General features: G+C 63.4%; 49 protein-coding genes (2 of these 49 running past the window's edge). 19 read left to right on the top strand and 30 right to left on the bottom strand.

Annotation, left to right across the window (positions count from 1 at the left end; translation table 11 throughout):
• Window positions 1-1,344, bottom strand: partial view of a flagellin gene (locus QA643_RS29095; protein WP_283029094.1) — the 5' portion only. Its footprint begins 681 nt before the window's first position; the window shows 1,344 of its 2,025 coding nt (coding positions 1-1,344); its start codon is at window positions 1,342-1,344; the stop codon falls past the left edge of the window.
• 352 nt (window positions 1,345-1,696) lie between these two features.
• On the opposite strand from QA643_RS29095, the gene flbT reads away from it, so the two are divergent.
• The gene (gene flbT, locus QA643_RS29100; RefSeq protein ID WP_283029095.1) at window positions 1,697-2,125 is read left to right on the top strand and encodes a flagellar biosynthesis repressor FlbT; all 429 of its coding nucleotides are present in this window, start codon (window positions 1,697-1,699) and stop codon (window positions 2,123-2,125) included.
• Window positions 2,126-2,186: 61 nt separating this feature from the next.
• Here flbT and QA643_RS29105 read toward each other — a convergent pair whose 3' ends face one another.
• From QA643_RS29105 to QA643_RS29125, 5 genes are all read right to left on the bottom strand, one after another.
• Window positions 2,187-4,064, bottom strand: a complete 1,878-nt coding sequence (locus QA643_RS29105) for a flagellar protein (RefSeq protein ID WP_283029096.1) — start codon at window positions 4,062-4,064, stop codon at window positions 2,187-2,189.
• Between the two features lie 7 nt (window positions 4,065-4,071).
• A complete protein-coding gene (flgK, locus tag QA643_RS29110; RefSeq protein ID WP_283029097.1) occupies window positions 4,072-5,958 on the bottom strand; it encodes a flagellar hook-associated protein FlgK in 1,887 nt (628 codons plus the stop codon).
• Window positions 5,959-6,002: 44 nt separating this feature from the next.
• The gene (locus QA643_RS29115) at window positions 6,003-7,814 is read right to left on the bottom strand and encodes a flagellar hook-basal body complex protein (protein ID WP_283029098.1); all 1,812 of its coding nucleotides are present in this window, start codon (window positions 7,812-7,814) and stop codon (window positions 6,003-6,005) included.
• A 190-nt stretch (window positions 7,815-8,004) separates the two neighbouring features.
• Complete coding sequence (gene msrB / locus QA643_RS29120; protein WP_283029099.1) at window positions 8,005-8,505, bottom strand: peptide-methionine (R)-S-oxide reductase MsrB; 501 nt, start codon at window positions 8,503-8,505, stop codon at window positions 8,005-8,007.
• Window positions 8,506-8,568: 63 nt separating this feature from the next.
• The gene (locus QA643_RS29125; RefSeq protein WP_283029100.1) at window positions 8,569-10,026 is read right to left on the bottom strand and encodes an FAD-binding oxidoreductase; all 1,458 of its coding nucleotides are present in this window, start codon (window positions 10,024-10,026) and stop codon (window positions 8,569-8,571) included.
• A gap of 94 nt (window positions 10,027-10,120) precedes the next feature.
• On the opposite strand from QA643_RS29125, the gene QA643_RS29130 reads away from it, so the two are divergent.
• Entirely contained in the window at window positions 10,121-10,675 is a 555-nt protein-coding gene (locus tag QA643_RS29130) for a histidine phosphatase family protein (RefSeq protein ID WP_283029101.1), read from the top strand.
• A 152-nt stretch (window positions 10,676-10,827) separates the two neighbouring features.
• Window positions 10,828-11,253: a universal stress protein gene (locus QA643_RS29135; protein ID WP_283029102.1), complete on the top strand. Its 426-nt coding sequence runs from the start codon at window positions 10,828-10,830 to the stop codon at window positions 11,251-11,253.
• A gap of 263 nt (window positions 11,254-11,516) precedes the next feature.
• Here QA643_RS29135 and QA643_RS29140 read toward each other — a convergent pair whose 3' ends face one another.
• Window positions 11,517-11,753 carry a DUF1127 domain-containing protein gene (locus QA643_RS29140; RefSeq protein ID WP_283029103.1) on the bottom strand — a complete coding sequence of 79 codons (237 nt, stop codon included), beginning with the start codon at window positions 11,751-11,753 and terminating at the stop codon, window positions 11,517-11,519.
• A gap of 178 nt (window positions 11,754-11,931) precedes the next feature.
• Here QA643_RS29140 and QA643_RS29145 point away from each other — a divergent pair, with 178 nt between their 5' ends.
• The 6 genes from QA643_RS29145 (at window position 11,932) to QA643_RS29170 (ending at window position 18,919) form a co-directional block, all read left to right on the top strand.
• Window positions 11,932-13,272 carry a PLP-dependent aminotransferase family protein gene (locus QA643_RS29145; RefSeq protein ID WP_283029104.1) on the top strand — a complete coding sequence of 447 codons (1,341 nt, stop codon included), beginning with the start codon at window positions 11,932-11,934 and terminating at the stop codon, window positions 13,270-13,272.
• 535 nt (window positions 13,273-13,807) lie between these two features.
• A complete protein-coding gene (locus tag QA643_RS29150; RefSeq protein WP_283029105.1) occupies window positions 13,808-14,404 on the top strand; it encodes a helix-turn-helix domain-containing protein in 597 nt (198 codons plus the stop codon).
• A 217-nt stretch (window positions 14,405-14,621) separates the two neighbouring features.
• Entirely contained in the window at window positions 14,622-15,965 is a 1,344-nt protein-coding gene (locus tag QA643_RS29155; RefSeq protein WP_283029106.1) for an extracellular solute-binding protein, read from the top strand.
• A 4-nt stretch (window positions 15,966-15,969) separates the two neighbouring features.
• The gene (locus tag QA643_RS29160) at window positions 15,970-17,127 is read left to right on the top strand and encodes an ABC transporter ATP-binding protein (protein ID WP_283029107.1); all 1,158 of its coding nucleotides are present in this window, start codon (window positions 15,970-15,972) and stop codon (window positions 17,125-17,127) included.
• 15 nt (window positions 17,128-17,142) lie between these two features.
• Window positions 17,143-18,072: a sugar ABC transporter permease gene (locus QA643_RS29165; RefSeq protein WP_283029108.1), complete on the top strand. Its 930-nt coding sequence runs from the start codon at window positions 17,143-17,145 to the stop codon at window positions 18,070-18,072.
• 1 nt (window position 18,073) lies between these two features.
• Complete coding sequence (locus QA643_RS29170; RefSeq protein ID WP_283029109.1) at window positions 18,074-18,919, top strand: carbohydrate ABC transporter permease; 846 nt, start codon at window positions 18,074-18,076, stop codon at window positions 18,917-18,919.
• Window positions 18,920-19,116: 197 nt separating this feature from the next.
• Here QA643_RS29170 and QA643_RS29175 read toward each other — a convergent pair whose 3' ends face one another.
• From QA643_RS29175 to QA643_RS29185, 3 genes are all read right to left on the bottom strand, one after another.
• Window positions 19,117-19,338 (bottom strand): hypothetical protein, encoded by a 222-nt coding sequence (locus tag QA643_RS29175; RefSeq protein WP_349253241.1) that lies wholly within the window; start codon window positions 19,336-19,338, stop codon window positions 19,117-19,119.
• Between the two features lie 284 nt (window positions 19,339-19,622).
• Window positions 19,623-20,057, bottom strand: a complete 435-nt coding sequence (locus QA643_RS29180; RefSeq protein WP_283029110.1) for a GNAT family N-acetyltransferase — start codon at window positions 20,055-20,057, stop codon at window positions 19,623-19,625.
• Window positions 20,058-20,305: 248 nt separating this feature from the next.
• A complete protein-coding gene (locus QA643_RS29185) occupies window positions 20,306-20,941 on the bottom strand; it encodes a hypothetical protein (protein WP_283029111.1) in 636 nt (211 codons plus the stop codon).
• A 260-nt stretch (window positions 20,942-21,201) separates the two neighbouring features.
• On the opposite strand from QA643_RS29185, the gene QA643_RS29190 reads away from it, so the two are divergent.
• Window positions 21,202-21,528, top strand: a complete 327-nt coding sequence (locus tag QA643_RS29190; RefSeq protein WP_283029112.1) for a hypothetical protein — start codon at window positions 21,202-21,204, stop codon at window positions 21,526-21,528.
• Window positions 21,529-22,094: 566 nt separating this feature from the next.
• On the opposite strand, the gene QA643_RS29195 is transcribed toward QA643_RS29190, so the two are convergent.
• From QA643_RS29195 to QA643_RS29205, 3 genes are all read right to left on the bottom strand, one after another.
• Window positions 22,095-22,283, bottom strand: a complete 189-nt coding sequence (locus QA643_RS29195; RefSeq protein ID WP_283029113.1) for a hypothetical protein — start codon at window positions 22,281-22,283, stop codon at window positions 22,095-22,097.
• Between the two features lie 199 nt (window positions 22,284-22,482).
• On the bottom strand, window positions 22,483-23,106 hold the full coding sequence (locus QA643_RS29200; protein WP_283029114.1) for a YdcF family protein: 624 nt from the start codon (window positions 23,104-23,106) through the stop codon (window positions 22,483-22,485).
• 67 nt (window positions 23,107-23,173) lie between these two features.
• Window positions 23,174-23,806, bottom strand: a complete 633-nt coding sequence (locus QA643_RS29205) for a hypothetical protein (protein WP_283029115.1) — start codon at window positions 23,804-23,806, stop codon at window positions 23,174-23,176.
• Between the two features lie 69 nt (window positions 23,807-23,875).
• Between QA643_RS29205 and QA643_RS29210 the strand changes: the two genes are divergently transcribed.
• On the top strand, window positions 23,876-24,310 hold the full coding sequence (locus QA643_RS29210) for a hypothetical protein (protein WP_283029116.1): 435 nt from the start codon (window positions 23,876-23,878) through the stop codon (window positions 24,308-24,310).
• A gap of 157 nt (window positions 24,311-24,467) precedes the next feature.
• Here the strand turns inward: QA643_RS29210 and QA643_RS29215 are convergent, their stop codons facing one another.
• The 4 genes from QA643_RS29215 to QA643_RS29230 form a co-directional block, all read right to left on the bottom strand.
• On the bottom strand, window positions 24,468-24,887 hold the full coding sequence (locus QA643_RS29215; RefSeq protein WP_283029117.1) for a hypothetical protein: 420 nt from the start codon (window positions 24,885-24,887) through the stop codon (window positions 24,468-24,470).
• Between the two features lie 60 nt (window positions 24,888-24,947).
• Window positions 24,948-27,353, bottom strand: a complete 2,406-nt coding sequence (locus QA643_RS29220) for an EAL domain-containing protein (RefSeq protein WP_283029118.1) — start codon at window positions 27,351-27,353, stop codon at window positions 24,948-24,950.
• Window positions 27,354-27,488: 135 nt separating this feature from the next.
• Window positions 27,489-28,877, bottom strand: a complete 1,389-nt coding sequence (locus tag QA643_RS29225) for an MFS transporter (RefSeq protein WP_283029119.1) — start codon at window positions 28,875-28,877, stop codon at window positions 27,489-27,491.
• A 230-nt stretch (window positions 28,878-29,107) separates the two neighbouring features.
• A complete protein-coding gene (locus QA643_RS29230; RefSeq protein WP_283029120.1) occupies window positions 29,108-29,614 on the bottom strand; it encodes a ferritin-like domain-containing protein in 507 nt (168 codons plus the stop codon).
• Window positions 29,615-29,998: 384 nt separating this feature from the next.
• Here QA643_RS29230 and QA643_RS29235 point away from each other — a divergent pair, with 384 nt between their 5' ends.
• Both QA643_RS29235 and QA643_RS29240 read left to right on the top strand, forming a co-directional pair.
• Window positions 29,999-31,054 carry a YbhN family protein gene (locus QA643_RS29235; RefSeq protein ID WP_283029122.1) on the top strand — a complete coding sequence of 352 codons (1,056 nt, stop codon included), beginning with the start codon at window positions 29,999-30,001 and terminating at the stop codon, window positions 31,052-31,054.
• A gap of 96 nt (window positions 31,055-31,150) precedes the next feature.
• The gene (locus QA643_RS29240; RefSeq protein ID WP_283029123.1) at window positions 31,151-33,142 is read left to right on the top strand and encodes a hypothetical protein; all 1,992 of its coding nucleotides are present in this window, start codon (window positions 31,151-31,153) and stop codon (window positions 33,140-33,142) included.
• Here the strand turns inward: QA643_RS29240 and QA643_RS29245 are convergent.
• Together QA643_RS29245 and QA643_RS29250 are read right to left on the bottom strand one after the other, a co-directional pair.
• Window positions 33,139-33,753 carry a DUF2147 domain-containing protein gene (locus QA643_RS29245; RefSeq protein WP_283029124.1) on the bottom strand — a complete coding sequence of 205 codons (615 nt, stop codon included), beginning with the start codon at window positions 33,751-33,753 and terminating at the stop codon, window positions 33,139-33,141. The genes QA643_RS29240 and QA643_RS29245 overlap by 4 nt on opposite strands.
• 127 nt (window positions 33,754-33,880) lie before the next feature.
• A complete protein-coding gene (locus QA643_RS29250; protein WP_283029125.1) occupies window positions 33,881-34,909 on the bottom strand; it encodes an NAD(P)/FAD-dependent oxidoreductase in 1,029 nt (342 codons plus the stop codon).
• Window positions 34,910-35,068: 159 nt separating this feature from the next.
• On the opposite strand from QA643_RS29250, the gene QA643_RS29255 reads away from it, so the two are divergent.
• Window positions 35,069-35,524 carry an acyl-CoA thioesterase gene (locus tag QA643_RS29255; protein ID WP_283029126.1) on the top strand — a complete coding sequence of 152 codons (456 nt, stop codon included), beginning with the start codon at window positions 35,069-35,071 and terminating at the stop codon, window positions 35,522-35,524.
• A 54-nt stretch (window positions 35,525-35,578) separates the two neighbouring features.
• Here QA643_RS29255 and QA643_RS29260 read toward each other — a convergent pair whose 3' ends face one another.
• A complete protein-coding gene (locus QA643_RS29260) occupies window positions 35,579-35,899 on the bottom strand; it encodes a 2Fe-2S iron-sulfur cluster-binding protein (protein WP_283029127.1) in 321 nt (106 codons plus the stop codon).
• 138 nt (window positions 35,900-36,037) lie between these two features.
• Entirely contained in the window at window positions 36,038-36,415 is a 378-nt protein-coding gene (locus QA643_RS29265) for an Hpt domain-containing protein (protein WP_283029128.1), read from the bottom strand.
• Between the two features lie 411 nt (window positions 36,416-36,826).
• Here QA643_RS29265 and QA643_RS29270 point away from each other — a divergent pair, with 411 nt between their 5' ends.
• Window positions 36,827-42,154 (top strand): negative regulator of septation ring formation, encoded by a 5,328-nt coding sequence (locus QA643_RS29270; protein WP_283029129.1) that lies wholly within the window; start codon window positions 36,827-36,829, stop codon window positions 42,152-42,154.
• Window positions 42,155-42,418: 264 nt separating this feature from the next.
• On the top strand, window positions 42,419-45,082 hold the full coding sequence (locus QA643_RS29275) for an EAL domain-containing protein (protein WP_283029130.1): 2,664 nt from the start codon (window positions 42,419-42,421) through the stop codon (window positions 45,080-45,082).
• A gap of 25 nt (window positions 45,083-45,107) precedes the next feature.
• Here the strand turns inward: QA643_RS29275 and QA643_RS29280 are convergent, their stop codons facing one another.
• The 3 genes from QA643_RS29280 to QA643_RS29290 form a co-directional block, all read right to left on the bottom strand.
• Window positions 45,108-46,010 (bottom strand): MlaD family protein, encoded by a 903-nt coding sequence (locus QA643_RS29280; RefSeq protein WP_283029131.1) that lies wholly within the window; start codon window positions 46,008-46,010, stop codon window positions 45,108-45,110.
• A gap of 166 nt (window positions 46,011-46,176) precedes the next feature.
• Window positions 46,177-46,947 carry an ABC transporter ATP-binding protein gene (locus QA643_RS29285; RefSeq protein ID WP_283029132.1) on the bottom strand — a complete coding sequence of 257 codons (771 nt, stop codon included), beginning with the start codon at window positions 46,945-46,947 and terminating at the stop codon, window positions 46,177-46,179.
• 2 nt (window positions 46,948-46,949) lie between these two features.
• Window positions 46,950-48,083: an ABC transporter permease gene (locus QA643_RS29290; protein ID WP_283034967.1), complete on the bottom strand. Its 1,134-nt coding sequence runs from the start codon at window positions 48,081-48,083 to the stop codon at window positions 46,950-46,952.
• A gap of 135 nt (window positions 48,084-48,218) precedes the next feature.
• On the opposite strand from QA643_RS29290, the gene dgcA reads away from it, so the two are divergent.
• Window positions 48,219-49,214 carry an N-acetyl-D-Glu racemase DgcA gene (dgcA, locus tag QA643_RS29295; protein WP_283029133.1) on the top strand — a complete coding sequence of 332 codons (996 nt, stop codon included), beginning with the start codon at window positions 48,219-48,221 and terminating at the stop codon, window positions 49,212-49,214.
• On the opposite strand, the gene QA643_RS29300 is transcribed toward dgcA, so the two are convergent.
• Window positions 49,184-50,383: an MFS transporter gene (locus tag QA643_RS29300; protein ID WP_283029134.1), complete on the bottom strand. Its 1,200-nt coding sequence runs from the start codon at window positions 50,381-50,383 to the stop codon at window positions 49,184-49,186. The genes dgcA and QA643_RS29300 overlap by 31 nt on opposite strands.
• A gap of 235 nt (window positions 50,384-50,618) precedes the next feature.
• Here QA643_RS29300 and QA643_RS29305 point away from each other — a divergent pair, with 235 nt between their 5' ends.
• Both QA643_RS29305 and QA643_RS29310 read left to right on the top strand, forming a co-directional pair.
• On the top strand, window positions 50,619-51,809 hold the full coding sequence (locus QA643_RS29305) for a hypothetical protein (protein WP_349253242.1): 1,191 nt from the start codon (window positions 50,619-50,621) through the stop codon (window positions 51,807-51,809).
• 156 nt (window positions 51,810-51,965) lie between these two features.
• Window positions 51,966-52,907 (top strand): diacylglycerol kinase family protein, encoded by a 942-nt coding sequence (locus QA643_RS29310; RefSeq protein ID WP_283029136.1) that lies wholly within the window; start codon window positions 51,966-51,968, stop codon window positions 52,905-52,907.
• Window positions 52,908-52,931: 24 nt separating this feature from the next.
• Here QA643_RS29310 and QA643_RS29315 read toward each other — a convergent pair whose 3' ends face one another.
• The 5 genes from QA643_RS29315 to QA643_RS29335 form a co-directional block, all read right to left on the bottom strand.
• Complete coding sequence (locus tag QA643_RS29315; RefSeq protein ID WP_283029137.1) at window positions 52,932-53,393, bottom strand: universal stress protein; 462 nt, start codon at window positions 53,391-53,393, stop codon at window positions 52,932-52,934.
• Window positions 53,394-53,437: 44 nt separating this feature from the next.
• Window positions 53,438-53,866, bottom strand: coding sequence for a universal stress protein (locus tag QA643_RS29320; protein ID WP_283029138.1), 429 nt, complete (start codon window positions 53,864-53,866; stop codon window positions 53,438-53,440).
• Window positions 53,867-53,895: 29 nt separating this feature from the next.
• The gene (locus QA643_RS29325; protein ID WP_283034968.1) at window positions 53,896-55,209 is read right to left on the bottom strand and encodes an amidohydrolase family protein; all 1,314 of its coding nucleotides are present in this window, start codon (window positions 55,207-55,209) and stop codon (window positions 53,896-53,898) included.
• A 122-nt stretch (window positions 55,210-55,331) separates the two neighbouring features.
• A complete protein-coding gene (locus tag QA643_RS29330) occupies window positions 55,332-55,901 on the bottom strand; it encodes an HdeD family acid-resistance protein (RefSeq protein ID WP_283029139.1) in 570 nt (189 codons plus the stop codon).
• 436 nt (window positions 55,902-56,337) lie between these two features.
• On the bottom strand, window positions 56,338-57,671 hold the 3' portion of the coding sequence (locus tag QA643_RS29335; RefSeq protein WP_283034969.1) for an MFS transporter. It continues 253 nt past the right edge of the window; only the last 1,334 of its 1,587 coding nucleotides appear in the window; the start codon falls outside the window, past its right edge; the stop codon is at window positions 56,338-56,340.

Here is a 57,671-nt window from a genome sequence, read left to right on the forward strand (position 1 = left end):
CTCGTTCAACTGGTTGAGGTTGGACACGCGCCCCGCACCCGCGCCGAACACGATGTCGGTAGCAGTACCGCCGCCGGTCGCACCGATCTTCAGGGTCTTGCCTTCCAGCATGCCCGGGACTTGCGTGCGGGCCTGCGTCACGCCGCCTGGCAGACCGAGCGCCGTGAGAGCTGCAGCGTTGCTGCTGGTCAGCGTCAGGTCGCTCAGCGTGCCGGTGTTCAGCGTGATCTGGCCGCCGCTGATCGTCGAGGCCGTCGACGAGCCGGTCAGACCGTCGATCTTCGCCAGCAGGCCGGTGACGTCGCTGTTGACCTTGATCTCGTTCGGATCGTTGCCGATCGTGTTCGCGGCCACAAAGGTCAGCGTCTTGCCGTTGACGGTGAGGGTGTCACCCACCGCGAAGCCGTTCGACAGCGAAGCAGCCGTGCCGTCGCCGACGCTCAGCTTGGTCGTGCCGGCCAAAGCACCGGCCGTCACGGCGCCACCGCCACGCGTGGCGGTGCTTGCACCGGCGCCGTCGATGGCGAGTTTGTCGAGCACGTTTGCGGAGCCGGTCACGACGAGGTCGGCGGCCGTACCGGACCTCAGAGTGATGATGCCGCCCGTTGCCGTCGATGCGTTGGCCGGGGTCGTGTTGCCCGACAGAGTGTCGATCGCCGCCATCAAATCGCTCAGCGAGGTATCGACACCCATCGTATAGGCGGTGCCCGAACCGACGAGGCCGTTGGCGCCCGCTGCGAAGGTAATCGTCTTGCCGTTGACAGTCAGCGTGTCGTTAGCCTGGATCGCGTTGGCAGCACCGCCGACGCCAAGGTTGGTGGTCAGGCCCGACAGCAGCGTCGAAGCGCTCGCGTTGGTGGCGTTGCCCGAATAGAGCTGGGTGCCTGCTGTCGCGGGCGTGCTGGTATACGCGGCGCGCTGCGGAGCTGAAGCACCGGTAAATGCGGCGTTGGTCGGGGTCTGATCGGCGACGAGATTGTCGGCCGTTGCGCCGTCAATCACGACGGATGTGAACGACGACTTGGTCGAGTAACCGACCGTCGTCTGCAACGCCTGATTGGCGACCGACTTGGCGGAGTCGACGAGCTTCTGCAGCGAGGTGATGCCGGTATTGGCGGCCTGCAGCACCTGCACGCCGTTGCCGATGCCGTCGAGGAGATTGTTGATGTCGCCGGCGCGCGCATCGAGCGACGCCGCGGTGAAGTAGTTGGTGGGGTTATCGAGGGCGGTGTTGACCTTCTTGCCGGTGGCAAGGCGATTCTGCGTGGTGGCGAGCAGATCGGCGGTCGACTGCAGCGAGAGGAGGTTCTGGCGAACCGAAGCCGAAAGAACAATACCGGACATCTTTCATACCTTTCTGGTGTGAAATTAAACGAGCCACGATCCCGATCTCTCGATCAGGCGACCGGTCCACTCTGGAAGCAAGTCTCTAAGAAAAAATGAATCTGGCCGGATAAGCCGCCCGCAAAGACGATGAATTTGAAATTAATCCGCGGCGCCCGAATCGATTCCGTAGTTCTACTGGCCATTGCAGAAAGTCCCCGTCAAACGGGCACTTCTCGCATCTTCACCATTGGTTAACCATCATCGGAAAGGATGCAAAATCTGCCGGGCGTGGGTCTCGACGCGCAAGCTGGACGCGCGTTCCCATCGCGGGCGCGAAAGCGCGCAAAAAAGCGTCGAATGGAGAACAGGCATGGCCTTGAAAGTTGAGCTCAAGCCGCACGAGCGAATCATCATCGGTGCCTGCGTGGTCACCAACACCGATCAGCGCGCCAGGCTGCTGATCGACGGCGATAGGATCCCGATCCTGCGCGAGAAAGACATCCTCACACCCGAAACCGCCGATACGCCGGCCAAGCTGGTCTATCTCGCGGTGCAGCTCATGTACCTGTCGCCGGACCCGATGGCGCACCATCCGACCTATTTCAGCCTGGTGCGCGATATCCTCACGACGATGCCGAGCGCATGGCCTTTCATCGAGGGCATCAACAATTATACGCTGAACGGCGATCTCTATCATGCGCTGAAGGAAGCGAAAAAACTGATCGGCCACGAAGAGCAGATTCTTGAGAGCGCCCGGAAGATGCAATCGTCCCAAGGGCCCGACCGCAAATCCGCCTGACGGCAAAAGAAAAGGCCCCCGCAAGGAGGGCCCTTTTTTGTGCGAAGAGGAAACCGCCCGATCAGACCGGCAGGAACTTGGTCAGCGTGGTCTGATAGAGCATCGACGTGGTCTGATACGAAGCCTGCAGGGACGTCTGGAGCGCCAGGATCTTGGTCGCGACTTCGTCCTGGTTGATGCCCTCGATCTGGTCGAGCATGGTCTGCGCCATGCCCTTGAGCTGGGTCTGGCGGTCGGTCGAGGCCTTGATGGCGTTCTGCGCGCCGGCGAACTCGGCCTGCATGTCCTGGATCGACTGCTGGCCCGTCTGCGGCGCCAGGTTTGCCGAAATCCGCTGCTGCAGCGCGTTCACCTGCGCCTTCGAATTCGGATTGGCTGCATTGGTCGTCACCGCGGCATACACCGCGATGTTCTGCAACTGATAGCGCAGCGCCTGTTCGTTGGCGCGTGCTCCGTACTGCACCGTCGCAGACTGATCGATACGCGCAATCGCCGTGCCGCGTGCCGGATCGGTTCCGATTTCGCCGGTGTACCACGAGACGGTGTTGGTGGATGTACCGCCAATCAGATTGGTGGCCGTGGCGAACGGAGGACCGTTGACTCGCAGCGGCGCGGGATTTGCACTCGCCGTGCCGCTGAAGCCCAGGGCTAAGAACGCAGCCGCGTTCGAACTGGAGATCGTCAGGCTCGTGCCATCGCCGCCATGCAGCGCGATCGCGCCGCCGGTGACCGTGGACGGCGTTCCGGTGCCGGTAATCGAATCAATCTTTGCCAGCAGGGTTTGGACGCTGTCAGTGATATTGAGCTGGTTGCCAGTCGCGCCGGAGGCGACGAAAGTGATCGGCGTGCCGTTGACCGTGATGGTATCGCCTGCTGCAAAGTTTGCGGCCAGCGAATCCGTATTCGCAGCGCCCGAAAGCAGCGTGGCGCCGGTGATCGGCGCTGGCACCGTGTCCTTGTTGTTGGCCGTACTTCCAACGACCGTCGCGGATGGATTGAAGAAATTGTTGGAAGCCTCGATCGCCGAGGCGGCAACCAGCGCGGTATCGCTCAGCGTTTGGATCGAGGACGTCAACACAGTCTGCAGGTTAGCCGTGGTCGCCGCCGTATCGGCGCCGATCAGAAAAGAGCCGGTGGGCGGCGGATTCGTCGTGGTCGCCGTCAGCGTGATCGCCTCGCTGGTGCCGTCAGGCAGATTGAAGTTGAAGGTGATCTTGTCGCCATCGTTCGGATTGACGGCGCCGAGGTCGATCGTCGCCGCCGGCGGCGTGCCGGCCGGCTGCGTCACGGTCGCGCCCGTCAGCGTCGAGGTGATTGCCCCCAGCTTCAGGCCGAAGGAAGAGCCGTCCTCGGCGAGACGTGTAACCGTCGTCGTGAGCGGCGGCGATGAAACCGTCAGATGCCCCATGTTGAAGACGCCCTGATCGGCCTGACGACGCTCGTTGATCAACTGTTTCAGCCCGGCCTGCGTCCCCACGCCGTCGAGCATGACATCGGCCGGCACCGTCGCCGCCGTGTCGGTGGTGCGGCCGGAAAACAGATAGCGGTCACCCGACTGGCTGTTGAGCAGCGACACCGCGTTCGAGAACGCGGCCTGCGCCGTGATCTGGCCGGAGGTCTGGCCGTTGTCGTTGAGCACGATGGTCGACGTGCTCGCCGCGCTCTTCACCGACTTTCCGATGTCGATCATGCCCTGCAGCGCGAGATTGACGACGCTGAGCCGCGTATTGACGTTCTTGGCGGTATCCGCGAAGGCATCGATGCTGCTGACCTGCGCGCGCAGGCTGAGCGCAAAGCCCCGATTGGCGCCCTCCCCCGCATAGGTCGTCGAGACCCGGCCGCTGGCGAGCTGCTGCGTCAGTTCATCGAGCTGCCTGCGCAGACCGATGATCGAGCTGCCGATATAGGATGTCCGGCCGTTAACGCCATCAATCGACATGAAACCCTCACATGGCCTGGATCAGCGTGTCGTACATCTGCTTGATGGACGACATCACCCGCGCATTGGCGGAATAGGCATTTTGCAACGCGAGCAGATGCGCCATCTCGTCGTCGATATTGACGCCGGAGGCATCCGTCACCTTCTTCTGCAGTGTATTCAGCACCACGGCCTGGCCGTCGGCGAGTTGCTTCGCCGAGGTCGCAGCTTCGCCCTGCTGGCTGATGAATTGCTTGGCGAAGTTCAATAGCGTCCCGGTGAACGGCGCGCCGGTGGTGCCGATGCCGGTCTGCGGCGAATAGCGATAAGTTCCCGTCTGCAGCTGCGTGAGGATGAAGTCGGAGCGCGTGGTGTCGCCCGCGGGCGTCAGCGGACTGGTCGAGAACACGATGGTGCGCGAGGGATCGCCGAGCAGCCCGAGATTGACGCTGATGCGGCCGGCAAGCCCCGTCACCTGCGGACCGTTGGCCGTCAGCGCGCCCGTGTAGAGCCCGCCATTGTCGGTGAACAGCGGAAGCTGCGCATTGCCGCTGGTGAGCGACGACATCGTCGTGGTGACCGATGCAGACAGCACGTCCGAGCGATTCGGAGCGCCGTCGTCCAGCACGCGCAAGGTCGAGCCCGACGGATTTGAGAACTGCAGATTTGCAGTGGGCCCAAGCGCGGCGTTGAGCTGCGAAACCACCGAAGCCATGCCGCCGGAAAAATTGACGCCGAGCACTTCGTCGTTCGGGTCGAGTGTCGCGGTATTGCTCAGCGGCAACACGCTCGGATCGTCGACGCGCACGATCGAGAGATTGTGTGTGATGCCGGTGGTGTTGTCCTTGTAGCTGACGTGAATGACGTTGCCCGACTGCAATCCGGTGAGATCGAGATCATAGCCGGCCTGCGGCAGGACTGACGCAGGAGCAGCGGCGCCGGCGGTCGTCTTGTCCGACAGCGCGCTCGACATCGCCGCCGCGAACTGGTCGATCTGCGCCTGCGCTTTCACCAGCGTATTGTCGCGCAGCTCGAGGTAGGCGGCGATCTTGCCTGAGCGAATCGAGTTGGTGGATACCAGATCGTAGCTGCCGCCGTGCGGAAAATTGATCGTGATGGTGCCGACGTTGCTCTTGGTCGGATCGGTCGGATTGTATAGCGTGTTGGGCGTCATCGTGCCCTGCGGATTGAAGCTGAGCTGCGCCGCTTCGGTGCCGACGAGCTGCACGCCGGAATTCGTGAAAACCGTCACCTGGTTGAGGTCGTTGACGACGGTTCTGATGTCCATCAGCGACGACAACTGCGTGATGTATTGATCGCGCTGGTCGAGCAGAGAGGCGGTCGCCGCGTCGGTCTTACCGTTGTTCTGCAGCTGGTTGTTGATGAACGCGATCTGGGCCATCGCGTTGTTGGCCGTAACGATGGAATCGTTGATGCCCATCTCGGCGTTGGCGCGAAGGTTCTGAATGCCTTGCGTCGTCGCATTGAGCGTCTGCGCCATGGTCTGCGCGGCGTTGACGGCACCGATCCTCGCCGACTGAGAGTCCGGGCTCGTCGACAGGCCCTGAAACGCGGTCAACAGCTTGTTGAACGCATCCTCGATGGTGCCTGTTTCGGACGGGTTGCCGTAAACGCTCTGCAGATTTTGCAGGAAGGTCGAGCGGATATCGGCATAGGCCGCGCCGGAGGTTTCGGTGCGCAGCGCCGTCTGCAGATACTGGTCGAGCTGACGGTCGACGCCGTTGAGCAGAACGCTCGATCCGTAGTCGCCGGTGACGCCGGCGGACTGGATGACCGACTTCCTGACGTAACCAGGCGTTTCCGCGTTGGCTACATTCGATCCGACCAGCGAGATCGCAGCTTGCGTCGCACGCAGGCCGGACATTGCGGTGGAGAGAGCTTGACTCAAACCCATGACTGATTGCCCATCTCAAATCGCATCGCGAACGTCGCGGCGAACTACCGCAGCACGTTCAACAGATCCTGCACCATCGTGTTGGAAGTGGTGATCACCTTGGTGTTCGCCGAATAGGCCTGCTGCGTGACGATCAGCTTGGTGAACTCGTCGGCGATATCGGTGTTGGAGCCTTCCAGCGACGAGCCAACGATGGTTCCGGCCTTGCCGTACAGCGCCTGTCCGGATCCGTCGGTCATCTCGAACGCGCCGCCGTTGACGCGCTTGAGGAAGTTGGTGCCGTTGAAGGTCGCGACCGAGATTTCAGCGAGGTCGAGGTTGCGGCCGTTGGAATAGTTGCCAACGATTCGGCCGTTGGTGCCGACGCCGACGGACTGCAACTGGCCGGCCGGGAAGCCGTCCTGCTGGATCTGGTTGACCTGCACGTTGCCGTTGGCATCCGCGAACTGGGTGACACCGCCGGTGCCGAAGTTGATGACGGGGCTGCCCAGCGCGACGCCGTTGACGACGGCATTGGTAAGCTCCACCGACGGAATCGCCGGCGTCATTTGGCCCGACGCCGAGAAGGTGAAGTTGGTATTGACGTTCTGCCACGAGACCTGCGTGCCGGTGGCGTTGGGATTGACCTGGTAGAACAGGTTCCATGTGTCGGTATGGCCGGCGCCAAGCGAAGCGCTGTCGACCTTGGCCCAACGGAACTGCAGGTTCACCGGCGCGCCCGAGATGTCGTAGGTCGTAACCGCACCGCCCGCGATCGACTCGGCGAGGAACGTCGAGTTGTCGTTGCCGACGACCTGGCCGGTGCCGACGCCGCCGCCGCCACCGCGCGTTGCCGTCACGGTGCCGGTAAAGCCGAGGGCAGCCCAGGCTGCGGTGTTCGAACTTGAGATCGAGAGATTGAAGTTCGTGCCGGAGTGCAGCGTGATCGAGCCGGAGGCGATCGTGGACGGGGTTGAAGTTTGCTGGAGCGCGTCGATCTTGGTCAGCAAGGTTCCGATGGTGTCGTCGACGTTGATCTCGTTGGGGCCGACGGCGGTGCCCGACGCCTTGAAGGTGAGGGTTTGGCCGTTGACCGTGATGGTGTCGTTCACGACGAAATTGGTGGAGATCGAGTTGGTGCCGGCCGCGCCGCTGAGCAGGGTTGCGGCCGTATTTGCAACCGACGGCGTCGCCTTGTTGTTCTGGGTGGTGCCGCTTCGGGAAGTGTCGGTATAGGGCGCCGCAGGCGTGCCAAGCGCCAGCGGATTGTGTCCGGCGCTGTACGATCCGGGCACGATCAATTCCGAGCCGGGAACGGAAACGTCATGCTTGGTGGTCAGTGGATAGCTGGCGAGGTTGGCGCGATAGTCGATCCGGGTGGTCTGCTGCGCCGGAAGGAAGTCGTTCTGAAACCTTAGAACCTGCGGCGAGCTGCCGGACGGGTTGCCCGTGGTCGGGTCGATCGGCACGCCCTGCAGATAGTAGCCGGCGCCGTTGACGAGATAGCCGCTCTTGTCGAGCTGGAAGTCGCCGCGACGGGTGAAGCGGTCGACGCCGTCGAACACCGGCGTGCCGTCGGTGAAGTTGCCGGGCTTTTGCACCGCGAAGAAGCCGTTGCCGTTGATCGCCATGAAGGTCGCGACCGAGGCCGTCTGCACGTCGCCCTGCACCGAGTTGGTGGAGCGGGATTGCGTGGTGACGCCGCCGGCAAGCTGCGCCGTCGTGGCGGTCTGCGGGATGAGATCAAGGAAGGAGGTATCGATGCGCTTGAACGCCGTGGTCTGCGAGTTGGCGATGTTGCCCGAGACGTTTTCCAGCGCGTAGGAGTTGGCGCGAAGGCCGCCGACCGCGGTGGTGAGAGCGCCGAAGATACCCATGACATTTTCTCCAAATTCGATCCGGGCGGCTCGCCGGTCTCAGAAAACCCAGGCCGCGTCGGGAGAACATGTCGCAAGCGGCGTGCCAAACCATAAATGATAGAAAAATCATACCCTTAAGAAAAAAGCCCCCGTCGTGGGACCGGGGCACATTTGCCGGGCGGGGCAACAATTGCCGGGTGTCGGCGGCCTAGGAGGCCTGCGGACCGGCCGGGTGAAACACCATTCCGAAACCGTCGATGCAGTAGCGCAAGCCGGTCGGCGGCGGGCCGTCGTCGAAGACGTGGCCGAGATGGCCGCCGCAGCGGTGGCAATGCACTTCGGTGCGCGTCATGCCGAAAGTGCGGTCCTCGGTCTTGCCCAGCGCATTGTCGAGCGGCTGCCAGAAACTCGGCCAGCCGGTGCCGCTTTCGTATTTGGTCTCAGAAGAAAACAGCGGCAGGTCGCATCCGGCGCAGGCGAAGACGCCCTTGCGCTTCTCCTTCAGCAGCGGGCTCGAACCCGGCCGTTCGGTGCCGTGCTTGCGCAGGATTTCATACTGCTGCGGCGTGAGCTGCGCGCGCCATTCGGCGTCGGTCTTCTCGATCTCGAACTTCTCGGCGGCCTGCGCCGGCGTCGAGCGCAGCCAGCGGAAGGCGCCAAGGCCAAACAGGCCGGCGACGGATGCAAGCAGAAAACGGCGGTCGAACATGGAAGTCTCCGTGCGTGGCGGACATAACGGTTCGCCATCAGATACGGGTCCGGAACGTGGACGTTACATGGATCCGTCCCGAATTTTCTCACTTTCCTGCGAGGAAGCAGCCGGCCGCGGCGGTTGCGGCCGCACCGGGCGAGGTGCGCCGGGCGGCGGACGGCGCGGCGGCCTGGTTCCGGCCTGCCGATTGGCCTCCGCGAGCCGCGCCTCTCGAACGCGCTCGCGGGCACGGGCGCCTTCGCGGTAACGGGCCAGCGCCCCTGCCGCCGCCGACTGACCGCGCGCCCAAAGTCCGATCAGATGGCCCGCGACGCGGCCGGTCGTGCCGCCCGCCCATACCAGCTCGAACGGCGAGAACAGCTTCCAGCGGTCCTCGCCCCACAAAATGCTGCGCGCAATCACCTGCCCGGCCATTGCCGAGGTGTTCAGCCCATGCCGGCCAAAGCCGCTCGCCACCCACAGCCCTTTGCGCAACTGGCCAATCTGCGGCATGCCATGCACGGTGACCCCGACAGCGCCGCCGAATACATCAGATATCGGCACCTTGCCGAGCCGTGGGAACACGGTGGCAATGCGGCGGGCAATGGCGGGTCCGAACCGGCTTGGCCGTGCATCCCAGGTGGTTTCCGGGCTCGCCCACATCAGGCGGTCGCCATCCACGATCCGGAAGTGGTCGATGCCGTCGCAGTCGGCCACCGAGCCCTTGAAACTGATTACCTCGCCAAGACGCTCGCCGAGCGGCTCCGTCACGGCGGCATAGCGCCAGACCGGCAGCAGCGTCTCCGACAGGCGGCGCAGCGGCGCGCCGAGATGGACGTTGCCGGCCAGCACGATATGCGAAGCGCGTAGCCGCGCCGACGGCGTCACGATGCGCTTGCGAATGCCCGACGGATCGATGCTGACAACGGGGGTATCCTCGAAGACGCGCGCGCCCGCCCGCTTCGCCTGCACGGCAAGACCGTGGATGTATTTGCGGCCGTCGATCTGGAACGCGTGCGGAAAATAGATGCCGTGGAAATAGCGCGCCGTGCCGAGCTGATCGCGAACGCGATCGATTTGCCATCCCTCGACCTCGGTCTCGAAATCCTCGCTCAGGGTCTGCAGCCGGCTGATCAGCGTCTCGCCGGCGTCGACATTGGAGACCTCCAGCGCGCCCTCGCTCAGCGCAATTCCCGGCATCGCTGTGGCGGAGGCCCGAACGTAATCAGCGCCCTCCTTCGACATCGCCCATAATTCGCGCGCGTCCTCGAGGCCGACCCGCTCGATCAGGTCGGCGACCGGAAGGCTGTAGCCCGGCATCACCGTGCCGAGCTGATGGCCGGACGCGTTCCAGCCGACATGCCGGCCTTCGAGCACCGCGACGCTGGCGCCAAGACGCGCGGCCTCCAGCGCCACCGTCAGGCCGGCAAGGCCGGCCCCCACCACGCAAATGTCAACATCCAGGTCGAAGGAAAGGCGCGAGCGGAAAGGCGCGTCATCCTCGGGGCCGTTGGTCGCACTTGAGAAAGTCTCGGGCATGGCCTTACTTACGGACCGCTGCGGCGCTTGTCACCTCGTCCGGGACATGAGCTTGTAGATTAGTCCAGACTAAGACCGAATCGAGATTGCGCCCATGCGCCGTTTGATGCTGCTGCGTCACGCCAAGACCGAACACGACGCGCCTTCGGGCCATGACCATGACCGCCGTCTCGACGAGCGCGGCCGGCTGGATGCCGCCGCCATCGGAACCTGGATCGGCCGGCATCCCCCCTTCCCGGACACCGTGCTGGTTTCCACCGCGGTGCGGGCGCGGCAGACCTGGGACATCGCACGCGAGGCGATCAAGGATGCAGTGCGGGATAGGCCACCGCGGCCCCAGGTCGAATTGCTCGACGAGATTTACGGGGCCGAGCCGGCGCAGCTCCTGCAGATCATCCGCATGGCCGAGGTCACTGATCCCGAGCGGTTGATGCTGGTCGGCCACAATCCCGGCATGCATGAGCTGGCGCTGATGCTCGCCGGCAGCGGCGAGGCGGCGGCGAAGAAATCACTCCAGGACAATCTGCCAACCGCCGGCCTCGCCATTCTGGATTTCGCGATCGACGACTGGAGCGAGGTGGCGTTCCGCCGCGGCAAGCTGGTGCGCTTCACCAGCCCGAAACTGCTGAAGCAGGCGCTGGACGATTGAGGCGGGCGGACATCCGCGGCCGCCAGTGCTAAACTCACCGCCATGTTCGAGCAAAACAGCAACAAGTTCGCATAAAAAGAATACGCGTCAAAACAACGAGCTAGAGTCGGATTCTGACAGATCGGAACCACGGACGCCTGAGGGAGACGCGAATGTTCAAGTCGATTCTCGTGCCAATCGATCTGGCCGATACCGACCTCGCCAAGCCCGCGATCGCCACCGCGGCCACGCTGTCGCAGACCTGGAACGGCAAGGTGCGCCTGCTCAACGTGCTGCCGACGACGCCCGCGATGCTGGCCGAATATGTCCCAGCCGATTTCGACGCCCAGCAGCGCGCGACGTCGGAGGAAGCCCTCGCCATCGTGGCCAATGAATCCGGTATCGAGGCGCCGCGCATTTCTACCGCAGTGCGGAAAGGTGGCATCTATCACGAGATCCTCGAAGAGGCGGCGGCGGTCAAGGCGGACCTGATCGTGATGACCTCGCACCGGCCGGCGATGCGGACCTACTTTCTCGGCTCCAACGCCGGCCACGTCGTGCGCTATGCAAAATGCTCGGTGCTGGTGGTCCGGCACTAGTTGGAGTGCCCTCACACAAAATATCGAAAACAACCCCATGCACAGTAGGACGGCCCCGGACCAAGGCACGCCGGCCGCTTGTGTCCAAAGGCCTGAAATGGTCCGCAGCCCCGCACGGTAGCGTCGGGCGATGTTCCCACGCCGCCGATGCCGTGCCCATTATTGCCGTTCGCCTGATCGGTCGTTAGGCCGGAGCGTGGCCGCAAAAAAATCGGCCCGGTCTTTCGACCGGGCCGACGGCGTCAAAGCTTCAATCCAAGTGCTTACATCATCCGCGCGTACATCGGATCGATCGCGCCCCGCACGGCCGATTCGATCTGGCTGCGATGAACCCCGATGTCGCGCAGCGCGCGGTCGTCCAGTTCACTCAGCGTTTTGATGGCTTGGCGGCGCGCAAGGTAGTCGACGACGCGGTTCACCCAGCCACCGAACACGCCGAACAATCCGGCCGGGCTCTTGCGGGAAGCAGGCTGGCCTGCCGTCTGGGATATCGTCGTCATCGTCGTTCTCCTTCTTTCACACGGCAAACCGCTGCCGCCGGCGCAGACGCCGCGAAGCACCTGCACCTTCCAATGATCCGATTGCTTGCACCCCTCTCAGTGCAATCTCTGGCTTGATGGGTCCAAAATGATCCGATACATTTCTCGGTGCAAAGAAAACATTGCTCTCGGTGCAATTATGTCAAAATTCGAGTACCTGAAGCTGGCCGATACCGTCGCTGCCGAGATCGCCAACGGCGCGCTCAAGCCCGGCGACCGCCTGCCGCCGCAGCGCAGCTTCGCCTATCAGCGCAAGATCGCGGTCTCGACCGCCAGCCGCGTCTACACCGAGCTGCTCCGCCGCGGCCTCGTGGTCGGCGAAGTCGGACGCGGCACGTTCGTCTCGGGCGAATCGCGCCGCGGCGTCACCATGCCGACCGAGCCGCGCGGCGCGCGCATCGATCTCGAAGTAAATTATCCGATCCTGCCGACGCAATCGGCGATGATCGCCAGGAGCCTCGCTGGGCTCGAACGCCCCGAAGTGCTCGATCTCGCCTTGCGGCACTCGACCACGACCGGCACGCTGGCGGCGCGGACGATTTCCGCCGAGTTTCTGTCCCGCGAGGACTGGTCGCCGGCACCCGATCAGCTCGTCTTCACCGCGAACGGCAGGCAATGCATCGCCGCCGCGCTCGCGGCAACGGTGCCGAGCGGCGGCCGCTGCGGCGTCGAGGCGCTGACCTATCCCTTCATCAAGGAGATTGCCGCGCGGCTTGGCGTCACGCTGGTGCCGCTTGCGATGGACGAGAACGGCGTTCGCCCCGACGCCGTGCAGAAGGCGCACCGCGAAGTCCATCTATCCGCGCTGTATATCCAACCGACGATTCAAAACCCGCTCGGCATGACCATGCCGCAGGCGCGCCGGGACGAGCTCTTGCGCGTCGTCGAAAAGCTCGGCCTCCCCGTCATCGAGGACACCGTCTACGGCTTTCTCGACGAGGAAACGCCGATGGCCGCGTTGGCGCCCGACCTCTGCATCACGCTCGACAGCCTCTCGAAGAAGGTGGCGCCTGGTCTTGCGCTCGGCTTCATCGTGTCGCCGCCGCGCCTGCGCGAGCGCGTCATGGCCGCGGTCCGCTCCGGCGGATGGACAGCTTCCGGATTCGCCTTCGCCGCCGGGCAACGGCTGATGGCCGACGGCACCGTCGCCGAACTGTCACGCCTGAAACGGATCGACGCGGCGCGGCGCCAGCAACTGGCCGCAAAATACCTGGCCGGCTTCGAGGTCCAGGCGAACGTCAAATCCTACCATCTGTGGCTTACCCTGCCCCCGCATTGGCGCTCGCAGACCTTCGTGGCCGCCGCCGCCCGGCGCGACATTGCACTGACCCCTTCGACCACCTTTGCAGTAACACCCGGCCACGCCCCCAACGCCGTGCGCCTCGCGCTCGGCGCGCCCTCTACCGAACAGCTCGATCTGGCGCTGCGAACACTGTCGGGCATGCTGACGGCGAAGGAAGATCTCGACACGACCGAGTAGATGCGGGCACATCCGCTACGGAGACGGAATACGCTCCCCGTTTCGGGCGGACCACGCCGAAAAAAAGCCGAAGCGGGCCTTCGATCCCTGCGCGCCGCTGGAACCTTTATGAAGATCGGAACTCTCTGTTACACAATCGCCTGATCGCCGACGATGGGCGGGAGTGAAGCGCAGCGCATACGTCGAATCCTTGTTCAAGCTCGCGCAAACGCTCTACTCTATGACCGGTTGGATCGTCGGGAACCCGTGACACCCGATCCAGGATGGAATAGCTAAGAGGCCTCTGACACCGGCCGACAAGGCCCCAAAAGGGCGCAAGGAGCTCCATGGGATAGCGCTGAACAATGCGCTAAGCGGCGCCAATCGTGAGCCGACGGTTCGGGTCCAGAACCGCCTGCTGGCCGGACTTGCGCCGGCTTCCTTCGAGCGACTTCGTCCTTTCCTGCAGCCCGTTGCGCTCAAGCGCCGGGCGATTCTTCAGGACTATCACCATCCCATCGAGCACATCTATTTCATCGAGCGTGGCGTCGCATCGATGCTGGTGCGGACGCAGCGCGACGGGCCGGTTGAAATCGCGATGGTTGGACGGCTCGGCTTCGTCGGCGTGGCGGCCGTGCTTGGCATATACCGATCTCCCAATCGATGCCTGATGTCGGTCCCCGGCTATGCATTGCGCATCGCCGTGTCCGACCTGCGACGGGTCGCGCACCGATGCCCCGATGTCCAGCAGCAGCTGTTCAACTATATCCATGCGCTGCTGGTCCAGAACGCCCAAACAACGCTTTGCAGCGCCCGTCACAGCCTCGAAGAAAGGTTGAGCCGCTGGCTGCTGCTTGCAGCGGACCGGCTGGACGACCGGGTCATTCCTGTGACGCACGACATGCTCTCGGTCATCCTGGGCGTACGACGCGCCAGCATTACGACGACGCTTGCCACACTGGAACAGAGCGGGGGACTCATCAGGCAGCGGGGCAGCATCAACCTGTGCGATCACGCGGCGCTCGAGCGTCGAACCTGTGAGTGCTATCAGATCATCGCTTCAGAATACGGGTATCTGACTCGCAGCGGCCTGCATCAGTATCGCTTATCCGCGGATAATGGTGCGATGCGCGCTTGTCGCTACTGCTTCTGACTCAATCACTTGGCAGTTTTTATCGCTCTGCCCCGCGCGGCGTGGGCCGCCGCCAATCTTTGTACGGCAACGTACCGAGTAACCGGCTTTAGTCGAACGGGCCGACCTGCCCCTGGAAGTTATAGTAACGCCGAAAATGCAAGATCCAGGGCCGAGCCAGGCTGTTCCCCTCACTGGATAGCCTTCTCCGACTGGAGACATCATAGGAGGAATCCAGATGAGCACGGGCAGATGCCGCCGCGTCACGCGCCGCCGTTTCCTAACGCAATCCGGTCTTACGCTTGCCGCCGCGTCGGCGTCGTCTCTCACTGCGCCATTTATCTCCAGAGCCCTTGCGGACACCAAATCGCTGTCCATCGTGCAATGGAGCCATTTTGTTCCGGAATACGACAAATGGTTCGATCAGTTCGCCAAGGACTGGGGTACGAAAAACAACGTCGCCGTCGCCGTTGATCATATCCCGGTCGCCAACGTTGCCGCGCGTGCGGCGGCCGAAGCCTCCGCGCAATCGGGCCACGATCTGTTCGGCTGGAATGGCGCAGGCGGGGCACATCTCTACCGCAAATTCCTCGTCGACGTGACAAGCCTCGTCGAGGCGACCGAGAAGAAGTACGGCAAGGTCAGCACGATCGGCCGGCAGATCGGCTACAATCAAGATGACAAGACCTGGTCTGCGCTTCCCGATTTCTACATCAACTTCCCAGCCATGTATCGCAAGAGCATGTGGGATGAAATCGGGATCAAGCCCGATACGTGGGATAATGTTCGCATCGGCGGCGCCAAGCTGAAGGCCAAGGGTCATCCGATCGGGATTTCACTGGGCCACAGCAACGATCCGAACACCACTTGGCGTGGCTTGCTGTGGAGCTTTGGTGGCGCGCTTCAAGACGCCGAAGGCAAGAAAGTGACACTCAATAGCAGGGAGACGGTCGAGGCCGTCAAGTTCGTCACCGCGCTATACAAGGAGGCAATGACGCCGGAAGTGCTGTCATGGGACGACTCCAGCAACAACCGCTATCTTGTTTCGGGCATTGGCTCGATGATCGTCAATCCGATCTCGGCGTATCGGACGTTCCAGAAGGCAAACAAGAAAGGCGCCGACGATACATTCGTGATGGCTCCGCCGAAGGGGCCGGTGCGCCAGCTCATGGGCGGCGCTTCCGAGTTCTATGGCATCTGGAAGTTCGCCAAAAACAAGGAAGGCGCGATCGAGTTCCTCAGATACTATGTCGACAATTGGCCGGAAGCGTTCAAGGCGAGTGAAGGGTACAACAACCCCTGCTTCTCCAACCTTGTGCCGAAGCCGATGCCGATCCTCTCCAACGACCCAACCTCGACGCCGAATGATAAGCTTGCGGTGCTCGAGGACTCCGACCAGTGGTCGGCCTCTCCCGGATATCCCGGCCCGTCCTGGCCCGCCGTCGATGAAGTCTACAATGACTTCGTCATCTGCGACATGATGTCGAAGGCGGCGACCGGCGAGATGTCCGCCGAGGAGTCGGTCAAATGGGCGCACCAGCAGTCTGAAGCGATCTTCACGAAATGGCACGGGAAAACGTGAGGCCGTGCCCGGACCGCGCCCCCGTTGCGCGGTCCGGAATATCGGTAAAGCTTCCATTGTTTGGAGCAGGATTGGAATTCGGTCGAAAAACTGGCGGCAGAGTGCGCGCCATGCATTGGCTTTGGGAGGATCGATGGCCGCTGTATTGACCCGGCATATCGTCAAGAAATTCGGCGAGTTCCCGGCCGTTAACGACATTTCGCTTATGGTACCGAACGGCGAGTTCATGGTGCTGCTCGGCCCCTCTGGCTGCGGCAAGACCACTTTTCTGCGCATCATTTGCGGCCTCGAGCAACAGACCAGCGGCGATCTCCTGATCGGCGGCAATGTCGTCAACGACATCCCACCACGTGCCCGCGGCGTTGCGATGATGTTTCAGAGCTATGGCCTTTATCCGCATTACACCGTGCGCAACAACATCGCCTTTCCGCTGCGTACGCAGCGCGTGCCCCGCGAGGAAATCCAGAAGAAGGTCGTGTGGGCCTCGCAGTTGCTTGGCATCGGCCATCTTCTCGAGCGGCGACCACGCCAGCTCTCCGGAGGTGAGCGGCAGCGCGTGGCGCTTGCCCGTGCGCTGGTCCGCGAACCGACCGCGCTTCTGCTCGACGAACCGCTTTCCAACCTCGATGCCAAATTGCGCACCTCGGCTCGCCAGGAAATCAGGAATTTTCAGCAGCGCGTTGGCCTGACCACCATCTACGTGACGCACGACCAGGTCGAAGCGATGGGCATGGGCGACCGCATTGCGGTCATCGACCATGGACGCGTTCGGCAGGTGGGAACGCCAACCGACATTTATGAGAATCCTGCCGACCTTTTTGTCGCGACCTTCGTCGGGGCACCGCCGATGAACATCGTCACCCGCAACGGCGGTGGCTATCTGGGATTCCGACCGGAGAATTTCCTACCCAAGAACATGATCGGAGATGACGGTGCGACTGAATTTTCTTTTCGCGTCGACCGCTCCGAATATCTCGGCTCCGAGCGCATCGTTTATGGCGTGATGGATGGCTTCGATTCGAGGCAGCCCATCACCGCGAAATTGCCGCCTGCCCACGTGGCCGAAGAAAGCATTCGCCCCGGCGAATGGCACGGGTTCGCGGTCAAGAACAGCGCGCTGCGCCACTTCGACAACAATGGCAATCGTATCACTCGCCACTGAGCCAGGAAGTCACCAATGGCCGTCATCGCGGAACCTGTTGCCAAGCCGATTTCGCGCTCTCAATTCATTCTGGATCGGCGGGAGGTGCTGGAGACGATCTTGGTCGCGCCAGCGATCCTCTACGTCCTGCTACTGGTAGGTTTGCCGCTCCTGCTCGCGGTATACTACTCGCTTAGCGCCTATACAATCTACAATCCAACCTGGAAGTTTGTCGGTCTGGTGAATTTCGAAGAGATCCTGCAAAATCCGACCTTCATTGACACGCTACTGAACACCTTCGTCTTTACATTTGGGTCACAGCTTCTCGGGCTCGTACTCGGAAAGTTCGGCGCCTTCCTGCTGTTGCAGCCGTTCCCCGGTCGCAAGATTGTCCGGGCGCTGATCATCCTGCCTTTTGCGGTGCCGGTCGCGCTCGCCACGATCGCCTGGCAATGGATGTTCGATTCACTTTACAGCGTGATCAATTGGACCATGATTGCGGCTGGTATCCTCACTCGCGAAGAGGCGCCGAATTGGCTCGGCAATCCGTATCTCGCGATGCTGTGCATTGTCATCATCAACGCCTGGCGCTTCTTTCCATTCGCTATCGTGATCTTCCTCGCCGGCATCACCGCTGTTCCGCAGGACGTGATCGACGCCGCAACGGTCGATGGTGCAGGATTCTGGCGCCGCAACTACCAGATCATCCTGCCGATGATTCTGCCGATTATGGCCATCGGCCTGATCTTTGGCATCGTGTTTACCTTCACCGATCTTTCCATCGTTTTCTTGCTGACCATGGGCGGTCCCGGTGGCGCGACGTCGGTCCTGGGCTTTGCGGGCTTTCAGACCGGCATTGTCTCCGGCGACGTGTCGCATGGCGCGGCGATCTCGCTGTTCATGTTGCCGGTACTCCTTGTCGTGGTGATCTTCATGCTGCGCTTCATTCGTCGGCGGGAGATTTGATATGTCGCACACTGTTGTCCGCACTCTCCGCCAGACCGGCTTTTTCCTCGGCGTCGCATTCTTCGTCATCCTGGCGGCGTTCCCGTTTTATTGGATGGTAATCACCGCATTCAAGCAGAACAGCGACCTTTACGACGTCACCAATATCCCGTTCTGGTTCAATGAGGCGCCGACGCTCGAACACATCAAGTATCTGTTCGAGGAGACCCTGTTCGCGCGCTGGTTGTTGAACTCGCTGATCATCGGCGTCTGCGTCACCGCGATCACGCTGGTCACCGCGGTTCCGGCCGGCTACAGCCTGGCCCGGATGACCAGCCGCAAGGGCGAAGCGCTCGGCATCATGATCTTCCTGACCTACCTCGTCCCTCCGACCTTGTTGTTCCTGCCGCTGTCGCGCATCATCGCCGAACTCGGCCTACAGAACTCGATGTGGTCATTGGTGCTGGTCTACCCGACCTTCACAATCCCGTTCTGCTCCTGGCTGCTGATGGGATTCTTCAAGGCGCTGCCGGTCGAGATCGAGGAAGCCGCGATCGTCGACGGGTGCAGCCTGTTCGGCGCCTTCATCAGGATGGCGATCCCGCTCTCGGTACCAGCCATCCTGACAGTGGTGATCTTCACGTTCACCCTGACCTTGCAGGAGTTCGTCTACGCCCTGACCTTCGTCTCATCGTCCGACCAAAAGCCGATCACGCTAGGCGTTTCGACCGATCTGATCCGGGGCGACGTGTTCTTCTGGGGTGAGATTATGGCGGGTGCGTTGATAGCTGCCATTCCCGTGGCGATCGCCTACAATCTCTTCCTCGATCGCTTTATCGCCGGTATCACCGGTGGGGCCGTGAAGTAACCTGACGCTTCGTCGCCTTTGTTGCCGAAGGAACAGGTAACGCATTGCTGTGGCACATTGTGACTTCAACTCAGGCCACACCCCACTTTGGAAGCATGACAGTGCTAGCTTCGGGGTATTGCTCCGATTCCTCTTCGCGGCCGCCATCGAAGAGAGCGGACATCGCGTGCTGGTGCTGCTGGTTCACTGCGTGTCGATCATGGCGGTTGACTGACTGACGCGCTCACCGCGGCGCTTGCTGCCCAACGCCGAGGCCGCCGTCGGGCCACTCTCGCCTTGTACGGCTCGATCTTGTCCCACTCACGCAGCATGCGGCGGCTGAATTCGGCGTCGGTGTGCCACAGCGCCCGCGGCATCGCAAAACTGTCGACGGTGACCAGCATCTTCTCGACCTCGGGCCAGTGCCGGTGCAGCGTCATCGGATAGCGTCGTGCGGTCCAGGTATTGCGACACACATGGACGCGAGGCCATCATCAAGCTACCCGACAGATCGGGAAAATAGGTGCGGCGCACAAAGTCTGCAACTGGTCGCAAGCGACGATCCGGAGTAAGCCTTCTCATACCGATCTACCCTCGATAAGCGACGTTGCCGTGGCTCGGCGGTTCTTCGGCTGCCGGCCATGAATAGTCAGTTCGCAGCACTGTCTTTCAGTGCCAACTGCACCTTTGCTGCCGGTTGTGCTCGGATGGTCGCACTCGGAACTCAAGGCCGAAGTTTCTTGCGCATCATCACGTGCGATATGCCCGCATCATCGAAGACCGCTCCTTCCTCTATGTACCCAAGTCGTCTGTAAAACTCGCGTGCCGTGAATTGCGCGGCCAGAATGATGTCCTGGGCACCGTCACGGGAGGCAGCGGCCGCGGCGAATTCCATCAACTCTCTTCCAATCCCTTTTTTTCGTGAATGCCTCGATACCGCCATCCTGCCTATCTTCGCCGTGCGCTCATGGCGCACCATGCGCAACGTCCCGATGACGTGGCCGTCAGAAAGTGCAGCAAGATGCGCGGCGACCTTGTCGTTCTCATCGACTTCAAATTCTTCCGGAACATCTTGTTCAATGACGAACACTTCGCGTCGCAAGGCATATACCGCCGACATAAGCGGATCCGTAGCCCGGATCTCAACTATCGTAGTCAATTTTCCATCTCCTCTTACCCGCCGCTTTTAGCAACCCACCACCGACCACTGCAATTTTTGTGGACACTGTCTTCCTTGCCGGCCTAGCCCGCTGACGCGAAGCGGATGGTGGCGGGCAACTTCGCCGCTTTGGGTTACTTCCGAAGTTGGGCCTCGTGACAGAGGTGTCCGCTCCACACTTCGAGGGGAGATCGTCAGGCGACAACAACGGCAGGTCCAAAAAAATGGCCAGAAGCGGGCTCGCCATCTTACCGACTGTCTGACGCACTGGAACGAAGAGGCAGGTTATGCACACTCGTGCCTGCCACGAGAATTCCAGCGCTTGCGATCCAGAGCCAATAACCGCTTCCGTATGAAATAATCTCCAACTCACCGAACTTATCACTGAGAGGCACGGTAGCTACTCCCAGAAACGTCAGCATCAGTCCCAACGCAAGGAAGGCAGAAATCAACGCAGCGGATCGCTTGTCGGCAAGATACAAGAACCAAGCGGCTACAATGATTGGGTTGGCAAGCCAGGCTGCATAGCCAGCATTGGGAAGCACCTCTTCGTGAAAACTAGCGACCATGGCGATGGAAGAGAAAGCGCAGATCAAGGCGGCAAGGTACCATCTTGCGCAGGCGCACAACCATCCTGCGAGTATTAGGACGAAAAGCGGCGGGTGAAGCCAACTGCCTAGCACCCCACCCCATCCTATAAGCAATATGCCAAGACCGGGCTCGCTTCTTCTCTGCCCCACAACGTAGCAACATTCGGTTACAAATGCCGTTTGGGTAAGACAAGCGATGAACATAGTTGCACTTGCGACCAGCACGGCAGTACGCCAAGTCCTCAAGTTGCGGTCGCCATGAAGCACGAAGAGAATGTTTAGTGCGCTGCTCACGCCCGAATGACCTATCTGAATGAAGCACGACCGTGGGCATCATAGCCCATAGACCGGCTTCGGATTTTGCAGATTCTTAGGAGAATTTGCGTGCCCAAGTCAGCTTCGGGATCACAAGCCGACCTGGGCGGCGGCGGCGGCGCTTAAGAACTCAGCTTTGGGCCAAAAAGCGGACTGCCTCTTGATCTAACATGCAACATTTGGTTGTGTTGCGCGCGCAGTTTGATCTCTGCGCTTCAACGGGAGTCTCTCGTAGAGCCATGCGGGTTTTTTGGATTGGAGTTGGAACACTCACCGCGCTGACCTTCGTCTTCATTCCCTACATCGCGAGCGAGCGCTGCAAGGACCGGTGGGCGCGCTTTAATCTTGAAGGGATTTGGAATTATGAGACGGGATGTTCGGTAAAGATTAGCGGCGCCCTCGTGAGGGAGGAATACGTCAGCTTTGATCCGAGAAAATCGGCGAACCCGCCAAGCAAGGACTTCGCAAAGCCGCTTGATCCACATGCGCCGAAGCAGACCCTGACGCGTCCCGACTGGGTGATTCTTGGGCCGGACGATGTTGCTTCCCGGAAGAGCGGGCGTTAGGGCTGCAACGGGCCAGAAGCGCTCATTCCAGCACCCGAATTGAAAATGTACTCCGAAAATGTACTCCTAGGGGACCATTGCCGATCCGCCCGCTCTCGGGTACATGCGACCTGCAACCTACGGGAGCCTCTTATGGCGTTCGGCAAGCTTCAGTGCATGCTTTGCGGAAAGGAAAAGTCGGACCCTGAGGCCCACCCGCATCGAGATTTTTATCTGTGCTGGGATTGTTCAACGTTCTGGTTTGGTGACTACCTGCGTCGCCTGAGGATACGGATGCTCAGTCTTCTCCCATGGAAACGGGAATAGACTTTTGCGATTTGCTCCATGTCCGAGTTGGGTCCAAAATCAGACGTCTCGACCTACGCTGCTCCAAGACTGCTCTACCCCGGTAAGCGGGCCTCTGTGGCTCGACCGGTCATGACGGCTAAGGGGTCATTTGCGGTCATCGGCCGGGGACGCAGCGAAGTCCGCTTCACTCGCCGGTGAAGCGCTTTGCCAAGAGGTGCCGCCGCCCAAGCAAGTCCGCCGGCCGACGTATCGTTCAGGCGGCGCGGCGCCCCGCGACCTCAAATCGGGGCCGCATCGGTTTGGCGTTCCAATGCTTTTTCAATGGCCAGTTCGGCATCCAAAACGGCATCAGCGCGTGTAAGCGCGATGCCAGTCCGCATTCTGGCAGCATCAACGAAAGCGGTCCATTTCCAGCCACATGAATTCGTCGTTTGAATGACTTCAAACTGAACCCCTTTGTGTTCCATCGACGTCCCTCTTGAAGCTCAATTTCAACGCGAGGAAGATTGCCACTTTTTCCCGCGATCAAGGGCAAGTTGAAACGACTTAAGTTGATCGTTTGAGGGCAAAATGGAGGAAGCAATATGCCGTTAGTATTGTTGTGGGCTGTCCCGCCGTAATCGTCGTTCGCTGCGCGTCGATCATGCGGTTGACCGACTGACGCCCTCACCGCTGCGCTTGCTGACCAACGCCGAGGCCGCCGTCGGGCCACTCTGCGATAAAGCCCCTCGCCTTGTACGGCTCGATCTTGTCCCATTCATTGAGGACGCGGCGGCTGAATTCGGCGTCGGTGTGCCACAGCGCCCGCGGCGTCGCAAAACTGTCGACGGTGACCAGCATCTTCTCGACCTCGGGCCAGTGCCGATGCAGCGTCATCGGATAGCGTCGTGCGGTCCAGGTATTGCCGAGGCAGATTACGCTGCGGATATTGGCAAGCCCGAGCGCCTCCTCGAGGATCGGCAGCGAGAAGATCACGTTCTCGCCGGTGTTCATCGCGCGGTCCTCTCGAAGGATAATATCGGCGGGAACGCCGCGCGCGACCATCGCGCCGGCAATGATCTCGCATTCGGAGAGTTCCGAGCCCGGCGTGACGCCGCCGCTCACGATGGCCCAGCGAAAATATCCCTCGCGCCAGAGCCGGCAGGCTTCTTCCACGCGCACTTCGACATCCTTCCGCGTGCCGAACACGAACAAGAGATCGGCCGGCCGCAACGGCGTCTCGATCAGATGCTGTGCATTGATCGCCGCAATCTCGGCTTCGGTCGGCAATCGTGTCGTCGAACTGGTCATGGCAAGCTCGCCCAGGAGGAATGCCGCACAAGGTGCGGCGCCGTCCGGCGCTTTGCGAAATCACATTTCATTTCGTCTGATTGCGGGGGCGCGGCGGCAGCAACGTCTGCGGCAAATCATCGAAGCTGTAACGCCGCGGTTTGTTCCGCCAGATGAAGCCGCCCATCTGCCACCCGGCCAAGGCGGTAAATCCAAGCAGGAATAGCGCGGCGGCGAATTGACCCGTGGCGACAGCGCGCGCGAGCAATGCGACAACGGCGATCGCAACGAGCGCGAGCAACAGGCAGCCTCCGGCATAGGCGATCGGGCCGATGCCGCCGACCAGCGCGACATTGCCCCCTGCCGCCTTCAGGCGCTCATGCAGTTGTTCGATGAAGGCGCGAAAATCCCCGTCCTGCGGCACCATTAGCGCAATCGTCTGCCAGCTCGTGGAGAAAATCGCGAGGCTCTGGCCGCTCCTATGTTGCACATCGGCGCGAAAGCGGCGCGATTGCATCGATACCGGCCGATAGGACAGGCGTATGGCGGCGATATCGGAATAGGGCCACATCCCCGATCTTCCCCGCGCCTCCCACGACAGGCCTTGATCCGTCAATTCGAACGCGTGCGCCGATCCGACCAGCGATGCCCGGTGGGTATAGCGGGTGCCGGGCGAACTATCGCCCGCTGTGACCGGCTGTTTCGGTCGTGAAATGGACAAGTCAGAATCCCGGTATCGTTGCGCATGGCCCGCTTGCGCGGCGAGCCGGCTTTACCTTACAAGCGGAGCATGGCCGAGACGACCTATTTTCCGCACCGCCTGATCCTCGCCGGCGCGATTGTTTCCGGGGTGCTGCTGGCGCTCGCCGTACACATGCTGGGCGTGCGCTACGGCCTCGATCTCGGCGGCCTGTGGCGAAAAGATACCAGCGAGTTCATGCCGGCGGGCGCCGCGATCGCCTGGTGGTTGATCGCGACTGTCGGGTTTTCCGGCGGCTATTTCACTGCCAACCTGATGCACAGCGCGGCCTCGGGGCAAATTCCGCAGCGGATGCGGCAGTTCCTGATCGCGGTCGGCGTGCTGATCCTGGCCGGCGCCGGACAGGCCGCCTCGGCACCGAGCCCGATCCCGACCGTATCGGGCGTGCTGGCCGGCCTTGCGGCACTGTGCCTCGGCGCCGTGATGGCGTTCTGCGGTTCGCATTTCGCGCTGCGCAAGGCCTGAGAGAACAAGGCTTGCAGAAGCAAGCCTGCGGGAACTAGCTAGCTAGGGCGTGTACTCACAAAATGCGACGTCGGCTTCCGAGGGTAAGCAGATGTTTTGTGCCCGCTCTGAGAATTTCGCCTTATGACCCCGTGCAGACCTCACGGCTGTGCAGCCGCTATCGACCAGTATGCAATCGCCAAGGGGCCATATCTCTAGCAATCAATTCAAAGATTGCCTGTGACATAATCTCCTTGAAAGCCGCGCCCGCTGGCGGGGTTTCATTGCATACTGCTTCTAGCCGCAATTTTGAATTCCCTGCGGCCGAAGCAAATATCTCATTGAGCAGTCGAACGCAGTCGTCCCACTCAGCATCCGATGGCGGTTCATCGGCTCGAATGTGAATGAAACACGTCTGCGGGTCGGCGGCAGCGTAAATGCCTTTGATCCATGTGAATGCGGGCCAAATCAACTCGAACAATGCCAATTGTATGCCGGCTAATCTCTCACTCAGCGGATCATCTGATAGGTTGTTCATTCTAAAGAAGCTCAACGCACCAAGTGAAAGCAGTTCAGTTGAGAAAGCCGTCGAGGCCATCGAAGGTGCGTTCTGATACCGCCGATCCGCGCCCACTGACCAGCGGGATTAATACACGCCCTAGGCAACGACCCGCCGCGCCCGAGCTTTCGACAGCATGGTTTCCACCTCGGCTGCGGGACGCGGCGGGCTGAACAGATAGCCCTGCGCCTGCGTACAGCCCTCCTGGCGGAGCAGGTCGAACTGCTCGTCGGTCTCGACGCCTTCGGCCGTGGTGACGATGCCGAGGCTCTTGCCGAGCCCGGTCACGGCACGCACGATCGCCATCGAATCCTCGCGCGTGGCGAGCTCGGTGACGAACGAGCGGTCGATCTTGATCTTGTCGAACGGGAAGCTGCGCAGGTAGCTGAGCGAGGAATAGCCGGTTCCGAAGTCGTCGAGCGAAATCCGCACCCCGAAGGCGCGAAGCTCGTGCAGGACCGACAGCGTCGCCTCGCTGTTCTGCAGCAACACCGATTCGGTGATCTCGAGTTCCAGCCGGTGCGCCGGAAGCCCGGAGGCGCGCAGCGCCTCCTTCACCGTCGCGACCAGGTTGGGGTTTTTGAACTGCACCGGCGAAAGATTGACGGCGACGCCGACATGTTGCGACCAACTCGCCGCGTCCATGCAAGCCTGGCGCAGCACCCACTCGCCGATCGGCACGATCAGCCCGGTTTCCTCCGCCAGCGGAATGAAATTCGCCGGAGAGATCATGCCGCGCAGCGAATGATTCCACCGTGCCAGCGCCTCGAAAGCGACGACGACATCCTTGGCGACGTCGCGGATCGGCTGGTAATAGACTTCGAATTCCTTGCGGTGAAGCGCGGCGCGCAAATCGAGCTCCAGGAGCCGCCGGGCCTGCGCGCGGGCGTCCATCCCGGTCTCGAAGAAGCGATAGGTGCCGCGGCCGTCTTCCTTGGCGCGGTAGAGCGCAAGATCGGCCTTCTTGAGCAGCTCGTCGGGATTCTTGCCGTCCTCCGGGGCGAGCGAGATACCGATGCTGACGCCGATGACGAGCTGATGGCCGGCAACCTCGTAAGGCGCTGAAACCTGCTCCACCACATGGCTGGCAAGCAAGGAGACCGCCGACGGATCACAGTCGCTGCAGAACTGCACGATCGCGAATTCGTCGCCGCCGAGCCGCGCCACGGTGTCGTTCTCGGCGATGCATCCGCTTAAGCGGCGCGCGACTTCCTTCAGAAGGGCGTCGCCGACCGGATGGCCGAGCGAATCGTTGATCGCCTTGAAGTGGTCTAGATCGAGACAGAGCACGGCAAGCTGGTCGTTGCGCCTGGCCAGCCGCAGCGCCTTTTCGAGCTGCTCGCGGAACAGCGTGCGGTTTGGCAGATTGGTCAGCGCGTCATGGCGCGCCATATGCGAGATCTGTTCCTGGGCAGCCTGCCATTCGGTGATGTCCTCGAAGGTTGCGACCCAGCCGCCGCCCCGCATCGGCTGATCGACCACGCGAATCGAACGATCGTTGCGGGTAACCGTCCTCGTCACGCTCTCGCCGGCCTTGGCCGCAGCGATCACGCGGGCTACGAACTGATCGGGATCGCCATCCCAACGATTGAGCGCCTTCTGCTGCCGGAGCACGTCGAGCAGCAAACGCCCCTGCAGCGTCATGCCGGTTCGCCCCATCATTTCGGCATAGCGTTCGTTGTTCAGCAGGATCCGCCCATCCGCGTCGAACATGCAAAGTCCCTGCGACATGTTGTCGAGCGCGGTATCGAGCAGGACCTTCTGGCTATGCAGTTCGCCCTTGGCGCGGCGGTCGATCATCGCCGCCAGCAGCGACAGGCCGAGGATGGCGAAGGCCGCGACCGCGGTCAGGAACGAAAGCGCGGTCGGGGAAATCGACAGCCCGTCGCTGCCGAGCGTCGGGTTGGGAATGAGCGTGACGGCGCCCATCGCCGTGAAATGGTGCGAGACGATGGCGACTGTCAGCAAGCCGGTCGCCGCGATGGTGTGGATGGGATTGTCGCAGCGCGCGGCGACCAGAAGCGCGAGGCCTGCGAACAGGCTGCCAAACACGATTGAGGCCACAACGATGCCGGTCGACCACACGATGAACGCGGGCAGCTCGAGCGCCGCCATGCCGGTATAGTGCATCGCCGCGACGCCGCCGCCGATGACGACGCCGCCCAGGGCGATCACCGTCCGGCGCGTGCTCGACAGCGCGACGCAAAGGCCCGCGGCGACAATGAGAATCGCGAAGACCAGCGACAGCAGCGTGACCGGTATGCTGTATCCGGCGCCGGCGCCGGGATCGTAAGCCAGCATCGCGACGAAATGAGTGGCCCAGATTCCGCAGCCGCCGACTGCCGCATCGAGCGCGATCCAGACCGCGCGCGACCGGCCGCGCGAAGCCCTGGCGCGATGAAAGAGGCTGATGGCGACGGCGCTGGCAAGCCAGCAGATGGTGCCGGCCAGCACGACCAGGCGCCAGTCATGTTCAGTGGTGAGGCAAGTCAGGACGCGGTACATTACAGACCCCCATGGCCTGTAACAGCATTCCCATTGGTATATTTGGCGTAACCTTCGCGGCCCAGTTGCAGGGATGGTGAATGAATACCCCACCCGGCGGCCCACGCCGGCCGCCGAGATCAATGTGCGGGAACGTCAACGAGCTTCGCTTCGAGCGAAGTATCCTTTCCGATCGGTTACCGCCGATCCGCCCCACCAGATCGCGGCGGCAGCCGCGAGCAATACGCCGGCCGAAATCCCCAGCGAGGCGTGCAGGCCGCCCATGAACGCACCGGAGCGGCCGACCAGTGAGCCGAACAAGGCGACGCCAAGCACGCTGCCGGTTTGCCTGGTCGCGTTGAGCACGCCTGCGGCCACGCCCGAACGCGATTTTTCCACGCTGCCGAGCAGCGTCGATGTCAATGGCGGCACCAGCAATCCGAGACCGGTGCTCAGCGCGATCAATTGCAGGCAGATCAACCAGTAGCTGGTGCCGGCCTCGATTCCGAGCATCGCAAGACATCCGGCTGCCGAGAGCAGCGCACCGACCGCAATCGTGGCCGGCGCACCGATACGTTCGGCCAGCCGCGGGGCGATCAGATTGACCGGCAGCACCGCGCCCATCATCGGCACAAACGCGAGCCCGGTCATGAATACCGACAATCCGTTGATCTGCTGAAAGTAGAGACTGAGCACGAAGATCAATCCGTAGATCGCGACATTGACCAGCAGGCCGATCAGCGATGTCAGAGCAAACATCCGGTTTCTGAATAATGCGAGCGGCAGCATCGGTTGCGCCGCTCGCGCTTCGCGCCATACGAACAGGGCCGCAAAGGCCGCAGCCACGGCGAAACCTGCGATCACGAGCGAATGATTCCAGCCCAATGAGCCGGCCTCGATGATCGCGCCGGCGAGCGAGCCGAGCGCCACGATCGCGGCGATCTGGCCAGGCAAGTCGATCTCGCGTTCCGCCGTTCGCGTCGTCTCGTCGGCAAAACGCCAGGCGAGGTACAGGCCGGCAAGGCCGATCGGCAGATTGACGAGGAAGATTGAGCGCCAGCCGACCAGCGCGATCAGCGCGCCGCCGACGAACGGACCGGCCGTTAGCGCAAGGCTGGCGCCCGCGGCCCAGATGCCGACGGCGCGCCCGCGCGCCTTTTCTTCCCCATAGGCATGGCTGAGCAGCGCCAGTGAATTCGGCACCAGAATGGCCGCGGCCAATCCCTGAACGCAGCGCGCCAGGATCAGCACCGTGGCATTGGGCGCCAGCGCGCAGGCCACCGAGGCCGCCGTGAACATGGCAAAGCCCGCCATGAACACCCGCTTGGCGCCGATCCGATCGCCGAGCGCGCCGGCCGTCAATATGAAAGCCGCAAAGGCGATGGTGTAGGCGCTCACCACCCATTGCAGTTCGGTAACGCCCCCGCCGAGCGAAATGCCGATGGCATTGAGGGCGGTATTGACGATGGTGACGTCGAGCTGAACGACGCCATAGCCGAGACTCATCGCGGCGAGCGTCAGCGACGCTGCGAACCTGCTCGCCATCGGCGCGGCCTCGGAACGGGTCGACGCTCCGCCCGCCGGAACCGGTCTCAATCCGGAAGATAGGTTTGTCATGGCTTCACCCTTCAGGGGGCAACGCCGTTAATTTGGTGTCCGTTTCAACAAAACACTTCGTCAAAGCTCGAAGTGTGGGTGCAGCCGGCCGCTGGCGCGAAAAAGCCGCGCAGGGAAGAGGCCCTCGCGCGGCTTTTTGTCTCAACGCGGGCGAGCGATCAGCTTGCGGCGCGCAGGTTGACCTTGCCCTCGGCCAGCGAGGTCAGCTTCTTGTCGACCGTCTTTTCCTCATCGAGCGTCTGCTGCAGGATGGCGGCGCAGTCGTTGCGCCCGAGCTGCCGCGCCCATGCGATCAGGCTGCCGTAGCGGGTGATTTCATAGTGCTCGGCGGCTTGCGCTGCATTGATCAACGCAGCATCCAGCACATCCTTGTCCGCGATCTCGCCGGCCACATCGTCGGCTTCCTCGATGATGCCGTCGATCGCCGGGCAATCGACCGCCTTCGCCTGGGCGCCGTGCATGCGAAAGATTTCTTCGAGACGCTGCACATGCGTCTTGGTTTCATCGAGATGGCTCAAAAAGCCCTGCTTCAGCTGCTTGTCGGTAGCCTTTTCCGCCATTTTCGGCAGCGCTTTCACAAGTTGTTTCTCGGCGTAATAGATGTCCTGCAACTGATGGACGAACAGGTCGTTCATCGTCTTGATGTCTTTGGTGAAGAGTCCCATTGCCATGATCCTTTGTTGGGGGAACACGCAAGGCGCAGCTGTCCTGCCCGGCACGGCGCGCTCGCTGTTCGATGCTGATCAGAAACTAACCGGCCCCCGAAAAGGATGTTCCTAAGGCCTCGAAAACGCCGCGATGGAACGAGCGGGAAACTGCGGCAAAAACGGCCCGCGGAACGGACCTCCTTGCGACTCAAAATCGTTAACGTGGCGACATATGTGGGGCGTATGACAAAGGCGTCGAACGAAGCCAAAAGCCATGTTTGTCAAGGGCTGCACAAGGGCCCGATTTTGGCTTATGGATTTCGCGCACGGTGCCTCTGACCGTCGACTGTCGCTTGCGTGACAGGCCCATCTCTATGTTTTGCCGCCCCGCCGGGAGGATGAATGCATCGGCTGCTGACCGCGCTCCGGCGTGGCTTCAAGGAGAAGATTGGCTGGAAACGGCTGGGAATCGCCGCGAGTCTTCTCATCATAGCGCTTGCGATCACCCATCTGGTGCGCACCCTCAAGGGGGTCGACACCGGGGTTATTCTCACGGCCCTGACCGACATCGCCCCGCATCGCATCGCGCTGGCGGCGCTGTGCGTGGTCGGCGCATTTTGCACACTGACCCTTTATGATTTCTTCGCGCTGCGAACCATTGGCAAGAACCACGTTCCCTATCGCATCGCGGCGATGTCGAGCTTCACCAGCTACACCATCGGTCACAACATCGGTGCCACCGTCTTTACCGGCGGCGCGATCCGGTTCCGGATCTATTCGGACTACGGCCTGACCGCGATCGACGTCGCCAAAATCTGCTTTCTGTCGGGGCTGACCTTCTGGCTCGGCAATCTGTTCGTGCTCGGTATCGGCATGGCCTGGCACCCCGAGGCTGCATCGGCGATGGACTTGCTGCCGTCAGCCATGAACCGCTTGATTGCCCTTGGCTGCCTCGCCGGCATCGGCGCCTATTTCGTTTGGCTGCTCACGGGCGAAGGGCGGCGCGAGCTCGGGCAGAACGGCTGGAAGGTCGTGCTGCCCTCCGCCCGATTGACGCTGCTGCAGGTCCTGATCGGCGTGGTCGATCTCGGCTTCTGCGCCCTCGCCATGTATCTGTTGATGCCGATGACGCCGTATATCGACTTCGTGTCGCTGGCGGTGGTCTTCATCCTCGCAACCCTGCTCGGCTTTGCCAGCCACGCGCCCGGCAGCATCGGCGTATTCGACGCCGCGATGCTGGTGGCGCTGCCGCAGTTCGGCAGGGAAGAGTTGCTGGCGACACTGGTCGTATTCCGGATCCTGTACTTCCTGATCCCGTTCGGCATCTCGATTTCGATCATGGGAGCGCGCGAAGTCTGGCTCAGTCTGATACAACCCTGGCAGGAACGCCGCCGGCTCGCCCAGGCCTGTACCGCCAAGGCTCGGGTGCGGCAGATGATCAAAGGCCGGCAGCCGTGAGCCGGTAACGGCGTCGTTATCTGCGGCGGCTGGTCTTTTGTGGCGAAGCTGCCTCATTCTCTTATTTCTGCCTTACCGCTAACGTCAAACGGCGCCATGGCTGGAATTTTCTCTACTTTGATGCTGTCGGCTGCGCTGATTGCCGGCGCGCTATCAGGCGCGTTCACGTCCGCGGCGCAAGCCCAGACCGCCGGCGGCTACGGGCCGCTGCAGATTTCCTGGGAAGTGCGCAACCGCTTCCGCCTGTTCCGCGAGGAGCGGGATTTCCTGCTGCACGCCGAGACCGGGCGCGGCCGCAGCGTGCTGGCTTCCGAGCAGGCATTGGCGATTCAGAGCGACGGCCGCGGCTGGGCGCGCAACACCGTGAACCGCCTCTGCATCGATCTCGCCGGCCGCGTCAGCGAGCCCTGCACGCGCGACAACGTCAAGGAAAGCTACCTGACACCGATCGATCATCCTGTCGTGATCCGCCTGACCGGACCCGTGCCGGTCGGCGCGACCTGCGCGTGGACGGTCGATGATGGCGACGGCCCGCAGACGTCCGCCTTCGACTGCGCCGAGCCGGTCAACCTCCGCGTCCGTTACGGCCGCACCACGGTGGTGACCGCCGACGTATCGAGCTCGGAAGGCAGCCAGCGCGTCTTCACCGAGATCGCGGTGCGCGACATCTTCATTGCCGGCCTCGGCGACAGCATCGCTTCCGGCGAAGGCAATCCGGACCGGCCGGTGGCGCTCGCCGATGAAGGCTTTTGCTTCCGCTCCTATCTCGGAACGGCGGCTGCGCAATATTATCGGCCGAGCCGCGCGGGCTATAAGGGCGGACGCGCCTGCGAGGCGCCCGATTCGCTCGCAGTCTGGCAACGGCAAAGCGCGCTCTGGTTCAACCCGGCCTGTCACCGCTCGCTCTACAGCTACCAGACGCGCACGGCGCTGGCGCTCGCCATCCGATATCCGCACATCGCCGTGACCTATCTGCCGCTGGCCTGCACCGGCGCCACCATCGCCGATGGCCTGTTCGGCTCGCAGCGCGCCCGCGACTGCCTGCCGTCGAAATCCGGCAGCGGCGCGTGCCAGGGCACGGTCAACGGGCAACTCGCCGAGCTGCGTGAAGCCGTTGGCGCCGCAAAACGCCGGCAAGCGGATCGCCAGCTCGATCTGGTGCTGCTGTCGATCGGCGCCAACGACATCTATTTTTCAGGCCTCGTCGCCGACGTCATCGTGGATACCGCGACCGAGCGCACGCTGTTCCGGCGCAGCGGCGTGATGGCCTCTGTGGACGATGCACGCAGTGCGATGGCGCGGGACCTGCCGCAGGGCTTTGCCAAGCTTCGCGAGGCGCTCAAGCCCCTTGTCGGCGGCGACCTGTCACGGGTCGTCTACACTGCCTACGCCAATCCGACGCTGGCCAATGGCGGCGCGCCCTGCCCGGGCGGACGCGCCGGCTTCGACATTCATCCCTCCTTCAACGCGCAGCCGCAGCGCCTCGCCGCCGTCTCCAGTTTCGTCGAAAACGAATTCCTGCCGCAGCTGCGGGCGTTGGCGCTTTGCGAGGGCGGCATCCTGTGCCGCAATCCGCGCGCCGACCGCATGACCTTCGTCGACGGCCACCAGATGGCCTTTGCCAACCACGGCTTCTGCGCGCGCGCCGAAAACGATCCCGAATTCGACCGGCAGTGCTTCTCGGCGAGGGGCGACAGTTTCGATTCCGATATCGTCACGGCCGCGAGCCAGCCGATGCTGTGCGGCCGCAGCGCCGGCGAGTATCGCGCCTATCTGCCGCGCGCCCGCTGGATCCGCGATGCCAATGACAGCTACTTCGCCGCGATGACCTATCCGCAGGGCCTGCCGACGTCGCAGCAGCCGTCCGATATCCATGACGCGACCTGGGGCGTGCTGTCGGCAGTCTATGGCGGCGCGGTGCATCCGAGCGCCGAGGGCCACGCCGCGATGGCTGACGCCGCGGTGCCGGCCGCCGCCGCCGTGCTGCAGCTCGATGCGGCCGTGCCTGAAGTCACCTCGCAGCCGGCTGCGCCGATCCCGGTGGCGCCGGACGTGCCGCGGCCACCCGGCAGAACCGGACTCAATTAGCGCGCGGGCGCCGGCGCAGCAGGTGCTGGCGCCGGGGTGACAGCCTTCTTGACCGCAGGCGTCTTCGCCGGAACCGTGGGCGGCTTCATCGCCGCGGCATGCGCCGGCAGATATTTTGCGATGATCGCGGGATCGACCTGGGCTAGCTCCGTGTCCGGCAATCGCGTCCAGACCTCATCCCTGCCGAGCAGCGAGATGCCGAGATAGCCGCGCATCGTCAACGTCTGTCCATCGGCACTGAGCGTCATCTTGGCCTTGTAGATCTTGCCATCGCGCGGATCGAGCACGTTGCCGTTCTCGTATTTCAATCCGTCGCGCTTCATGTCGCGGATGAAGGACATCCCGAGCCAGGACGCATCCTTCCGATCGTCGGTGCATTTCGCGCAGGTCGGATTCGGCGGATCGCCGGGCTCGAGAAACAGCTTGGCAAACACGCCCTCATAGGCGCCGTTGCGATCGACCACCAGGAACCAGCCGACCGGCTTGCCCTTCTCGACCTTCTGCCACAACCCGGCCGCGGAAGGTTCCACGGGCTGCGCGGCCAGTTCGCTGGCAAACGCGAGCCCAAACACGATCGGAAGTATCAGTTGAAATCCGGCCAGCTTGCGCATCGTCATCACCTGATCAAACCCTCTAAATGAATGGGCGCAGACTAAGGCCATTTCGCGGACGGTTCCAGCGACGATTGCCGGGTGTTCCCGGCGCGCGCCCGCGAGGCGAACTGTCTTGTTTTGGGATTCAGTTGACGCCGAGCTTCTTCTGCAGGCTCGACGACGACGTGGTGTATTGGAACACCAGCCGCTTCTCCGGATAGACGTAGCGGTGCGCCTTCTGCGCCATCAGCGCGCCCTCGTGGAAGCCGGACAGGATCAGCTTGAGCTTGCCGGGATAGGTGTTGATGTCGCCGATCGCGAAGATGCCGGGAATGTTGGTTTCGAACGCGGCGGTGTCGACCGGCACCAGATTGTTCTCCAGCGCGACGCCCCAGTTCGCGACCGGGCCGAGCTTCATGGTCAGTCCGAAGAACGGCAGCATCGTATCGCACTCGATCTTCGAGATCGCGTTATCGTTGCCCTTCATCACGGCTGCAGAGAGCTTGCCGCCCTCGCCTTCGAGCGCGGTAACCTGACCGATCTTCAGGTCCATCTTTCCACTAGCCACCAGCGCACGCATCTGCTCGACGCTGTGCGGCGCGGCGCGGAATTCGTCGCGCCGGTGCAGCAGTGTCACGCGCTTGGCAAGCGGATGCAGATTGAGCGTCCAGTCGAGCGCGGAATCGCCGCCGCCGACGATCAGGATGCTCTTGTCGCGGAACTGCTCCATCTTGCGCACGGCGTAGTGCACAGAGGCGCCTTCATAGGCCTCGATGCCGGGCACCGGCGGCCGCTTCGGCTGGAACGAACCGCCGCCCGCGGAAATCACCACCACCTTGCACTCGAACACCTTGCCCGCATCGGTCGTTACGCGAAAGGCGGGATCGCCGATCTTCTCGATCGTCTCCACCATCTCGTTGAGATGGAAGGCCGGATGAAACGGCTTGATCTGCTCGAGCAGCGCGTCGGTAAGACCTTGGCCGGTGACGAAGGGAATGCCGGGAATGTCGTAGATCGGCTTTTCCGGATAGAGCTCGGCACACTGGCCGCCGATCTTGTCGAGGATGTCGACCACATGCGCCTTCATGTCGAGCAGGCCCAGTTCGAAAACGGCGAACAGGCCGCACGGACCCGCGCCAATAATCAGCACATCGGTTTTGATCGCTTCGCTCATGTCAGCTTCTTTTCGGTTGAACCTGTCGGGAAAGCCGCACCTGTCTAGCCAACCCGGCGGCATCAGGAAAGCCATAATATAGTGCTCGCTGCGGCGGCAAACCCTTGCCGCCGCTCGACAAGTCGGCTGTAAGGGAGCGAGTTTTTTGGAGATGGCCCCGTGAACGCCCCCTTGCGTCCCGACGTGACCCCGCGTCTGGAGGATTATCCCTATCGCCTGTCGGACAATGTGAGATTTGCCGATCTCGATCCCAACCATCACGTCAACAACGCGGTGTATGCGACCTATTTCGAAACCGGCCGCGTGACACTGATGAAGGATCGCAGCTACGGGCTGATGCCGGACGGCTTTGCCTGGATCATGGTCCGGCTCGACATCCACTTCCGCGCCGAACTGCGCTGGCCCGGCACCATCGAACTGGGCCTCGGCGTCGTCAAATTCGGCCGCACCTCCGTCACCTTCGATCAGGTGGTGTTCTCCGAAGGCCAATGCGTCGCCTCGGCGCAATCGGTATCGGTGCTGCTCGATGAAGCCACGCGCAAGCCGACAGCACTGACGCCGGAGATCCTGGCAAACTTCCAGCGCTGGATTCGCCGCGGAGCCATACTGACATGACGTGGCAATGCTGACGCCGCCAGCGCCGGATCGCGCTGAAGTCGCTTTGGGACTTTAGGCCTGCCGTTCAGGCGTCGAGACCACGAGGCCGTCGAGGTCGTCGCTCACCTTGATCTGGCAGGACAGGCGGGAGTTCGGCCGCACGTCGAAACCGAAATCCAGCATGTCTTCTTCCATCGGCGTCGGCGAGCCGACCTTCTCGCGCCAGGCTTCCTCGACATAGACGTGGCAGGTCGCGCAGGCGCAGGCGCCACCGCATTCGGCTTCGATGCCGGGAATGGCGTTGCGGATCGCGGCTTCCATCACGGTCGCGCCGTTCTCGACTTCAATGGTTCGTTTTTCGCCCGTGTGGTCGACAAAGTGGATTTTGGCCATGATCGCTCGTGCTGCCGAATACGTGAGAGAGGTCCCGGCAGTCGTATAACGGGTCGGTCCACCCAGCGCCAGCGGTCGGGACGAAAAGGTGGGGCGGCATTTTACCGGGATTTTGGCCGATCCGGGGCGGCTGCCTGCTCAGGAACGGCGCAGAAACCCTTCGATCACGGCCCGTGCTTCCGCGACCGCCTCGCCAAGCCCTGCGAGCGCGGCCGATGGATCGGTGCCGCCGGCGATCGCCGCCTCCAGCCGCTCCGCGGCATCGGCAACGGCAAAAGCGCCGATCGCGCGGGCCGATCCCTTGAGCGTGTGCGCCAGCGCGCCTGCATCCGAGGGATGGACCATGAGCGCCTGGACCAGTCTTGCTGATTGGGCCGAGAACATCGTCAACACTTCCTGCTCGATCCCGGCATCGCCGAGCGTCATGCGTTGAAGGTGTTCGAAATCGATCGGCCCGCCGCCGGGCGCCAGCGGTGGCGATGGCATCCATTCTACCCGTTCGAGATGAAGCGGCATGGCAAGGGTCCGGCTCGCCCCTCCGCACTGATTCTTCGAGAGGCATAATCATCCACAAGCAACCATGCGGGGGTTAACGGAACGTTCTCAGAATCCGGCGCAATTTTGCCGCATTTTAGCCCGTAATCAGACGGGTTTTCCGTATCAGTTCCAAAAATCTGTGCATTTAGAAGAACTTATGGGACAGCGCTGAAGAGCGCTGTTAACGATGATTAAGAATGTATTAATCGCGGCCATTTCATTCGTATCGGTCAACCAATAGGATGTTGGCGGATGTGTGCGGACAAGCTGCGCCGATGGGTACGCTTGCATCGCAGGGGGTATGAATCCGGCTTCGAGCTTGCAGGGGGCTTCTTGCAAGAACGGCTGGACGCGTAGTTAAGACGCGTAGTTAAGAGGGCTCGGACTGACATGGCGAACAATCCGAAGAAGGTCAAAGATCCCACTGAAGTTGCGCTGTCTGCCATTCAGGAAGCGCTCAACATCAGCGACACCGCCGTTGACCCCAGCCGAAATTCGATCGGCGGCGAAATCGTCCCGCCAAGCATGCCCTCCGGCGCGCCCGCCTTTCCCGAAACCCCGTTCGATGCGCGCCCGAACGCGGACCGTCCGGTGTTCGATTCGATCGAGGAGCCGCGCAGCCCCCGTCGCGCCGCCAATGACGATCGCGAAACCATCGGACAGATTCTGCAGGCCATCCAGAAGAACCGCCCTGCCCGCAGCGTCTACACGCTCGCCAGCATCTTCGGCGGCGTCTGGATCGTCGGCTGCGCGCTGTTGACCGCGGCGTTCCTGCCCTCGTTGCAGGCGGCGATCGGACAAAGCGGCGGCGTGCTGGTCTTGGCCGGCCTTGCGTCGTTGTTCTTCGCGCCGGTGCTGCTGTTCTACTTCCTCGCCAGCCTCGCCTGGCGCGGCCAGGAAATGCGGATGATCGCGCAGTCGATGGCGCAGGTCGCCATCCGCTTCTCCGAGCCGGAAGGCGCAGCCGCCGATTCCATGGTGACCGTCGGCCAGGCGATCCGCCGCGAAGTCGCCGCGATGGGCGACGGCGTCGAGCGCGCCATCGCGCGCGCCGGCGAGCTGGAAACGCTGGTCGCGAATGAAGTCGCCGCGCTCGAGCGCGCCTATACTGATAACGAGGTGCGCATTCGCGCGCTGCTGCAGGACATCGCCCATCAGCGCGACAACCTAGTCGGCCAGGCCGAGCAGGTGCGCAGCGCCATTTCCGGGGTTCAGATCGACCTGCGCCACGACATCGCGCTGATCTCGGACGCGATCGCCTCGCGCGTCGACGAGGTCGCAAAAAGCATCACCGGCGCGCTGGAAGAGCGCGGCCAGCACATCACGAGCGCGCTCAGCCATGCCGGCGACAACATGATCCTCGCGCTCGGCGAGCGAGGCGGCGATCTGCTCGATCGCCTCGAGGAAGCCAGCGCCGAGACCACGCGCGCGGTGCTCGACGCTTCCGAGCGGCTGACCACCAGCCTCAACTTCAAAACCGGACACGTCCACGACGAGTTCGTCGATCTCGCCGATCGCGTCCACGAAATGCTGAACGAGCGCATCGACCGCATCACGAGCGAATTCGAGCAGCGCTCCTCGACCATCGTCGACGGCATCTCCGACCGCACCGAGCAGGTCCACGACTCCTTGAAGAACTCTTCGGACTCGCTCCTGCTCGAACTCGAGCTGCGCTCCGGCGATCTCGTCAACAAGATCGACGAGGCCGGCAACCGCCTCGCCAGCCGCATCCTCACCTCCGGCGACAAGGCGAGCGACGCGCTCGACGTGACCGTGAACACGCTGGTCGCCAAGGTGATCAGCCAGACCGAAAACGCGCATGACGGCCTCGCGCTGCAGATGAGCGCGTTCGACGAGTTGGTGAAGAACCAGGGCTCGGAGCTTGCGGAAAAATTCGCCCGCGACAGCGGCACGCTCGGCGCGCTGATCACGCGCCACATTTCGGAGTTCGACCGCACCGTCAAGACGTTCGGCGGCGAGATCGTCGAGCGCATGGGCGCGCGGACCCAGGAAATTGCCGACAGCCTGAAGAACTACGTCGACACGTTCGATACCCGCCTGACCTCGAACAGCGGCGAGATCACCGCTTCGCTCGATCAGCGGCTGCTGCAGTTCGAAACCACGCTCGGCAACCGGGTCGACCATCTCGACGCCTCGCTCGACACCAAGATCAGGCTGTTCGACGAAACCGTCGACGGCCGCCTGAAATCGCTGGAAACGACTTTCGACACCCGCGCCAAATCCGTCACCGAGACCATCGACGGCCGCATCAGCACGCTGACCGGCTCGCTGACCGACGGTGCCGCGCAGGCGATCCAGTCGATCGACCAGCGGCTCACCCTCCTCACCTCCTCGCTCACCGAGGGCACCGCGCAGGCGATTGCAGCGGTCGACCATCGCATTGCCAACGTCACCGAAACGCTCGACGGCCGCAGCGCTTATCTGACCGACACCATCCAGGCACGGTTCCAGGAAATCCATCAGGGCATCGAGACGCGCGTCGGCGACATCGCCAGCAGCATCGAGACTAAGGTCGGCGCTTTCGCCAGCGGTCTCGAAGGCCGCGTCGGCGACATTGCCAGCGGCCTCGAGACCCGGGTCGGCGGCATCGCCACCGATATCGATGCCCGCGTGGCGCAGTTCGAGGATCTGCTCGGTTCGCGCATCGAGGCGGTGGCGGGCCGCATCGAAAGCAGCGGCCGGCAGGCCAGCGAAGACATGATGTCGCGCGCCGAAATACTGTCGTCCACGATCAAGTCGCATGTCGAGGACGCCGAGCGTTCGCTGACCAACCTCGTGGTCAATACCAGCGAGACCATCCAGACCGGCGCGCGCACCGCGCAGCAGGCGCTGCTGACGGTCTCCTCCGATGTCGGCGCGCAGCTGAAACTGACGTCGGCCGAAGTCGAGGCCGCGCTCGTCGCGGTCGGGACGACTGCGGCGAGCTCGATCCTGACCAGCAGCCGCGACGCCCAGACCACGCTGGTGTCGGCCTCATCAGAGGCGGCCGCGCAGGTCAAGTCGCTGGCCGCCGACGTCGAACGCACCCTCTCCGCGGCCGGCGATGCCACAGCTGCGTCGGTTCTCGCCGGTGCGCGCGAAGCGCAGACCACGCTGGTGACGGCGTCCGCCGATGCGGCAAACCACGTCAAGTCGCTCGCCTCCGATGTCGAGCGTTCGCTGTCGATCGCCGGCACCGCGACCGCCGAAGCCGTCACGGCAGGCGCCCGCGCCGCACAGAGCACGCTGGTCGCCGCCTCCACGGAAGCCGCCGATCAGGTCAAGTCGCTCGCAGCCGACGTGCAGCGGTCGCTGTCGATGGCCGGCAATGCCACCGCCGAGGCGATCACGGCGAGCGCCCGCGAGGCCCAAAGCACCCTGATGAGCGTGTCGGCCGAGGCGTCGAACCAGGTCAAGTCGCTTACCGCCGACGTCGAGCGGTCGCTGTCGATGGCCGGCAATGCCACCGCCGAGTCGATCACGACGGGGGCGCGCGAGGCGCAGAACACGCTGATCACGGCCTCGTCCGAAGCCGCCAACCACGTCAAGTCGCTGGCGATCGACGTCGAGCGCACGCTGACCGCCGTCGGCTCCGAAACCGCCGCCACCCTCCTCACCACCGCGCGCGAAGCGCACAGCTCGCTCGCCACGACCTCGGCCGACGCCGCCAGCCAGATCAAGGCGATCGCCGCCGATATGGAGCGCTCGCTCGGCGTCGTCACCGCGACCACGACCGACACGATTCAGACCACCGCGCAGAACGCGCAGGGCGCGCTGGTCGCCGTGACCAACGAGGTCACATCCAAGGTCAAGTCGACCACGGCCGATATCGAACGTTCGGTGCTCGCCGCCACCAGCAATTTCGGCTCGACGATGACCGGCAAGACCGACGAGATCGTCACCTATGTTCAGCAGCAGACCGACCGCTTGGCGCAGATCGTGGACAGCCGCCGCGGCTCGCTGGTCGAGGCGCTCGGCAGCAAGACCACCCAGCTGACGACCGATATCGACCGTGTCACCGCCGACGCCCTGAAGTCGATCGAGACCCGCGGCCAGGCGTTCTCGCAATCGATGGCGACGCACGGCTCAGAAGTCGCGCGCACGATCACTTCTGCGGGCGACCTCGCCACCGGCGCGGTAGCCAAATCGCTGAAGGACCTCGAGCAGGCCTCGCGCTCGGCCATCGACCAGTCGCGCCAGGTATCGATCGCCGCCGTCACCGAGATGCAGGAGACCAGCAAGATTCTGCGCACGGACACGGTGGCCCTGTTCGAGCGGCTCCGTGAAGGCAACATCCTGCTGCAGGAAGTGCTGACCGGCGCGCACGACAACCTCAACTCGCTGGAGCGCGCGCTGGTGACCCGCGTCGCCGACTTCGTCTCCGCCATGAACGACGTCACTGCCCGCAACGGCGTTGCCACGCAGACGCTGGAAGACCAGCTCAGCGTCTTCAACAACAAGACCTCGAAGGCGCTGGAAAATCTCGGCTCGCTGTCGAGCGAGTTCGAGAAGCACGGCAAGGCGCTGATCGACGCGGCCGGCGTGGTCGAACAGGCCAACCGCTCCACCACGGCTTCGGTCGCCGATCGCAAGTCGCAGCTCGAATCGCTCGTGACCACCATCGACCTGCGTACCACCGACCTCGACCAGCGCCTGTCGCGCTTCACCGGCCTGCTCGACGAATCGCTCGCCGCGGCCGAAGAGCGCGCCCGCGACATCGCACGCGTGGTCGCGGAAACCGCCGGTGCCGGATCGGCTGCGATCAGCCGCCAGTTCGAGGCGGTGCGCACCGCGGCCGAGAACGAGCGGCAGCAGACCCTCGATGCGATGAACGACCTGTACCAGCAGAGCACCCAGGAAACGGATGCGATGTTCAAGCAGTCGACCGAGAAGTTCGGCGAGATGGTGCAGGCCATGAAGCAGATGGCGGCCGAGATGCACAACGAGCTCGAGGCGACGCGCAACGAGCTGCGCCGTGGCGTGCTCGAAATGCCGCAGGAGGCCGCCGACAACACCGCGCAGATGCGCAAGGTGATCGTCGACCAGATAGAGGCACTTGCCGAGCTCAACCGGATCGTCGCCCATCACGGCCGCGGCCTCGACGTCGTGACCTCGGGCCGCGGCGCCGCGCAGCGTCAGGACGAGCCCGTGATGGCGGCCGCCAACGCCCGCAACGAGGTGCGCATGCGCGATGTCGGCAGTGCATCGACCCTGCCGCCGCCGGATCTCGGCATGCCGGCGCCGCGCCGCGCCGAAGCGCCGCCCGTCAGCCCGGTGAGCCAGGATTCCGGACGCGACGGATGGCTATCCGACCTGCTCCATCGCACCGATGCCGGCGCCGGGCAGCCTCCTCCGCGCGGCCGCGCACCGCAGCCCGCGGCCAATCCGCTGGAGTCGCTGTCGCTCGACATCGGCCGGCTGATGGACCGCAACCTCGCCGCCGAGATGTGGGATCGCTACCAGCGCGGCGAGAGCAAAGCGTTCACCAAGCGCCTCTACACGCCGGCGGGCCAGAAGGCGTTCGACGAAGTCTCGCGCAAGTACCGCGCCGATCGCAGCTTCAAGCAGACGGTCGACCGCTACATCGCGGAGTTCGAACGGCTGCTCGACGAAGTCGCGCGCGAGGACCGTGGACCGCAGGCGCTACGCGGCCACCTCACCTCCGAGACCGGCCTCGTCTACACCCTGCTCGCCCATGCGGCAGGCCGCCTGGGGTAACGCCCCGGATCGATTGCGGAAATGGAAAACGGAGGCAGCGATGCCTCCGTTTTTCTTTTAAGCGCGAAAGATATTCGGTGAACCGCCCCTCCGTAGAACCACGGTATTCGCGGCATCATGCAGGCCCGAATTTGCCGGATTCCGACATGTATCGCGCCAGGGAACACGCGTTTCGCATCCGTTAGCTTCATTGCTACCAAGAGTTTTTACGAGAGATTCTTGATTTGAGGATTAGCTTTCCGCCCCGTGACGGGACGAGATGGCATGAACTTGACCAGCAGGGCGTGGGACTTGCTCGCCGTCGGCGAATGCACGACACCGCACGGCCGCGCGCTCGTGAGCGAGCAGTTCCGCATCCTCACCAACCAGATTCCGATTCTCTATGCCGTGATCCTGCTCGACGCCGTCAGCGTCGGCTTTGTCCTGCCCTCGTCTGTCGATCCTTGGCTGAGATTTGCGGTGCCCGGGGTGCTTCTGACCGTCAGCGTCATCCGGATGATCCAGTGGATCAGGATGCGCGGGGTGCAGCTCTCACCGGAAGATTCCTATCGCTTTTTGGCGCGGATGCGGATTCTTTCCGCCGCCCTGCCCGCAGGCTTTCTGATCTGGACCTTGGCGCTGATCGAAGCCGTGGATCCCGCGCTTCGCGCGCCGATCTCGCTTCTCGTCTTCATGGGCTGCATCGGCGCCGCTTATTGTCTCGGCATCTTCCCGGCCGCGTCGCGCTTGTGTTTGTTCATTGCGGGGCTGCCGCTCGCACTGCGCCTGCTCGCGTCCGGCGAGCCGCTTCTGGTTTGCATCGGCATCAACCTCGGCCTGCTGCTGGTGCTGTTCGTCCGGATGATCAACACGAATTTCGGCAATTTCGTCCGCCTGATCGAAACCCAGGCCAAGGTTGCCGAGGAGGCCGAGCGGGCCCGTGCTGCGCACACCTATCTGACGGAAGCGCTGGATGTCGTGCCCGAAGGCCTGGCGATCTTCGACAAGGATGACCGGCTGGTGCTGTGGAACCGGCAATATCCGAGGCTCTATGCTTCGAACGCGACCGCCATCGTTCACGGCGCGCGCTTCGAGGACATTCTTCGTGCCGGCCTCAAGCATCAGCAATATGCCGATGCGGTCGGACGGGAGGAGGAATGGCTGGGGCAGCGCATGGCGCGCCACACCATGCCGCAAAGCTCCCACGAGCAGCAATTGCCGGGCGACAAATGGGCGCGCATCGAGGAGCGCCGCACCGCCGACGGCGGCAGCATCGGAATCCGCATCGACATCACCGACCTGAAACGCAGCGAAGCCTCGTTCCGCCTGCTGTTCGAAGAAAACCCGCTGCCGATGTGGGTGGCCGATGCGGCGACGCGGCGGCTGCTGGCGGTCAACGCCGCGATGTGCCGCCATTACGGCTATCCGCGCGAGGAGCTGCTTTCGATGTCCGAGCATGATCTCGGCGCGTACGGCCGCTCCGTGGCGCAGCCAGCCCGGTCACCGCAGGAATCCGTGATCCACAAGACGTCCCGCGGCGATCGAATCGAGGTCCTGATTGAATCGCGGCCGCTGCCGTATCAAGGCAAAGCCGGGCTTGTTTCGGTGGCGTTCGACGTCACCGAGCGCAACCGCGCCGAGCAGCAGATCCGCTACCTGGCCTCGCACGATCTCCTGACCGATCTGCCCAACCGCGCCGCGTTCGACGCGCGTCTCTCGATGCTGATGCAGCATTCGGCCGAGGCCGGCGCCAGCTTCGCCGTGCTTTGCATCGATCTGGATCGCTTCAAGGAAGTCAACGACCTGTTCGGGCATTCCACCGGCGACGCCGTGCTGCGGGAAGCCGGCCGGCGGCTGCGCCAGGCCTGCCAGGACGCCTACCTCGCGCGCGTGGGCGGCGACGAATTCATCGCCATCACCGAGCAGGTGCCCCTGCCCGGCGCCGCCGAGCTGGTGGCCAGCCGAATGCGCGAGGCCTTGAGGCACCCGATCGAAGTCGACGGCCGCGCGCTCGATATCGACCTCAGCATCGGCGTGGCGCTCTACCCCCGCGATGGCGACAATGCCGCCTCGGTGCTGGCCAACGCGGATGCGGCGCTCTACCGCGCCAAGAAGGAAGGGCGCGGCGTGACGCGGATCTTTACCCGCGCGATGGACCGGCAGTTGCGGGATCGCCGCGCCATGGAGCACGATCTGCGTTCGGCCGTCGAGAACAACGAGCTGTATCTGGAGTTTCAGCCGCAACGTCATCGCGACGGCAAGATATGCGGGTTCGAGGCGCTGGTGCGCTGGCAGCATCCGCTGCGCGGCCTGGTGATGCCCGGCGACTTCATCCCGGTCGCCGAGGAAAGCGGCTCGATCGCGAAAATCGACGAATGGGTTTTGATGGAAGCGTGCCGGCACGCCGCATCGTGGGACGAGACCGTGCGCATGGCGGTGAACGTCTCAGCCGCCCAGTTCCGCCGGGAAAATCTCGAGCATCAGGTTCGCAGGGCGCTACGCGAGAGCGGCCTGTCGCCGTCCCGGCTCGAACTGGAGATCACCGAAGGCGTCCTGATCGAGGACATCTCGCGCGCCAGCCAGACCCTGAAATCCCTCAAATCGCTCGGCGTCATGATCGCGCTCGACGATTTCGGCACCGGCTACTCGTCATTGTCCTATCTGCAGGCGTTCCCGCTCGACCGCATCAAGATCGACCGCTCCTTCGTCGCGGCGCTGGGCTCCAGCGCCCGCTCGCTGTCGATCGTGCGCGCCGTGATCGGGCTTGCCCACGGACTCAACGTTCCGGTTCTGGCCGAGGGCGTCGAAACCAATGAACAGCTCGCGATATTGATGCGCGAGCGATGCGACGACATGCAGGGCTATCTGATCGGACGCCCGCACCGGGCCGAGCTGTATGCCGAGCACATGAAGACCGACGGCGGCTCGCGCCTCAAGACGGCGAGCTGACCGTCCGATAGGCCGGCGCTTCCTACTACTGCCGCTTCTGACCGTTCGGCGGCTTCGGCGGCGCCGATGCGTTCGCGCCCCTGGGCGGGGTCGCAGCCGTTGCCTCGACCGGTGGAGGGTTGTTGCTGCCGCCGAAGATCACGCGGCTCGGGTTGCGGTCAAAATTGTTCACGGCGCGGCTGATGTCGGACAGGGTGCGGCGGCCATCGGCCATCAGCGCGCCCGACCGTTTGTCGAAATCCTCGGCCAGGTCGCGGATCGACTTAACCATGAGATTCAATTCGCCGCCGGCGGCGCCGCCGGCGATCGTGTTCAGCCCGAGCATCAGGCTGTCGGCCTTGCCCATCACACCGTCGACCCTGAGCATCACGTTGTCGATCTTTTCGGAGTTGCGCGCCAGCGCTCCCGTGAAGGTCTCGAGATTTCGCAGCGAGTTCTTCACCGATTCCTGATTCTCGGCAACCAGCCGGTTGACGTTCTGCAGCGTGGCGCGGATGGATTCTGTCACGTCCTGCAGCGCGCTCGGGTCGGCGGTTAGCATCGGCACGCCGTCCTCGTCGAGCGGTACGGCAGCTGCGTTTTCCTCGCCGCCCTTCAGTGAGATCGCCGCAACGCCGGTCAGGCCCTGGAATTCGAGGCCGACGAGCGTGTCCTTGCGGATCGGCGCGCTGTTCTCGACCATCGCCAGCGCGACCACCCGCCGTGGGTTGTCGAGCTTGACCGAGACAACCTCCCCTATTCTGATACCGTTAAAGTTGACGCTGCCGCCGTTGCGCAGGCCCGATGCCGGCCCTTCGAAGACGATGCGGATCGGGCTGCGCAGCTTGGTGGTATGCAGGCTCTGAAACCACAGCACAAAGCCGAACGCGGCGGCGATCACCGCCAACGTGAAGGCCCCGATCAGGACGTAATTCGCCCGCGTTTCCATAACTCAAGGTACTCCGAAATCTGGGTCCAGTCCGGCATCGCCGCCGGACCCGTCATTATCTCATGTTTGAGCACGATCCGGTCCGAAAACCGATCACACTTTTGCGGGTCATTGATTTGAGCATGATCTCGTCGGAAAACCGGTATCCACTTTTCCGGATCATGCTTTAGCCCATCACCGCGCGGGCGCGCTTGCCGTGAAAATATTGCTTCAGCCAGGGGTGCTGCGAGGCCTGCATGTCCGCAATCGAACCTGCTGCAATGATCTTACCGTTCCCTAAAACCGCGATACGGTCGCAGGCCGTATAAAGGCTGTCGAGATCATGGGTTACCATGAAAACCGTCAGGCCCAAAGTGCGCTGCAGGGTGCGCACCAGCTCGTCGAAATCCCCGGCGCCGATCGGATCCAGCCCCGAGGTCGGCTCGTCCAGAAATACCAGCTCGGGATCGAGGGCGAGCGCACGCGCCAGCGCGACGCGCTTGATCATGCCGCCCGAGAGCTCGGACGGATAGCGGTCCGCGACTTCGGGCCGCAGGCCGACCATGCCGAGCTTGGCGACCATGATCTCGTCGAGCAGCCGCTGCGAGACCTTGAGATATTCGCGCACCGGAAACTGGATGTTCTGCCGCACCGTGAGCGAGGAGAACAACGCGCCCTGCTGAAACAGGATGCCCCAGCGGCGCTCGACGCCGCGCCGTTCCGCGCTGCTTGCCGCATCGAGATCGACGCCGAACACCTCGATGCGTCCGGCGATCTTGGGCACGAGCCCGATGATGGTACGCGTCAGCACCGACTTGCCAGCGCCGGATGGACCGACAAAGCCGAGAATTTCGCCGCGCTTGACGTCAAGATTGAGCCCGTCAAGCACCCGCGTCTTGCCGAACTGCACGGTGATGTCCCTGACACGGATGATGGCGTCGGAAATCTCACCCGCCATGGTCACATTCCGATCGAGGCGAAGAAGATCGCGAACACGCCGTCCATCACGATCACGAAGAAGATTCCCTTCACGACCGAGGATGTCGTGTGCTGGCCGAGCGACTCGGCGCTGCCCTGCACGGCAAGGCCTTCGACGCAGGCGACGATGCCGATCACCGCGGCCATCACCGGCGCCTTGACGAGGCCGACGACGAAATGATCGATCGAGATGGCATCGCGCAGCCGCAGCAGGAAGGCTTCGGGCTCGACCCCGCCATAGAGCCAGGCGACCAGCCCGCCGCCGTAAAGCGCGGCCATCGCGCCGAGGAACGCCAGGATCGGCAGCGCCAATACCAGCGCCAGCATCCGCGGCAGGATCAGCACCTCGATCGGATCGAACCCCATGGTGCGCAGCGCGTCGATCTCCTCGCGCATCTTCATCGAGCCGAGTTCGGCGGTGTAGGCCGAGCCGGAACGCCCGGCGACCATGATCGCGACCAAGAGCACGCCGATCTCGCGCAGCACCAGGACGCCCAGCATATCGACCACGAAGATGTCGGCGCCGAATTTGCGGAAGTGGAAGATACCCTGCTGCGAGATGATGCAGCCGATCAGGAAGGTGATCAGCACCACGATCGGCACCGCGCGCCAGCACACCTGCTCCAAATGATGGATGGTCGAGGTCAGGCGGAAGCGGCGCGGACGAATGAGAATATGGCCGGTCGCTGATAGCACCGCGCCGAGCATGTCGATCAGCCCGATCAAGGTGCCGCCGATGCCGGCCACGGCGCGGCCGATCTGCTCCAGCATACCCGTGATCGTAACCCGGTCGGCTTCGACAACCGGCTCCACCTTCACGCGGCGCACCTCGTCGACCAGGCTGGAATAATTGGCCGATAAGCCGGCGATCTCCGTCTCGACGCCGCCGTGCGTCAGGCTGCGGCGCAGCCGCTCGATCAGCCAGGCGCCGAACGTATCGAGCTTCGAGACCTGCGAGACGTCGATGAAGATGTCGGGCCTGGTGCCGCGCAGCCGCTCGGCGTCGGCCACCATGCGCTCCAGCACCGGCGCAAAGCGGGCCGTCCACGGGCCGGCCGCGCACAGCGCCAGCGCGTTGCCCCTGGCTATCCGCTCCAATGTCGGGTCGCCGTTCACAATTGCCCACCCCTCGGCGAGTATGCCAACCCGCTTGGGTTCCGCCGCCATACTGCCTTGTCGAATCCGTCCCTAACCAGCCATAGTTGGTAGCTACGGGCAAGCTTAGGTTCACAAAATTCGCCAGATTTTAAAATGACTTCCAGTCCATCTCGAAAGTTGGCCGTCAGCATCGAACACTGGCCGATCGCGGGTGCCTTCACCATCAGCCGCGGCGCCAAAACCGAGGCCGTCACCGTCGTGGTTACGATCGGTCAGGACGACCTCATGGGTCACGGCGAAAGCGTGCCCTACCCGCGCTATGGCGAGACCCCGGAAGCGACGTTGGCCGCCCTCGAAGCGATGCAGGAACCGCTCGCCCGAGGCTTGGACCGCACGGCCCTGCAGGCGGCGATGCCGGCAGGCGCCGCCCGCAACGCGCTGGACTGCGCGCTTCTCGACTTCGAGGCCAAGAGTTCCGGCCGGCGCGCCTGGAGCCTGCTCGGCCGGCCCGCGCCGCGCCCCTGCACGACGGCTTTCACGATTTCGCTCGGCACGCCGAAAGCAATGGCGGCCGCCACCGCCAAGGCAGCGCACCGGCCGCTGCTGAAGATCAAGCTCGGCGGCGACGGCGATGACGCGCGGATCGCGGCGGTGAGGAAGGCGGCCCCCGAATCCGAACTGATCGTCGATGCGAACGAGGCCTGGACGCCTGACAATCTCGAATTCAACTTGGCAGCCTGCGCCGATGCCGGGGTCACGCTAGTCGAGCAGCCGCTGCCGGCCGGGCGCGACGAAGCCCTGGCGCGCATCAGGCGGCCGATTGCGGTCTGCGCCGACGAAAGCGTGCACGACCGCACTTCATTGCAGGGCCTTCGCCCGCGTTACGACGCCGTCAACATCAAGCTCGACAAGACCGGTGGTTTGACGGAGGCGCTCGCCATGGCGGATGCCGCGCAGGCGCTCGGCTTCGAGATCATGATCGGCTGCATGGTGGCGACCTCGCTGGCGATGGCGCCGGCCATGCTGCTGGCACCACAGGCGCGGTTCGTCGATCTCGACGGCCCGCTGCTGCTGGCGCGCGACCGCGACGGCGGCCTGCGCTACGACGGCAGCCTGGTCTATCCGCCGGAAGCCGGCTTGTGGGGCTGACGCGACAGGCGATCCCGCGCCAGAAAGATGACGAGCCCGCCGAGCGCGGCCATCGCCGCCATCACATAATAGATGCCCTGTCCCCAGCTGCCATAGATCGTACCTGAGGCCACCGATGCGAGGCCGGCGACGATGCCGCCGCAGGCCGTCAGATAGCCCTGCCCGCGCGCCATCACATGGCCGGGCACATGGTGCAGCATCAACCCCATGATGCCGACCTGGGTCAGGCCAAAACTCAGCGCATGCGCGAGCTGGACGATCGCGAGAATGGCGAGCGGCAGGTCCTGCGCCATCAGCACCCAGCGCACGGCGGCGCTCACGGCCGCGATCACCACCAGGGTCGATGGCGGCAGGCTGAACCGCGGCGACAATGCAAACAGCACGATCTCGGCAATCACCCCCAGCGCCCACAACACCGCAATCGTCAGCCCGTCGAAGCCGGCCTGCTGCCAGGCAATCGACGCGAAAATGTAATAGGCAGCGTGACTTCCCTGGATCAGTGCAGATCCCACGATAATGGCGAGGAAGCCGCCGTCACGCAGCAGCGCGCCGGCGTCCCCGGTGACCGGGCGAACGGCCCCGGCATCGTCCAGCGGCTGCAACGCCAGGCTGGCGAGCGCCCCGAGCGCGGCCGAGCCGGCGATGATCCAGATCAGGTTTTTTGCGGCGATGAGGTCGAATAGCATGCCGCAGACCAGCGCGCCAAGGACGAAGGCGGCGGAGCCCCAGAGCCGCAGCGGGCCGTAATTAAGACCGTAGCGCTTTACCCCGCGCAGGGCATAGGCGTCCGTGAGCGGCACCATCGGCGTCCACAGGCAGCAGGTCAGCGCGTAGATCAGGAACACCAGCAGCGGCAGATGCTGGGTGCCCAGCGCGAAAAAGCCGAGCGCCGTGGCAAACGAGGTGACGATGATGGCCCCACGCAGGGCCTGACGGCGTTCGGCAAAGCCCGTCACCAGCGGAAGCGCCGTGAACCGGGTCACCGGGGGAACGGCGGTGATCAGACCTATCCAAAACGCATCGATACCGACCGCCTTCAACCATACCGTGAAAAACGGCAGGTGGGTGCCGGTCATGCCGAACAGCGTGGCGTAAAACAGCGCCACCCCGGTCGCAAAACGCCGGGGTGCATCTTGAGAAGCTGTGGGGAATTGTGATTCGCTTGGCATCAATTCAATTGCGATTCGGGCAATATCGTGTTGTTTCGTTATCGCAAGGCGCGCTGATTTGCGCGAAGAGTTTGACATGGCCGACGAAGCATTCGCCCTTTCGCCGATCTCAGCACGCGCCACGCTGCCGAGCGAGGAGGATTATGCTGCCATCGCCGAAGCTTTCATGGAAACTTCGCGCGGCCGCTGGTTCCTGACCGAATACGCCAAACGCAACCGCAATGCCGACACACGCATGGTGCTGGATGCGGTGGCGCGGATCGAGGAAAGCCTTTCCGCCCAGCGGGAGGAAACCCTGCAGCGGGAAGCAGCTCTGCAACGGGAAGAAGGCCTTTCGGCGCAGCAGGCGGCGGAGGCCGTCGCCGCAGCTGCAGTGGCGCAGGTGCGGCTGACCGAGGCGCTCGACGCCATCCGTGGCGCGGTCGATGCCGCCGAGGAATCGGCGGTCGAAGCGATCGACAGCCTCGCGCTGGAGCAGCGGCTGGCGCCGGTCCGCAAGGGCGCGCGCGTGCTGCGGGAAATCGCCTGGCGGCTGCGCGAAATCGGCAATGACGGGCGGATCTGCGACCTGATCGATTCGCAGGTCACGGTAATCGAGCGAGGCACCGAGCAGTTTTCCTCCGAAGAGGCGCGGATAGCGCTCCGCGCCGCCTTTGCCGCCCTTCAAGGCCGGCTGGTGGAATTCGGCGACGACACGCCGCCCGCGCTCGACCCCGACGCGATGCCCTTCCCGGCCATGCAGGAGATGCCGGCGGAGGCCGTTGAAGCCGTCTCGGAAGCGGCCAAGGAAGCTGCCGAGGGACCCTTCGCCCCGATGGCTGCTCCCGCAGCGGAAGCGGTGCTGATGGAAGCGGAGACACCGCCCGCTCCCGAACTTTCCATTGAGCCTGCTGCAGCCGAGAAAGCCGCGGCCGTGGAAGCCGCTGCCGAACAGGCCGTGGCCCAGGCGCTTGCTGCTCAAGACATTGCCGCTCAAGACCTTGCCGCTCAAGATGCCCTTGCTGCTCAAGACGTCGAGGTGCAGGACGACGCCGTCCAGGAAAATGCTGCCCAGCGCGCCGATGCGCAGGACGAAGCGGTCCTCGACATCATCGCCATGGAAATGGGCGCGCCCGATCCGATCAACGACGTCGAGATCGCCGAAGCGGCCGCCCAGCAGGCCCGCGCGGAGGAGCCCGCGCCGACCGCGCCCAAGATCGTCGCCGAAGCGCCTGAACCGGCCGCTCCGCCGGCACCGCCACCCGTTCAACAGGTGGTTCAACCGCCGCCCCCGCCGGCCGCCGCACCGACGCCGGCCGTGGAAGTATCGCTCGGTTCGACCCTCATCGCGACCGGTGTCGTGCGCAAGCCGATCCTCGCCGCGAACGATCCGCTGGCGCCGATTCGGCGCATGAGCCAGGCCGAGAAGCTCGCGTTCTTTTCGTAAGCAACGCATCGCAAGCGACGCTGGCTGCGGCTTGACCAGCGGCTTGCAGAACGCGCCTGCAGCATTTGTTGCACCTGCGAATAGTTCGCTTTCCGGTTGCTTCGCCTCTCCGGCAAGATCAAGCTGGCACGATCGTCTTCGCAAGCGGAGATCGCCGTGAAAACCAGGATCATCGTCAATCCGATGGCGAACAAGGGTAACTGCGGCAAACGCTGGCCTCAGATACTGGCCGAACTGGAAAAACATCTCGGCCCGGTCAGCGGTGTGGACGTCGCCATGACCCGCGCACCCAATCACGCAACGGCGCTGGCGCGGGAGGCCGTCGGCGACGGTTACCAGCGCCTGATCTCCGTTGGCGGCGACGGCACGTTCAGCGAGATGATGAACGGCGTGATCGTGGACGACCGCCCGATCGCACCCGATCTCGTGCTGGCGCAAGTGCCGGGCGGCACGTCGAATGAACTCTGCCGCTCGTTCGGACAGCTCTCGCTCGGCGAGGCCTGCAAGGCGATCGCCATGGGCCACACGCGGAACGTCGACGTGTTCCGCGCCGATGCCAGGGGTTATGGCGGCGGCCAGGTGACGCGTTATGGCTTCGTGCTTGCGATTGTCGGCGCCGCCGCCACGATTTCCTGGCGCGCGCAACGCGTGCCGCTGTTGAAGCGGCTCGGTCCGCTCAGCTACGTCCTGATGACGGCGTTCACCTCGCTGACCTACAACCCGCGCGCCTACCGCATCAGGATTGACGACGAGGCGGAGCAGCACCTGCAGATGTGGTCGCTGATGCTGTGCAGCTTCGACGGCGCAGGCGAAGGCCTGATGCTCGCGCCGGGCGCAGATTCCGCCGACCGCAAGCTCGACCTGATCATGGTCGGCGATCTCGGGCACTGGGAGGCCCTGACCCAGATCGTCCCCAGACTCGGCGACGGCAGCTATCTGGCGCATCCCAAGGTGTCCCGGCGCCACGCTAGCCGGATCAGCATCGACAGCGACACCATGGTGCGCGCCGACGTCGACGGCGAAAGCATCGGGCGACTGCCGATGTCGGTGACGATGCTGCCGTTCCACCTCAAGGTGGCGGCGGTCAATCGAGTGTAGGGCGGCGTTTTAGTCGCACCTCACTTATGTCTGCGGATGTACCACCAGTACCGGCACGCTCCCGTCCACCAGGACCTCCGATGTTTGACTCCCCAGTATCAGCTTCCTGAGGCCGCGACGCCCGTGCGAGGCCATGACAATCAGGTCGCAGCCTCTGGACTTTGCTGTTTCGATAATCGCAGTGGCCGGGTGCGCGTTTGGTACATGCAAGAATTCCGCGGATATCCCAATCTCCTCCGCCATCGCCCGAGCTTCATCGAGCAGTTTGCCCGCCTGTTCCTTACAGGCTGCATCAAAGCGATCAAACTCTTCCTGGGAGGGCATCCATCCCGAAGCATGTCCGCTGCCATAGTAGATCGGCAGCGGTTCCGTTACGGTGATAACGGTCGCGTTCGCATTCAAGGCCTTTGCCAGCGCCATCCCATGCTTGACGCCTTGTCTCGCGACATCCGACCCATCCGTGCTCAAGAGAATGCTGGCGTACATTTTGAGGGCTCCCGTGTTCGTCGAACATTTCCCGCCCTGCCCATTCACTGACAAACCAACACCGGAGTTTTCGCCTGCGTCAGTACCTTGTTTGTCACACTGCCGATCAGCAACATGGAAAGTCCGCTGCGGCCATGCGATGACATGACGATGAGATCGCAGCCCTTGTCCGCGGCTGCCGCGATGATGGCTTGATAGGGTTGCTCGCTCTCCGCCTGAATCGTCTCGCAGGGAACACCGGCGTTCCTGGCCGCATTTGCCGCGTGGTCCAAAACGCTTGCGGCCTGCTCCTTGCGCAGCTCGGCATAGGTTGCGACGGCCTCAAGCATTCGTCCTGTCAGTTCTGAAAACGGCTCCACAACGAAGATGACAGAAACCTTGGCGCCAAGCGATTTCGCCAGCGCCAACCCGTGCGTCACCCCACGCTCCGACAGCTCGGACCCATCTGTCGGAATGAGAATATGCCGGTACATGCTTCAGCTCCCGTCATGAATCCGCGCCCCTAGTTCGGCTTGCTGCCTGCAACCAGATTCTTATGAATCTTCCCGTCCTTCATGATGACGAGAAAATTCTTCGCCGGGTCCTCGATCAGCCTGATGTTCTCGATCGGATTGCCGTCGACCAGCAAGAGGTCGGCCAGCGCGCCCTCTTCCACCACGCCGAGCTTGCCCGGATAGGGATTGCGCTTGCCGGACAGCGCCAGCAATTCGGCGTTCGTCCCGGTCGCCATGGCGAGTGCTTCGGCGGGCGTGTACCAGCGGACCAGCGAGGCCAGAATGGCCCCCTGACGCCGGGCCAGCGCAGCGGAGAACAGAACGTCGGTGCCCCACGCCGTCTTGAGCTTGTACTTCTTCGCAAATTCGTAGGTCCTGCCGATGCCGGGCCAGACCTCATCCGCCTTGGCGCGCTGAACCGAACCCTCGGGAAGGCCCGTCCTCATCTCCTCGGGGAGCGGCTGCAAGCTCAGCCAAACGCCCTTCTCGGCGATCAGCTTCGCGGTTGCCTCGTCCATCAGGAATCCATGCTCGATGCACTTCACGCCCGCGGCAATCGCCAGCTGGATCGCGGCCGGCGTAAAGGCATGCGCGACGACATAGGTGCCCCAATTCTCAGCCGCTTCGACCGCGGCTCGCATTTCGGGCCCGGTGAAGGTGACGGCGTCGATCGGGCTGAAGGGCGATGACACGCCGCCGCCCGCCGTCAACTTGACCTGCGACGCGCCCTGCATCAGCTGCTCGCGCACGCGCACGCGCACCTCATCAGGACTGTCGGCAACCATGGCACCGCCGACCTGCTCCATGCGCGTGAGCATGCCGCCGATCGTCCGCGGCAGATCGGAAAGCTGCCGGAAGTCGCCATGGCCGCTGGTGACCGTGATCATGGCGCCCGACGGGTAGATGCGCGGGCCGGCGACGACGCCCTCGTCAATGGCTTGCTTGAGTCCAAAGGCCGGCCCACCGACGTCACGAACGGTGGTGAAGCCCCGCATCAGGGTATCCGTCGCTTCCGCGGCCGCGAGAAGATTGTTGTAACCGATGTCGCCCGCAATCGCGACCGCGGGCGTCGGGCGGATCAGCATCGCATGCCAGTGCACGTCGATCAGGCCGGGCATCAGCACGCGTCCGCTGCCGTCGACCACGACCGTTTGCCCGGTATCGCTTGTCGTCGTCGCAGGAGAGATCTTCTCGATCTTGTTGCCTTTGACGAGGACATTGGATGGCGCGGAAAGCGCAGCGCTCTTTCCATCGAAGATGCGGACGTTCTGAAACAACACGGCCGCACCTTGCTGCGCTTGCGCCGAGAACGGCGCCGCCATCAGGCCCAACGCGATTGCCACCGCCGCGATAGTGGCGGCTCTACGACATTTTCGGTGGGGCACCGACCTACCTCCGCGTAAGACGCCACACATCGCATCGGACCGGCTGGTACGAACGTCCGTTATGTGCTGCTGACCGCCACCGCCGGTTTCCATGCGTAAGCCAGCCATCCGAGCCCGTGCGATATCAGGTCGACGCCGAGCAGGAATCCAATGACCCACAGGCCGGTCGCCGGAAATCCCGTCAGGATGACGAAGCCGGCCAGCACGCCGAACACGCCTGACAGCAGCATGATCCAGCCCGCCTCCCGCCAATGGGTGACGCCGAGCAGAATGCGAACGAAGCCGGAAACCGCGAGCACCAGGCCGAGGACGTAGGTGAGGATCAGCGCGCTGACGACCGGCTGGCTGACCAGCACGACGCCGAACGCGATGTAGAGGATGCCGAGCAGCACCTGCCACAGGAACCCTCCCCATCCCTTGGTCCAGAACGCGTGGACGATCTCGAACGCGCCGGCGATGATCGACATCCAGCCGATGAAGATGGTGCTGATAAGCGTGACCAGCATGATGTCGCCGAGAACCAGGATTCCCGCCGCAATCATCACCAGCCCGAGCAGAATACAGACCCAGAACGGCGGCGGCGGCAGACTGCCGACGCCTGTTCGCGAACTGCTGTCATATGTCGTCATGTCATTCTCCTGATGTCAGGCCTCAGCGACCTTGAGCTCGATTACATCCAGCGCCAGCCGCACCGGCGGCGGCCGCGATGCCACCAGCAGTGCCAGCGGCGGCGCCGACGAGGAGGACGCCAGTGATGCGGGGGTCGATGTGGGGGACGTCCGGGAGGCCTTCCAGGAGGACGTCCAGGAGGCCGCCCCGGCGGCCGCCTGCGATCGATGTCGGCTTGCGCTTCCTGCGTGAAATCTCCCGGCCTCTTTCCGAGATCTTTCTGCATCGCCAGCGGCATCGCCTCCGCTACGTCAGGTATCAGGCTCGCACCCACGCCGGCGGCAACGACACCGCCCATCAGGGTCCGGAGCGCAGTGCGACGGTCGATTGCATCCATTGTTGTTCTCCTTCTGGGGATGCCCCTTTTTGCCGCGTTTCTCGCGCGGTCGTGTTCGATCAGCCTGATCGCAACCGGCTGCCAGGCGTATCGTTCGGGATCTCGCCGGGCAGATAGTTCGGCAGGCGTCCCGCCGGGAAGATCGCCAGCAGCGCCAGCCCTGACATGATCAGGAGTCCGATTTTCAGCGCGCGCAGCCGCGCCTCGGTATTCACGCGCACGGCTTCCTCGACCTGCTGCGGCGTGGCCGTCGTGCCTTCCATCACGCTGCGCAGGCGGTCGTTGCTGACGAAATTGATGCTGTCGAGATCGACCTGGCTCTGGATCTCCTTCGGCAACACGGGATTGGCGGCGATCTGGCCCAGCACGATCGTGCTGAGCAGGCCGACCAACAGCGCGCCGGCCAGCGCCGTTCCGACCGCGCTGGCCAGATTTTGCGTGGTGCCCCGGAGCGAACCGACGTCGCCCGCCAGTTCCTTCGGCGAAGCCGTGACCAGCACGTTGAACAGCAGCGTCACCAGCGCACCCTGCCCGATGCCGAACAGGATGAGGCCCAGCAGCACCGGCACCTCGCTCCAGTCGTTGCGCACGACGAAGGCGAGCCACACCAGGCCGGCGGTGCAGAGCATGAAGCCGTAGCGGCCGATCTGCCGCGGCGTCATCCGGTCGTAGAGATTGACCACCAGCATTGCGGTGAAAAATACCGTCAGGTTGAACGGCATCATGGCAATGGCGGTCGCCAGCGGCGTGCGGCCCTGGACGATCTGGATATAAAGCGGCACCGAGAAATTCAGCGCGGCTTCCAGCGCGACCACCGCAAACAACGCGTACACCGCACTGCGCTCCTCCGCCGAGTCGATCACCTCGAGCGCCAATAGCGGCGTTTTTCCCACCGCCTGGCGGCGGTGCGTCCACATCAGGAAGGCCTGCCCGAGCACGACGCCGAGCACGATGAGCACAGGCGCTGGCGAAAGGCCGAGAAGATTGAACGGCGCGTTGGGAGTAGCCAGCGCAAGACCCCAGCTATTCAGATTGTTGAAGCCGAAACTGATCAGAACGATCGCCGCCGCGGCCAGCACGACGCCGACGATATCGATCTCTACGTCCGGACGGCCATAATCGCGCTTGAGGCGGAAGCTCAGCAGGAAGACGATGGCGGAAACCGCGATCAGGATTCCGAACGCCGGCCGCCAGCCGATATAGGTGCCGAGGACGCCGCCGATGATGAACGCCAGCACGCCGGCGCCGGCCCGCGCCGAGCCGAGCGCGCCGACTGCCGTCGCCTGCTGCCGTCCGGTGTAGTTCTCGGCGATCAGCGCCACCAGCGACGGCACGATGACCGCTCCCGCCGCGCCGCAAAGCGCCTGCGCCGTGATCATCAGCGTGGCCGTGG

This window comes from Bradyrhizobium sp. CB3481 (assembly GCF_029714305.1).
Taxonomy (GTDB): domain Bacteria; phylum Pseudomonadota; class Alphaproteobacteria; order Rhizobiales; family Xanthobacteraceae; genus Bradyrhizobium.

Bases quoted from the DNA above. Each gene is read 5' to 3' on its own strand.
- msrB (WP_283029099.1), bottom strand. From the start codon at position 8,505: ATGTTCGACCGCCGTTTTCTGCTTGCATCCGTCGCCGGCCTGTTTGGC.
- QA643_RS29105 (WP_283029096.1), bottom strand. From the start codon at position 4,064: ATGTCGATTGATGGCGTTAACGGCCGGACATCCTATATCGGCAGCTCG.
- QA643_RS29170 (WP_283029109.1), top strand. From the start codon at position 18,074: ATGTCGCACACTGTTGTCCGCACTCTCCGCCAGACCGGCTTTTTCCTC.
- QA643_RS29280 (WP_283029131.1), bottom strand. From the start codon at position 46,010: ATGGAAACGCGGGCGAATTACGTCCTGATCGGGGCCTTCACGTTGGCG.
- QA643_RS29150 (WP_283029105.1), top strand. From the start codon at position 13,808: ATGCTGGTGCGGACGCAGCGCGACGGGCCGGTTGAAATCGCGATGGTT.
- QA643_RS29320 (WP_283029138.1), bottom strand. From the start codon at position 53,866: ATGTACCGGCATATTCTCATTCCGACAGATGGGTCCGAGCTGTCGGAG.
- QA643_RS29235 (WP_283029122.1), top strand. From the start codon at position 29,999: ATGCATCGGCTGCTGACCGCGCTCCGGCGTGGCTTCAAGGAGAAGATT.
- QA643_RS29165 (WP_283029108.1), top strand. From the start codon at position 17,143: ATGGCCGTCATCGCGGAACCTGTTGCCAAGCCGATTTCGCGCTCTCAA.
- QA643_RS29330 (WP_283029139.1), bottom strand. From the start codon at position 55,901: ATGACGACATATGACAGCAGTTCGCGAACAGGCGTCGGCAGTCTGCCG.
- QA643_RS29135 (WP_283029102.1), top strand. From the start codon at position 10,828: ATGTTCAAGTCGATTCTCGTGCCAATCGATCTGGCCGATACCGACCTC.
- QA643_RS29250 (WP_283029125.1), bottom strand. From the start codon at position 34,909: ATGAGCGAAGCGATCAAAACCGATGTGCTGATTATTGGCGCGGGTCCG.
- QA643_RS29300 (WP_283029134.1), bottom strand. From the start codon at position 50,383: ATGCCAAGCGAATCACAATTCCCCACAGCTTCTCAAGATGCACCCCGG.
- QA643_RS29200 (WP_283029114.1), bottom strand. From the start codon at position 23,106: ATGACCAGTTCGACGACACGATTGCCGACCGAAGCCGAGATTGCGGCG.
- QA643_RS29130 (WP_283029101.1), top strand. From the start codon at position 10,121: ATGCGCCGTTTGATGCTGCTGCGTCACGCCAAGACCGAACACGACGCG.
- QA643_RS29315 (WP_283029137.1), bottom strand. From the start codon at position 53,393: ATGTACGCCAGCATTCTCTTGAGCACGGATGGGTCGGATGTCGCGAGA.
- QA643_RS29145 (WP_283029104.1), top strand. From the start codon at position 11,932: ATGTCAAAATTCGAGTACCTGAAGCTGGCCGATACCGTCGCTGCCGAG.
- QA643_RS29195 (WP_283029113.1), bottom strand. From the start codon at position 22,283: ATGGAACACAAAGGGGTTCAGTTTGAAGTCATTCAAACGACGAATTCA.
- QA643_RS29245 (WP_283029124.1), bottom strand. From the start codon at position 33,753: ATGCGCAAGCTGGCCGGATTTCAACTGATACTTCCGATCGTGTTTGGG.
- QA643_RS29190 (WP_283029112.1), top strand. From the start codon at position 21,202: ATGCGGGTTTTTTGGATTGGAGTTGGAACACTCACCGCGCTGACCTTC.
- QA643_RS29140 (WP_283029103.1), bottom strand. From the start codon at position 11,753: ATGACGACGATATCCCAGACGGCAGGCCAGCCTGCTTCCCGCAAGAGC.
- flbT (WP_283029095.1), top strand. From the start codon at position 1,697: ATGGCCTTGAAAGTTGAGCTCAAGCCGCACGAGCGAATCATCATCGGT.
- QA643_RS29240 (WP_283029123.1), top strand. From the start codon at position 31,151: ATGGCTGGAATTTTCTCTACTTTGATGCTGTCGGCTGCGCTGATTGCC.
- QA643_RS29305 (WP_349253242.1), top strand. From the start codon at position 50,619: ATGGTGCTGGATGCGGTGGCGCGGATCGAGGAAAGCCTTTCCGCCCAG.
- QA643_RS29220 (WP_283029118.1), bottom strand. From the start codon at position 27,353: ATGTACCGCGTCCTGACTTGCCTCACCACTGAACATGACTGGCGCCTG.
- QA643_RS29325 (WP_283034968.1), bottom strand. From the start codon at position 55,209: ATGGCGGCGCCGTTCTCGGCGCAAGCGCAGCAAGGTGCGGCCGTGTTG.
- QA643_RS29265 (WP_283029128.1), bottom strand. From the start codon at position 36,415: ATGCCGCTTCATCTCGAACGGGTAGAATGGATGCCATCGCCACCGCTG.
- QA643_RS29210 (WP_283029116.1), top strand. From the start codon at position 23,876: ATGGCCGAGACGACCTATTTTCCGCACCGCCTGATCCTCGCCGGCGCG.
- QA643_RS29225 (WP_283029119.1), bottom strand. From the start codon at position 28,877: ATGGCGAGCAGGTTCGCAGCGTCGCTGACGCTCGCCGCGATGAGTCTC.
- QA643_RS29260 (WP_283029127.1), bottom strand. From the start codon at position 35,899: ATGGCCAAAATCCACTTTGTCGACCACACGGGCGAAAAACGAACCATT.
- QA643_RS29230 (WP_283029120.1), bottom strand. From the start codon at position 29,614: ATGGGACTCTTCACCAAAGACATCAAGACGATGAACGACCTGTTCGTC.
- QA643_RS29115 (WP_283029098.1), bottom strand. From the start codon at position 7,814: ATGGGTATCTTCGGCGCTCTCACCACCGCGGTCGGCGGCCTTCGCGCC.
- QA643_RS29285 (WP_283029132.1), bottom strand. From the start codon at position 46,947: ATGGCGGGTGAGATTTCCGACGCCATCATCCGTGTCAGGGACATCACC.
- QA643_RS29215 (WP_283029117.1), bottom strand. From the start codon at position 24,887: ATGGCCTCGACGGCTTTCTCAACTGAACTGCTTTCACTTGGTGCGTTG.
- QA643_RS29270 (WP_283029129.1), top strand. From the start codon at position 36,827: ATGGCGAACAATCCGAAGAAGGTCAAAGATCCCACTGAAGTTGCGCTG.
- QA643_RS29175 (WP_349253241.1), bottom strand. From the start codon at position 19,338: ATGACGCTGCACCGGCACTGGCCCGAGGTCGAGAAGATGCTGGTCACC.
- QA643_RS29125 (WP_283029100.1), bottom strand. From the start codon at position 10,026: ATGCCCGAGACTTTCTCAAGTGCGACCAACGGCCCCGAGGATGACGCG.
- flgK (WP_283029097.1), bottom strand. From the start codon at position 5,958: ATGGGTTTGAGTCAAGCTCTCTCCACCGCAATGTCCGGCCTGCGTGCG.
- dgcA (WP_283029133.1), top strand. From the start codon at position 48,219: ATGACTTCCAGTCCATCTCGAAAGTTGGCCGTCAGCATCGAACACTGG.
- QA643_RS29275 (WP_283029130.1), top strand. From the start codon at position 42,419: ATGAACTTGACCAGCAGGGCGTGGGACTTGCTCGCCGTCGGCGAATGC.
- QA643_RS29155 (WP_283029106.1), top strand. From the start codon at position 14,622: ATGAGCACGGGCAGATGCCGCCGCGTCACGCGCCGCCGTTTCCTAACG.